This window comes from Streptomyces sp. NPDC102441 (assembly GCF_044765585.1).
Lineage (GTDB): Bacteria > Actinomycetota > Actinomycetes > Streptomycetales > Streptomycetaceae > Streptomyces.
Genome location: NZ_JBIWKH010000026.1, coordinates 1 through 55381 on the forward strand (window position 1 = coordinate 1; position 55381 = coordinate 55381).

Consider the following 55381-nt stretch of genomic DNA (forward strand, 5'->3'; position numbering starts at 1 on the left):
TCCGGATCCGCGTAGACGGCTACGCTCCCGATCCCGGCATCCCGGCAAGCCCGAGCAACACGAACAGCGATTTCACCACGGTTGGCGATGAGCACCTTGCGCACGATGACTCCCTCCTTGAGAACAAGCTGAGTTTAGGGACTACCAACACGGCCGTACGACCCGTCCCCAGTAGTGAACTTGCCCACACGGAGTGTGATTCGAGGCTTGCTCGAGTGGCGAAATTCCTTGTCGCACCACGGTACGCCGCGATCCTCAACCGCACAGTAGCCACGAAGTGTGGCCCAGGTCTCTGTTCGTAGGGTTAACGCCACGCGGCGTTTCTTTGTGGACTCCCTACGAACGGACGAGGGAATCTTTGCCACCGCCCGGGGGCGGCGCCCGGGGGCGCACGAGGCGTGCGCTACCCCTTGTCCGCAGCGTTACCGGTTAGTAGGGTCCGCGCTGTACCGGACGTACTACAGGTAACAGGGGGTGGGAGCGGTGGTGCGCAGACCAGTGGCCTTCGTGACCGCGGTCGTTCTGTTCGTGGAAGCCGTGGGCATCGTGCTCCTCAACGGCGTCCTCGCGACGGTCGCCGGCAACCAGCGCATGTCTCTGGCCGGGATGGACCCCGACGCCATGGTCACCGGCACGTGGGTGATGGGCGGTGTCTCCGGGGTCCTGCTGGTGCTCTGCGGGCTGATACCGCTGCTGGCCGGGATACGCGACCGCTCCCCGGGCCGCCTCGGCCGGATCACCCTCATCGCCTGCGCGGTCGTCCACGGGGTGCTGGGCGCCCTGGCGGTGGGACTGATCGGCTGGGCGGCCTTCGCCTTCCTGATGGCCGTCCTGGCGCTGATCGTGCTGACCCTGGTGGCCTTCGACCGGCGTGAGCCGGAAGCGGTGGAGAGCGGTGCGGGAGCGGCTCCGGAGCCGGCGTGACCCCGCAGGATCCGCTCCGGAGCCGGTGTCACCCCGCAGGATCCGCTCAGACCCACAAGTCGGTGACGGAGATGCCCAGTTCGCCGAGGAGCGTGCGCAGGAGCGGCAGCGAGAGCCCGATGACGTTGCCGTGGCTGCCCTCGATCCCCTCGACGAACGGCGCGGAGCGCCCGTCCAGGGTGAACGCCCCGGCGACGTGGAGGGGCTCGCCCGAGGCGACGTAGGCCGCCACCTCGGCGTCCGTCGGCTCACCGAACCTGACGACGGTGGACGCGGTCGCGGACACCGTACGGCCGGTGGCCGTGTCGATGACGCTGTGCCCCGTCTGCAGGACGCCGGAACGGCCGCGCATGGACTTCCAGCGGGCGGTCGCCTCCTCGCTGTCGGCGGGCTTGCCGAGCGCCTCGCCGTCCAGCTCCAGCACCGAGTCGCAGCCGATGACGAGCGCGCCCGACGCCTCGGGGCGGGCCGCCACCGCGGCGGCCTTCGCCTCGGCCAGGACGAGCGCGAGCTCACCCGGCGTCGGGGCGGTCAGCGCGTCCTCGTCCACACCGCTGACGATCACCTCGGGCGCGAGACCGGCCTGCCGCAGGAGACCGAGACGGGCGGGGGACGCGGAGGCGAGCACGAGGCGGCGCTGAGCAGTCATACCGCTCATCGTAGGCGGGGCGGGACGCGGGAAGACCCTCAGCGGGTACCCAGGACGAACATCGCCACGACCATGGCCAGCGCGAGCAGCAGACCCGCGCGGCGCATCATGTCCTGGGCGTCGCGCAGTTCCTTCGGAGGCTTGTTCTCGGGGTCGGACCACAGCATGGATCCGATGGTGCTCCGGAGACGGCTGCGGCGCCTGAGTACGCGTACTCAAGCGCCGCAGGGCCCGCCGTCAGGAGGGCCAGTACGTCCGTGCCCACGAGCGGGGCCCGGGCCGGAGTGCGCCCCGGCGCGCGATCCGCCCCGGGTCCGACCACTGCTCGGGCGGCAGCGGAGCGCCGGACGGCACGGCGGCCACCGCCGCCGCGCGCGCCCGGACCACGGCGAGGGCCGCGGCCAGCTCCTCCGGGGTCGGATTGCCCCGTACGACCTTGATCATGGTGGCTCCCGGTGGTTAGAGGGGGATGTTGCCGTGCTTCTTCGGGGGCAGCGACTCACGCTTCGTACGGAGCTGGCGCAGCCCCTTCACGAGGTGTGCCCGGGTGTCGGACGGCATGATGACCGCGTCGACGTAGCCGCGCTCGGCCGCGACGTACGGATTGAGGAGCGCGTCCTCGTAGTCGGCCATGAGCTCGGCCCGGGTGGCGTCCTGATCCTCGGCGGCGGCGATCGTGCGCCGGTGCAGGATGTTCACCGCGCCCTGCGCGCCCATCACCGCGATCTGCGCGGTCGGCCAGGCCAGGTTCAGGTCGGCGCCCAGGTGCTTGGAGCCCATGACGTCGTACGCGCCGCCGAACGCCTTGCGGGTGATCACCGTGATCAGCGGGACGGTCGCCTCCGCGTAGGCGTAGATCAGCTTGGCGCCGCGCCGGATGATGCCGCCGTACTCCTGGTCGACACCCGGCAGGAAGCCGGGAACGTCGACGAAGGTGAGGACCGGCACGTTGAACGCGTCGCACGTACGGACGAAGCGTGCGGCCTTCTCGCTCGCGTTGATGTCCAGACAGCCGGCGAACTGCATCGGCTGGTTGGCGACGATGCCGACCGGATAACCCTCGACGCGCCCGAAACCGGTGAGCATGTTCGGCGCGAACAGGGCCTGGGTCTCCAGGAACTCGCCGTCGTCGAGGACGTGCTCGATGGTGGTGTGCATGTCGTACGGCTGGTTCGCCGAGTCCGGGATGAGGCTGTCGAGTTCGCGGTCCTCGTCCGTGGTCTCCAGGTCGGCCTCCTCCGGGAAGGCCGGGGCCTCGGAGAGGTTGTTCGACGGGAGGTAGGACAGCAGCGACTTCACGTACTCGATGGCGTCCTTCTCGTCGCCCGCCATGTGATGGGCGACGCCGGACGTGGTGTTGTGCGTGCGGGCGCCGCCCAGCTCCTCGAAGCCGACGTCCTCACCTGTGACCGTCTTGATGACGTCGGGACCGGTGATGAACATGTGCGAGGTCTGGTCGACCATGACCGTGAAGTCGGTGATCGCGGGGGAGTAGACCGCGCCGCCCGCGCACGGGCCGACGATCACGGAGATCTGCGGGACGACACCCGAGGCGTGCACGTTGCGGCGGAAGATCTCGGCGAACAGCCCGAGAGCGGCCACACCCTCCTGGATGCGGGCGCCGCCGCCGTCGTTGATGCCGATCACCGGGCAGCCGGTCTTCATCGCGAAGTCCATGACCTTGACGATCTTCTCGCCGTAGACCTCGCCGAGCGAGCCGCCGAAAATCGTGAAGTCCTGCGAGTACACGCAGACGGGGCGGCCGTCGACCGTGCCGTAACCGGTGACGACGCCGTCCCCGTAGGGGCGGTTCTTCTCGATGCCGAAATTGGTGGACCGGTGCCGTGCGAACTCGTCGAGCTCCACGAAGGAACCTTCGTCGAGCAGGAGATCGACGCGCTCCCGGGCGGTCAACTTGCCCTTCGCGTGCTGCTTTTCGACGGCACGTGCGGAACCTGCGTGTGTGGCCTCTTCGATACGGCGCTGCAGGTCCGCGATCTTGCCCGCGGTGGTGTGGATGTCGCTCTGCGGCTCGGACATCGGGTGGCGGCTCCCTGCCTGGTCACGGGGACGGCTGGTTACATCCAGTAAAGTGCTGGACCCATGCGTGCTCGACGGCTACCTGCTCGTCGGCTGGTGTTGCTACTGCCCCGTAGCGTATCGGCGCGGATACGGTTCGGCAGTGCGTCGTTGGCCACACCTAATGTGGGTTGCATGACACCTTCCGATGCGCCGCACAACCGTTGGTCGGACCTCGACAGGCCGCCCCTGAACGTCTCGGCGCTGCGCCGCGGGCTGCTGAAGCCCGACGGCCTGTGGACCTCGCTCGACATCGTCGATGCGACCGGATCCACCAACTCCGACCTCGCGGCACGGGCCGCCGGCGGAGGTCTTGCCGAAGGCACGGTGCTGGTCGCCGAGGAGCAGACCGCGGGCCGCGGACGCCTCGACCGGAGCTGGACGGCGCCGCCCCGCTCGGGCCTCTTCTTCTCCGTCTACCTCACCCCCGGCGACGTGCCCGCCGAGCGGTGGGGCTGGCTGCCGCTGCTGGCCGGTGTCGCGGCCGCCACGGGCCTCACACAGTCGGCGGGCGTGGACATGGCACTGAAATGGCCCAACGACCTGCTGGTGACCATCGGCGGTACGGAACGCAAGACCGGCGGCATCCTCGCCGAACGCGCCGGGGACGGTGTCGTCGTCGGCATCGGCCTCAACGTGTCGCTGCGCGCGGCCGAGCTGCCCGCCCCGCACGCCGGTTCACTGGCGCTCGCCGGAGCCGTCTCCACCGACCGCGAGACCTTGCTGCGGGCCGTCCTGCGGTCACTGGAGCAGTGGTACGGACGCTGGCGCGACGCCAACGGTGACGCCGCCGACAGCGGGCTCCAGGCCGCCTACGCGGCGGGCTGCGCCACGCTCGACCGGACGGTGCGGGCCGAGCTGCCCGGCGACCGGTCCCTCGTCGGGGAGGCCGTCGCGATCGACGGCGACGGACGGCTCGTGCTGGCCACGGGCGACGGTCTCCAGGAGCCCGTATCGGCCGGCGACATCGTCCACCTGCGCGGGGAGGAAGGCGGGCTCACCTGACCGGGCGCCCCGCACGTACGGGTGATGTCAACCTTTGCCGGACGCGGAACAGGGCCACCGGAGACGTGAGCCAGGGCACACCTGCCGTATCGTTGAGGCGATCCAGCGACAGATCGGCAGGGCAGTGCGCAGGGAACGGGCAGGAGGCGGCCGGTGACCGTCGACGACACGAACTCCGACGACGGCGCGGAGCCCTCGTCGGGACCGTCCGTCCACTCGACACCGCATCACGAGGTCGACCACACGGCAGAACCGACTGACGACCCGCTGGCGATCCGGCTGGAGGCCCTGATCCTGGGGGCCGACCGCCGCTACACGCCGTTCCAGGCGGCCAGGACGGCCGGGGTCTCCATGGACCTGGCATCCCGGTTCTGGCGGGCGATGGGCTTCGCGGACATCGGGCAGGCCAAGGCGCTGACCGAGGCCGACGTCCTGGCGCTGCGGCGCCTCGCCGGTCTCGTGGAGGCAGGGCTGCTCAGCGAACCGATGGCGATCCAGGTGGCCAGGTCGACCGGGCAGACCACCGCTCGGCTCGCGGAGTGGCAGATCGACTCGTTCCTGGCGGGCCTGACCGAGCCCCCCGAGCCCGGCATGACCCGCACCGAGGTCACGTATCCGCTGATCGAGCTGCTCCTGCCTGAGCTGCAGGAGTTCCTGGTGTACGTCTGGCGGCGCCAGCTGGCCGCCGCCACGGGCCGGGTCGTGCAGACCGGGGACGACGAGGAGATGGTCGACCGGCGGCTCGCCGTCGGCTTCGCGGACCTCGTCGGCTTCACCCGGCTGACCCGGCGGCTGGAGGAGGAGGAGCTCGGCGAGCTGGTCGAGGCCTTCGAGACCACCTCGGCCGACCTCGTCGCCGCGCACGGCGGACGGCTCATCAAGACCCTGGGCGACGAGGTCCTCTTCGCCGCGGACGACGCGGGCACGGCGGGCGAGATAGCGCTCCGGCTGGTCGAGGCGATGGCCCAGGACACCACGATGCCCTCGCTGCGGGTCGGCATCGCGTTCGGCACGGTCACCACGCGCATGGGCGACGTGTTCGGTACGACGGTGAACCTGGCCAGCCGGCTCACGTCGATAGCGCCGAAGGACGCCGTGCTGGTCGACGGCGCGTTCGCCGCGGAACTGATCAGGAACGGCGACGCCCCCGCCTCCGAGGCCGAGGAGGCCGCCGCGGCGGCCGAGCGGGCCCGGCTGACGGAGAAGGAGAACCACCGCACGGACGAGGAGCCGCCGCCGGCGTACCGCTTCGGGCTGCAGCCGATGTGGCAGCGGCCGGTGCGCGGGCTGGGCGTGGTGGAGCCGTGGCTGCTGGCCCGGCGGGGCAAGGCGTCGTCCTGACGAGCGCCGGGCCCGCGCCGTGCAGGGTGGACCCCCACGCCTAGGATCCCGGTAACGCTCGTTAACCGGAGGGGTGCAGAGTCATGGTTGTCACGTCGGAGCAGAGGTTCGGGGAGTTCGTCGTCGTACGGCGGCACGAGGGCCAGGACCACGTCGCCGAGCTGGTGCTCGACCGGCCCAAGGCCATGAACGCCGTGAGCACCGCGATGGCGCGCTCCATCGCCGAGGCCTGCGCCGCGCTCGGTGCCGATCAGGGGGTGCGGGCGACGGTGCTCACCTCCAGCAACGAGCGGGCCTTCTGTGTGGGCGCGGACCTCAAGGAGCGGAACTCCCTCACCGACGCCGAGCTCGTGCGGCAGCGGCCCACGGCCAGGGCCGCCTACATCGGCGTGCTGGAGCTCCCGATGCCGGTCGTCGCCGCCGTGCACGGCTTCGCCCTCGGCGGCGGCTTCGAGCTCGCGCTGGCCTGCGATGTGATCGTGGCAGACCGCACGGCCGTGGTCGGTCTGCCCGAGGTGTCCGTCGGCGTCATCCCGGGCGGCGGCGGTACGCAGCTGCTGCCCCGCCGGGTCGGCGCGGCGCGCGCCGCCGAGCTGGTCTTCACCGCCCGCCGGGTGGAGGCGGCCGAGGCCCGCGAGCTGGGGCTGGTCGACGAGCTGGTCGAGGCCGGCCGGGACCGGGACGAGGCGCTGGCCCTCGGCGGCCGCATCGCGGCGAACTCACCGGTGGGGCTCCGGGCGGCCAAGCGGGCCCTGCGGCTGGGGCACGGGCTTGACCTGCGGGCCGGCCTGGAGGTGGAGGACGCCGCCTGGCGGTCCGTGGCCTTCTCCGGGGACCGGGCCGAGGGTGTCGCCGCGTTCAACGAGAAGCGGAAGCCCAGCTGGCCCGGCGAGTGAGCCCGGCCGGCCGAGCCGGGAGCCATCTGAAGATCATCAGCGCCGCCAACTGATCAAATCGTGACAAACCTCCCTAAGCTGGTGCGATGGGCGATGATGCGCGGCTGCGCGCCGTGGTTGCGCTGGCACAGACGATGGCGGCGGCCTACACCCCGCGCGAGTCCTGGCGCGCAGCGGCGGTGGGGGCGTGCGAGGCGCTGGCGGGCAGCTTCGCCGCCCTCTCCGTGTGGGAGCGGGACCAGGGCAGGCTGCGCGTACTGGTGAACGCGGGGGAGCGGGCCGAGGGGGAGGAGGAGTTCCCCGAGGGCGAGGCCTATCCCGTGCACCAGTTCCCGGAGATCACCGAGTTCCTGCACGAGCGCTGGGCGGGCGGCGGTGAGCCCGACGCCTGGGTGGAGACCGCCGACGGCGCGCCGGCCACCGGCGCGCCGGCCCGGGGCGCACGTCCGTACTGCCACCAGCGGGTCGCCGCGCTGCGCCGGCGTGGGCGGGGCTGCTGTGTGGTGGCGCCGATCGTGCTGCACGGGCGGGCCTGGGGGGAGCTGTATGTGGCCCGTCCGGCAGGGGCTCCGGTGTTCGACCGGGACGACGCGGACTTCGCGACCGTGCTGGCCGCCGTCGTCGCCGCGGGCATCGCGCAGACCGAGCGGCTGGAGGAGGTCCGCAAGCTGGCCTTCACGGACCCGCTGACCGGCCTCGCCAACCGCAGGGCCGTCGATCTCCACCTGGACGAGGCGGTGGACCGGCATCGCGCGGAGGACATCGTGGTCAGCCTGGTCGTGTGCGATCTGAACGGCCTCAAGGCGGTCAACGACACGCATGGCCACGCGGTCGGCGATCGCCTGCTGGAACGTTTCGGCTCGGTGCTCTCGCTCTGCGGCGCGATGCTCCCCGACGCGCTGGCCGCGCGCCTGGGCGGGGACGAGTTCTGTCTGCTGACCGTGGGCCCCTCGGCGGACGACGTGGTCCGGGTCTCCGAGGAGCTCTGCGCGCGGGCCGTGGCCCTGGAGCTCGGCGACGGGGTCGCCTGCGGGGTCGCGTCCACCGGTGACGACATCGGCCCGGTCCCGTCGGCGCGCCGGCTCTTCCGGCTGGCGGACGCGGCGCAGTACCAGGCGAAGGCCGCGCACTCCCGGAGGCCGGTGGTCGCCGGTCGCGACGGTGACGTGATCCGGCTCGCCGACTCCCCGCCCAGGTCCCCTCACGACCGCCGCAGGCTGCGAGGCAATCCGCCCGGCGGCGATCGGTAAGGGGTCAGCCGGGCGACCACTGGTGACATGATGAGTTTCAGTACGTACGCTTCTGAATATGGATATGCATACAGTCGTGGTGGGGACGTCCGGTACCACCGCCGAGGACGTCGTCGCCGTGGCCCGCCAGGGCGCCCGGGTCGAGCTCTCCGCCGCCGCCGTCGAGGCGCTCTCCGCCGCACGGGAGATCGTCGAGGCCCTCGCCGCCAGGCCCGAGCCGGTCTACGGCGTCTCCACCGGCTTCGGAGCCCTGGCCAGCCGGCACATCAGCCCCGGTCTGCGGGCGCAGTTGCAGCGCAACATCGTCCGCTCACACGCGGCGGGCATGGGCCCCCACGTCGAGCGTGAGGTCGTCCGCGCGCTGATGTTCCTGCGGCTGAAGACGCTCGCCTCCGGCCACACCGGCGTACGGCCCGAGGTCGCGCAGACCATGGCCGACGTGCTCAACGCGGGCATCACCCCCGTCGTCCACGAATACGGTTCGCTCGGCTGCTCCGGTGATCTCGCCCCGCTCTCGCACTGCGCCCTGACCCTGATGGGGGAGGGCGACGCGGAGGGCCCCGACGGCGTCGTGCGGCCGGCCGGTGAACTCCTCGCGGCGCACGGCATCAGCCCCGTCGAGCTGCGCGAGAAGGAGGGCCTCGCCCTCCTCAACGGCACCGACGGCATGCTGGGCATGCTCGTGATGGCCCTGGCGGACCTGAAGAACCTCTACACCAGCGCGGACATCACCGCCGCGCTCTCACTGGAGGCGCTCCTCGGCACGGAGAGGGTCCTCGCCCCCGAGCTCCACGCGATCCGCCCGCACCCCGGGCAGGGAGCCTCCGCCGACAACATGCTGCGGGTCCTCGCCGGGTCGGGCCTGACCGGCCACCACCAGGACGACGCGCCCCGGGTCCAGGACGCCTACTCCGTGCGCTGCGCGCCCCAGGTCAACGGCGCCGGGCGGGACACCCTCACGCACGGGGCGCTCGTCGCCGGCCGCGAGCTGGCCTCGGCCGTGGACAACCCGGTCGTCCTCCCTGGGGGCACCTCCCGCTCGAGCGGAGCCGAGAGTGGGGGAGGGCGGGTGGAGTCCAACGGCAACTTCCACGGCGCGCCCGTCGCGTACGTCCTCGACTTCCTGGCGATCGTCGCCGCCGACCTCGGTTCGATCACCGAGCGCCGCACGGACCGGCTGCTGGACAAGAACCGCTCGCACGGGCTGCCGCCGTTCCTCGCCGACGACGCCGGGGTGGACTCGGGCCTGATGATCGCCCAGTACACGCAGGCCGCCCTGGTCAGTGAGCTGAAGCGGCTCGCCGTACCGGCGTCCGTCGACTCGATCCCGTCCTCCGCGATGCAGGAGGACCATGTCTCCATGGGCTGGTCGGCCGCACGGAAGCTGCGTACCGCCGTCACCGGCCTCGCGCGGATCGTGGCCGTCGAGCTGTACGCCGCCACGCGCGCCGTCGAGCTGCGTGCCGCCGAGGGGCTGACCCCCGCACCCGCCTCGCAGGCCGTCATCGGGGCACTGCGGGCCGCAGGGGTCCAGGGGCCGGGCCCCGACCGTTTCCTCGCCCCGGACCTGGCCGCCGCCGACGCCTTCGTACGGGAGGGCAAGCTGGTCGCGGCCGTGGAGGCGGTGACCGGCCCGCTGGCCTGAGACCGTACGCGTGAGGGCTGCCGCACCCCGCAGGGCGCGGCAGCCCTCACGTGCCTCAGAAGCCGGTGCGCAACGTGCCGCCCCGGCGCACCGAGTACACGACGAACCCCGCGCCCAGGCTCAGGGAGACCGTGCCGCCGATCAGGTAGGGAGTCGTGTCGACGCCCGCCCCGGTGTCGGCGAGCGTGTCCCCGGCGATGAACTCCCCTGTGGCGGAGGCCTGCCGGGCCTCGGTGGACGAACCGGTGGAAGCGCTCCGTGTGACTGCTTCGTCGGTCGCGTTGGCGGAGGGGACGAACCAGAGAGCACAGAGCAGGGTGCCTGCCGCTGTGGTGGTCAGCAGCGTGCGACGAGCGATGGACACAGAATCGATCCCCTTGCGACAGCCATCAGTTGAGGCCTTTCGTTTGGATCATGCCGGGCTCGCGGGATCCGGCCTGATCCAAACGAAAGGCCTTAGCCCCGTGGGCCGATGCTAAGCAAAGCAGCGGGTCGGTGGAAAGCCACAGGTCCCGGGAGCCTTACGCTCCGGCGTATGAGTGCTTCGGAGACAACCTCATTTGTTCGGCTTCGTGTGGAGATGGTCCTGGAGATCAGTGACGCGGACGCCCTGACCGGAACGGCGCTGGAGAGCATCGCCGCCGATTTCACCGCCTCCGGCGTCTCCGCCGACGAGTCGGCCGAGGAGCGTACGCATGCCGAGGAGACGGTCAGGGAAGACGCAGCGGAGGCCCTCGCCTCGCTGATCGACCCGTTCGATCTGGTCAGCCAGGTGCCGGGTGTCGAGCTCGCCCAGGCCTCCTGGAGCAGCGAGACGATCGACTACGACCCCGACGCCGAGGACTGGGCCGCCGGAGAGGACGGGGACGAGGCGTACTACGGGATCGAGGACAATGAGACGGACGACGAAGAAGGCGGCGGGAATACGGAACGCTGACGCCCGCCAGGCACTCCTCGAAGGTGACGGGAACCACCGTGGCCCCGGGTGCGTCGATGAGTGTTGTTCCCCACATCCGCAGCGGATGTGGAACGGAAGACCCGGCCACGGTGTTCTTGGAACATTGACGGGGGATCGTCGTCGGGCGACCCTGTCCGGGGATCTTGGGGAATCGGCAACGATGGAGAAGCGTGTGATGACGGACAGCAAGCGGCGCAGGGGCCTCATGGCCGCGTCCGCACTGCTCGGCGGCGTGCTGGTGCTTTCAGCGTGCAACGACGACGGCGGAAACTCGGGCGCGGGCGCCGACGGCTCGAAGACGTCACAGGCGCAGGTGGACGAGGCGGCAGCCAAGGACGCCTCCGAGGCGCAGATAACGATCGCGCCGAAGAACGGCGCGACCAACGCGAGCATCAACACCGCCGCGATGGTCACCGTCGCCAAGGGCAAGCTGACCGAGGTCACCATGACCACGGCTGACGGCGAAACCGTCGAGGGCACCCTCGCGTCCGACGGCTCCAGCTGGAAGCCCGCCGGTCAGCTCGAGCGCTCGACGACGTACAAGATCAGTGCCACTGCGGCGGACTCCAAGGACCGTGAGGCGCACGGCAACAGCTCCTTCACCACGGTCTCGCCCGAGAACAGCTTCATCGGGAACTTCACCCCCGAGGACGGCTCCACCGTCGGCGTCGGCATGCCCGTCTCGATCAACTTCAACAAGGCGATCACCAACAAGAAGGCCGTCCAGGACGGCATCAAGGTGACGTCCAGCAGCGGCCAGGAAGTCGTCGGCCACTGGTTCAACAACCAGCGCCTCGACCTGCGTCCCGAGGACTACTGGCAGGGCGGCTCCACCGTCACGCTGAAGCTGGCCCTGGACGGCGTCGAGGGCGCCGACGGCGTCGTCGGTGTGCAGCAGAAGACGGTGACCTTCAAGGTCGGCCGCAACCAGGTCTCGACCGTGGACGCCAAGGCCCACACCATGACGGTCACCCGGGACGGCAAGACGGTCAAGACCATCCCGATCTCCGCCGGTTCCTCCGACAACCCGACGTACAACGGCCAGATGGTGATCTCCGAGAAGTTCAAGGAGACCCGTATGGACGGTTCGACGGTCGGCTTCACGGACGACGACGGCAAGGGCGAGTACGACATCAAGGACGTGCCGCACGCCATGCGGCTGTCCACGTCGGGCACCTTCATCCACGGCAACTACTGGGGCGCCAAGTCGATCTTCGGCAGCGCGAACACCAGCCACGGCTGTGTCGGCCTGTCCGACGCCCAGGGTGCGGACGACGCCAACACGCCCGCCGCCTGGCTGTACAACAGCTCGATCGTCGGCGACGTGGTCATCGTCAAGAACTCCCCGGACAAGACCATCTCCCCGGACAACGGCCTCAACGGCTGGAACATGAGCTGGTCGGAGTGGACGGCGGACGCCGCCTGACCTCCTGACCGCGTCTCTTCCCCTCCGAAGGCGGCGGCACCCGGATCCTTCCGGGCGCCGCCGCCTTCGGCGTGTGCGCGCCGAGGACGTGTGTGCGCGCCGGCAGTGTTCTCATCCAGCTCTCATCGCAGACTTAACTCCTCATCACAACCGGTCCATACCTTCACGCCATGTTCTTCACCTACCTCCGGCGCGAGCTGCGCCGCCGCAGAAAGGCGGCGCTCGTCGTCGCCTCGGGGCTCGCCCTCGGCATTGCGCTGGTCATCATCGTCAGCTCGGTCTCCTCGGGCATGAGCAAGGCCCAGGACAAGGTCCTCCAGTCGCTGTACGGCCTGGGCACGGACATGACGGTGACCAAGGCCGCGGCGGCCCAGGGTTCCGGCGGCACCGAGCGGCCCAAGTTCAACTTCGACGCCAAGGAGGACGAGGACGCCACCCAGAGCACGGACCGCGTCATGGTCCAGGGCTTCCAGACGCTGGCGTCCAGCACCGTCGACAAGGTCGGCAAGCAGGACGGCGTCGCGGACGCCGTCGGCGGGCTGAGCCTGACGGTCATGAAGGTCGACGGCCAGTTCAAGCGTGGCGAGTTCAAGCAGGACGAGAGCACGGGCGAGGGCGGCGGACGCGGCGGTGGCCAGGTTGGCGGTGGCGGCCAGCCGCAGGGTGAGGTGCAGGGCGGCGGAGCATCCTTCGACGTCAACTCCTTCACCGTGTACGGCACCGACGTCACCCAGCAGGACCTCGGCCCCCTGACCTCCTCCGAGATCACCAAGGGCCGTACGTTCAAGGCGGCCGAGACGGACGCCAAGGTCGCGATAGTCGACTCCGCCTACGCCAAGGAGAAGGAGCTCGCGGTCGACAAGACCGTCACCATCTCCGGCACCGAGTACACGATCGTGGGCGTCTCCACGGCGGACAGCGGTGACGCCGCCGCCAATGTCTACATCCCGCTGAAGCAGGCGCAGACCGTCGCCGACTCCAAGGACAAGGTCACCACGGTCTATGTCCAGGCCGCCGACTCGCAGAAGATCGACACCGTCAAGGCCGCCATCCAGAAGAACGTCTCCGGCACAACGGTCACCACGTCCGCCGACCTCGCCGACACGGTCTCCGGCTCCCTCTCCACCGCCTCCGACCTGGCCTCCAGCGTCGGCAAGTGGCTCTCCATCGCGGTCCTGATCGCCGCCTTCCTCGTCGCGGGCCTGCTGACCTCCTCCGCTGTCAGCCGTCGCGTGCGGGAGTTCGGCACCCTCAAGGCACTCGGCTGGAAGAGCGGACGCGTCACCCGCCAGGTCATCGGTGAAGCCCTCGTCAACGGCCTCATGGGCGGCGTCCTGGGGATCGCCGTCGGCGTCGCCGGCGCCTACGTCGTGACCGCCATCAGCCCCACCCTCTCCGCCCAGCTCGGCTCCACGGGCGGCGGCGGAGGCGGCATGGGCGGTGGCGGTACGGGTGGCGGCGGCCCGATGGGCGGCGGCGGCCCCGGCCGTCAGACCGCGTCCAAGACCCTGGACATCGCGCTCACCGCACCGGTCTCCCTCACCACGATCCTCCTCGCCGTCGCCCTCGCGGTGGCGGGCGGACTGATCGCCGGGGCCTTCGGCGGCTGGCGCGCCTCCCGGCTGCGCCCGGCCGACGCGCTGCGCCGCGTCGCCTAGGGCCTCTCGTTCGGATCATGCTGGGCTCGCGCGCCCTGGCACCGCACCTCGCGGCGTTGTCGTCAGTTGCCAGGGCTCCGCCCTGTCGCCTTCCTCCGCCTTGCGATGCTCCCCCACAGCCTGAACGGCGTGGGAGGTGCCCCCACCACCAGACCCCGCTCCCTGATCCAGCCTGATCCAGACGAAAGACCCTGGACCTCTTCCCTCGTACGTACAGCAGGAGTCCACACGTGTACCAGCTCAAGGGCGTCACCAAGCGCTACATGCGCGGCAAGAATCCCGTCGACGCGCTCGCCGGTGTCGATCTGACCATCGAGGACGGCGGAAGGCTCGTCATCCAGGGCCCCACCGGCGGGGGCAAGTCCACCCTCCTCCAGATGCTCGGCGGTCTCGACCGGCCCACCTCGGGCACCATCGAACTCGACGGTGTCGACCTCGCCAAGCTCCCCGAGTCCCGGCTCACCAAGGTCCGCGCCGAGTCCATCGGATTCGTCTTCCAGAGCTTCAACCTGATCCCGACGCTCACCGCCCAGGAGAACGTCGAGACCGCCCTCGTCCCCCTCGGCCTCGGCGCGAAGGCCCGCCGCGAACGCGCGGCGGAAGCCCTGGAGTCGGTGGGCCTCGGTGACCGGCCCACCCACCTGCCGAGCGAGATGTCCGGCGGCCAGCAGCAGCGCGTCGCCATCGCCCGTGCGCTGGTGAAGCGACCGAAGGTGCTGCTCGCCGACGAACCGACCGGCAATCTCGACGAGTCCATGCGTGACGAGATCATGGAGCTGCTCGAGGGGCTGTGGAAGGAGCACGGGCTGACCTTCGTGATGGTCACCCATGACAGCTCCCTGGCCCGCAAGGCACCCCGGGTGGCCACCATCCGCAAGGGGAAGGTCACCGTGACGGAGAACGCGACGGCCTGATCCGCGGCGCCGCGGACCTCACGGCCGTCTTCCTCCGGCTGTGAGGTTCGCCACCCCGGCGGCCCCGAGGAGCGGGCGCCGCACGGCCCCTCCGCTCCGGCGGGAGCGGGTGTACGGGTGCAGAAACGCCCGTACCGGGGCGAACGGCAGTGGCCACTATGTGGATGTCGACAGGGCGGGGCCGGGCAGCGCTGCGAGACTTGCCGGGTGCAACGGTCCCCACGGGCCGGTGGCGCCCTCCGGGGACAGAGAGCGCCGACGCGCAAGAGCCCACCCACGGAAGGTCTTGATCAGATGCCGGCCAGCTCCGACTCCTCCACCCCGCGCACCGCCGAGAACCGTGTCATCGAGCCCCTCTACGCGGAGATTCTGCGGCGCAACCAGGGCGAGGGCGAGTTTCACCAGGCGGTGCGCGAGGTCCTCGAAACCCTGGGCCCCGTGCTGGCGCAGCGCCCGGAGTTCGTCGACGCCCGCATCATCGAGCGCGTCTGCGAGCCCGAGCGGCAGCTCATCTTCCGGGTGCCGTGGTCGGACGACGCCGGCGACATCCACGTCAACCGCGGCTTCCGCGTCGAGTTCTCCAGCTCGCTCGGCCCGTACAAGGGCGGACTGCGCTTCCACCCCTCCGTCAACCTCGGCATCGTGAAGTTCCTCGGCTTCGAGCAGATCTTCAAGAACGCTCTCACCGGCATGCCGATCGGCGGCGGCAAGGGCGGCGCGGACTTCGACCCCAAGGGACGGTCCGACGCCGAGGTCATGCGGTTCTGCCAGTCGTTCATGACGGAACTCCACCGCCACCTCGGCGAGTACACCGACGTCCCCGCCGGTGACATCGGCGTCGGCGGCCGGGAGATCGGCTACCTCTTCGGGCAGTACAAGCGGATCACCAACCGCTACGAGTCGGGCGTGCTCACCGGGAAGGGCCTCGGCTGGGGCGGCGCCCAGGCACGCACCGAGGCCACCGGCTACGGCTGTGTCCTCTTCACCGCCGAGATGCTGCGGGTGCGCGGCGAGTCCCTCGAAGGCCAGCGCATCGCGGTGTCCGGCTCCGGCAACGTGGCCATCTACGCCATCGAGAAGGCCCAGCAGCTCGGTGCGACCGTCGTGACCTGCTCCGACTCGGGCGGCTACGTCGTCGACGAGAAGGGCATCGACCTCGCGCTGCTCAAGGAGATCAAGGAGAACGGCCGAGGCCGGATCTCCGAGTACGCCGAGCGGCGCGGCGACCATGTGCGGTACGTCGAGGGCACGGGCGTCTGGAACGTCCCGGTGGACGTGGCCCTGCCCTGCGCCACCCAGAACGAACTCCACGAGGCCGACGCGCTGACCCTCGTACGCAACGGGGTCAAGGCGGTCGCCGAAGGCGCCAACATGCCCACCACGCCCGACGCCGTCCACGTCTTCCAGGACGCGGGCGTCGCCTTCGCCCCCGGCAAGGCGGCCAACGCGGGCGGAGTGGCCACCAGCGCCCTGGAGATGCAGCAGAACGCCTCCCGTGACTCCTGGACCTTCACCCACACCGAGGAGCGGCTGGCGGAGATCATGCGCCACATCCACGACTCCTGCCACACGACGGCCGAGAAGTACGGCAGCCCGGGCAACTACGTGGTGGGCGCCAACATCGCGGGCTTCGAGCTCGTCGCGGACGCGATGCTGGCGCAGGGGCTGATCTGACCCTGCCGGCTGCTCGCAGGGGACCCGGGGCGGCGAGCCCCGGGCCCTGCGAGGACGGGCGGGGTGTACACAACCGTGTGTACACTTTTCGTATGGCTGACACCGTGACCGTACGTGAGGCTCGTACCCACCTGGCCGAGGTCATCGACAGGGCCGAGGCCGGGCAGACCACTGTCGTGACCCGCAACGGCAAGCGGGTCGCCGCACTCGTGCCCATAGAGGTGCTCGACGCACTGGATGCGGCGGCCGACGAGCTGGCCGCGCGCGAAGCCGAGGCACACCGCCAGGACCCGACGGTCGGCATGGCCGAACTCCTCGCGGACCTGTTCGAGGGCGGGAGCCCGGCCGCGTGAAGTACGCCTTTCGTTTCACCGCTCACGCCCAGCGTCAGCTCCGCTCGATCGGCCGGCAGGACGCCCTCCGTGTTCTGACCGCCATCACGCCTCTCGGCGACGACCCATGGCGGGAGGACGCGGACGTGAAGAAGCTGACCGGACATGACGGCCTGTACCGCGTGCGCGCGGGAGACTTCCGTGTGGTGTACGAGGTGCAGGGCGAGGTTCTGGTCATCCTCGTCGTCCATCTCGGTCACAGGAGCGACGTGTACCGCGGGTTCTGACGGCGGAACACCGCAGGGGGCGCTAACCGCGCCGGTAGTACTCCGCGCAGCCCGTGTTCGCCACCAGCACCACGGTGAGGACCACGGCCGCCACCGGGTGGCCCGTCCCGTACACCGCCGCCGCGCCGCCGCCGAGGACCACGGTCTTCACCGCCAGCACGCCCGCGAGCGGCAGCGGGAACCGGGCGCGGGGCGCCGCGAACAGGCCCCACAGCACGACGGCCGCCGCCGGTACGCCGACTCCCAGGGCCACCGACGCCGCCACGCCCTCCGGAGCCGTGAAGCCCCACCAGGCGAGAGCGCCGATCGCGACCATTTCCAGTACAAAAGCGAGCACCTCGTTCGCGGCGACCCAGGGCCGGCCGCGCAGGGCGGTGAGATGTCTGTGGTCTTCGCTCGCCGTCATCGGTTCCGGGCTCCTCTTCTGCGGACGTCCCGTCAGGATGCACGCTCCCGACGTGACTCGTAGCGGCAACCGCCGTTCTGCCGACGGCAGATCCGCCCGGCGCGGAAGGTTTTCCCCTCCCGCGCCGGGCGTACCGCTCCTAGGCTGGGGCGATGAGCAGCCACGCGCCGAACCACGCCCGCGTAATCCCCCTGCGTCCCGCTCCCGCCCCCAAGGAGGCTCTCTGGCGGGACGTCGTCGGTGACGTCCTGCGCCGAGAGCGCACGGCCCAGGAGCGGACGCTCAAGGACGTGGCCGAGGACGCCAGGATCTCCGTGCCCTACCTCTCCGAGATCGAGCGCGGCCGCAAGGAGGCCTCGTCCGAGGTGCTCGCGGCGGCGGCCCGCTCGCTCGGGCTCGGGCTCGCCGATGTGCTGTCCCTGGCCCAGCGGGACCTCGCCCGGCACAGCCGGACCGCGCCCGCCCGGGCTCCGATGGGCGAGGTGCGGCTGGCGGCCTGAGAGCGGGCTGGACGGCGCGACGAACTACGACGTGGGCCCCGTGCCCGGCAGCTGCCGGGCACGGGGCCCACGTAACTCCGCGATGTCCCGGCTCACACGCCGGGCGCCGGGGCGATGCCCGTCGGGCAGGAGCGGCCCCAGTTGGTCTCCGAGGGGGACTCCAGGGTGGCGCCCGTGCCGCCGATGCCGCAGTAGCCGGCGGGGTTCTTGTCCAGGTACTGCTGGTGATACCCCTCCGCAGGCCAGAAGGTGCGGCCCTGTGCCGGGAGGATCTCCGTGGTGATCTCCTTGAAGCCCGCGCCCGTCAGCACCTGCTGGTACGCCTCGCGGGACGCGGCAGCGGCCTCCGCCTGCTCGGGGGAGTGGGTGTAGAGGGCGGAGCGGTACTGCGTACCCACGTCGTTGCCCTGGCGGAAGCCCTGGGTCGGGTTGTGGGACTCCCAGAAGAGCTTGAGCAGATCCGCGTAGCTCACGACCTCCGGGTCGAAGACGACGCGGACCGCCTCCGTGTGGCCGGTCAGACCGGAGCAGGTCTCCTCGTACGAGGGATTCTCGGTGGAGCCGCCCTGGTAGCCCACGAGCGTCGTCCAGACACCCTCCGTCTGCCAGAACTTGCGCTCGGCGCCCCAGAAACAGCCCAGCGCGAAGTCCGCGACCTCCAGGCCCTGCGGATACGGGCCGGTCAGCGGGTTGCCGAGGACCGTGTGGCGGGACGGCACCGTGAATTCGGGGGTGGGGCGACCGCGCAGGGCCTCCTCCGGGGTGGGGAGCTGCGGGGTGCGGTGGGTCAGGAACATGCGGGGGCTCCTCCGGGGGTCGGTGTTCGATCCGTACAACGCCGCGGGGGCGCCGTGGATTCCGGGGTCTCAGGCCGCGGGGGCCGGAGGATCACGGTGCTCGTCGCCTTCGCCGTCCCGGTCCCGGGCGGAGGGGTTCTCGTAGGAGGCCATGTACGCGGCGGTCTTCCTGCGCGCCCGCAGCCAGAACCAGACGGCAAGCGCTATCAGGATCAGCGGGATCAGTCGTGCCATGAGGGGTGCCGGTCCAATCCGGAGGGGGCGGGTGTGCCGGGTCAGTGGAGCAGCGTCGCGGGGCTGCCGCCGTTCGCCTCGTAACCGGCGACGGCCAGAGCCCGGTACACCGTGTACTCGGCGGCCGGGTCGGGATTCTGGGTCCAGGGCAGCGAGCCCACATGGCCGTCGATGTGGACGAGCTGGTGCATCGCCTCCGACCAGCGTTCCATGCGGACCAGGAAGAGGACCAGCAGATGCCTGACGTGGGCGAGCACCGGGTCGTCCGCGCGCGCGGCGTGCACCGCGAACATCGCGCCCTCGACCGCCTTCGTCACGACGACGCCGCGGTAGAAGCCCTGCACCAGATTGACCTCGGGGAGGTGCTCGTACACCGCGAACAGCGGCAGTGCGGCCAGCAGCGAGCCCCGCGGGGCGCGGGCGGCGGCCGTCGTCGCGAAGCGGTCGGCCTCCTCGCGGGAGCCGTGCCACTTCTCGCACCAGAAGTGCAGGGCCGCGATGTGCGCGCCCATGTGCGCGGGGGCGCGGTCGATGATCTTCACCCAGAGCTGGTCGAACTGCTCGTGGGTGTAGCCCAGTCCACGGGCGACGGCCAGCTCGACGATGTACGGGACGGGGTCGCCCGGGGCCAGCAGGGCCGCCTCGCCGCAGACCGTACGCGCCTCCTCCAGGATGATCCGGAAGTCGTCGGTGCCCACCGTGCCGGTACGCCACGCCTGCTGCACCAGGAACTCCGCGTGCACCGCCGCAGCGCCCGCGTCCTTCGGGGCCTCGGCCCGCCACGTCCTCAGCCACGACCCGCCGGCACCGGGCCGCTGGGCCAGCTCCAGGGAGGCCGCACCGGCGAACGCCTGGACCCGCTGCCAGCGGATCTCGCTCTCCTTGGGCGTACCCGCGAGCAGCTGGGAGGCGGCGCGCCAGCTCTGGGTGCCCTGGACGACATCGAGGACGTCGAGGAGGTCCTGGTCGGGCCCCGGCATCCGGATGTCCAGCTCCTCCTGGCGTGCGAAGCCGTACGTGTCCGGGTCTGCGGCGTCGGGCGAACCGGGCGCGACCTGGCGGATACCGCCACGGCGGCGCAGCATGATCGGGCCGACGACCGCTACGAGCATGCACAGGGCGAGCAGGAACCAGAGAATCTCCATGCGGTCCATTGTCCCCGGACGGGTATCCGAGCGGCGAGTGGCCTGTAACCGCCCTCCTGACGAACTACGCTCGGGCCCCATGAGCGACCAGCACAGCTTCGAGACCCTTGCGATCCACGCCGGCAACACGGCGGATCCCCTCACCGGCGCCGTGGTCCCGCCGATCTACCAGGTGTCCACGTACAAGCAGGACGGCGTCGGCGGGCTGCGCGGCGGTTACGAGTACAGCCGCAGCGCCAACCCCACCCGTACCGCGCTGGAGGAGAACCTGGCGGCGCTGGAGGGCGGCCGCCGTGGGCTCGCCTTCGCGTCGGGCCTCGCCGCGGAGGACTGCCTCCTGCGTGCGCTGCTGACCCCCGGCGACCACGTGGTCATCCCGAACGACGCCTACGGCGGCACGTTCCGGCTGTTCGCGAAGGTCGCCTCGCGCTGGGGCGTGGAGTTCTCGGTCGCCGACACCTCGGACGTGAGCGCGGTGCGGGCGGCGCTCACCCCGCGTACCAAGGCGATCTGGGTGGAGACGCCGTCGAACCCGCTGCTCGGCATCACGGACATCGCGGCCGTCGCCGGGGTGGCCCGGCAGGCGGGCGTCCGGCTGGTCGTCGACAACACCTTCGCGAGCCCCTACCTCCAGCAGCCGCTCTCGCTCGGCGCCGACGTCGTGGTGCACTCCACCACGAAGTACATGGGCGGCCACTCGGACGTCGTCGGCGGCGCGCTCGTCGTCAGCGACCCCGAGCTGGCCGAGGAGCTGGCGTACCACCAGAACGCGATGGGCGCGGTGGCCGGGCCGTTCGACGCGTGGCTGGTGCTGCGCGGCATCAAGACCCTCGCGGTCCGTATGGACCGTCACGACGAGAACGCCACCAAGGTCGCCGACCTGCTGACCCGGCACCCGAAGGTCACCCAGGTCCTCTACCCGGGGCTGCCCGAGCACCCGGGGCACGAGGTCGCCGCCAAGCAGATGAAGGCGTTCGGCGGGATGGTGTCGTTCCGCGTCGCGGGCGGCGAGGAGGCGGCGGTCGAGGTCTGCAACCGCGCGAAGCTCTTCACGCTCGGGGAGTCGCTCGGCGGCGTCGAGTCGCTGATCGAGCACCCGGGCCGGATGACGCACGCGTCCACCGCGGGTTCCCTGCTGGAGGTGCCGGCCGACCTGGTCCGGCTGTCCGTCGGCATCGAGAACGCCGACGACCTGCTGGCCGACCTGACGCAGGCCCTCGGCTGACAGCCGGCCCGGCGCCGGGAACAGTCGTACTCCGGCGCCGGGCTTGTGCGCGGTCAGGCGGCGGCCTTCTCGTCCTCCAGTGAGGCCCGGACCTGCTCGCGCAGTTCCGGACCGTCCGTGTGCTCGTGCACCGAGACCGCGTGCTCGGCGGCGGCCCGGACGACTTCGTCCTCCTCACCGGAGATGGTGAGGGTGCAGTTCGAGACGCTCGGATACTTACGGCAGTCGGCGATCTTCCGTGTCATCACGGCCTCCTCGACTCGCGAGTGCAGGCCCTTCCAGGGTAGTTCCGATGAGCCGCACGAACAGGCCGGAAGCCCGGTCAGTTCTCCTGAGCCGGCTGGTGCGCCGCCTGCCGGGCCGCCAGCGACGCGTTGAACCGGGTCAGCAGGGCGCAGAAGGTGTCGCGCTCCTCCTCGGTCCACTCGCCGGTCACCTGGTTCATCAGCTCACGCCGTGACTCACGGACCTCCTCCAGGCGCGACTGGCCGCGCGGCGACAGCTGCAGCACGACCGCGCGCCCGTCCTCCGGGTGCGAGGTGCGCTTGACCAGGCCGGTGTCGACGAGCGGCGCGACCTGCCGGGTCACGGTCGAGGAGTCGATCCCCATGCCCGCGGCCAGCGCCTTGACGCCCATGGGGCCCTCCACGTCGAGCCGGTTGAGCAGCAGGTAGGCCGCCCGGTCCATCGAGTTGCGGACCTGGCCGACACCGCCGAGGCGGGTCTGCTCGGCACGGCGGGCGAAGACGGCCACCTGGTGCTGGAGAGCGTCGAGCAGGTGGTCCGTTCCCGGATGTCCGGGGGCCGCGCCTCCGGAAGGAGACGCAGCAGTCGTCATGTCCTGAGGGGGCATGGCTGGGGGCTCTCTTCGTGCGGTTCGGATGGGTGGGGGACAGAGTACGCGGCCACGGGGCAACGTGTACCAGCGCTGCACAAACCTGTGGACACCACCGCAGGCCACCATGAGATGCGACGGCCTCGGACGCTCCGAACTGCAAGACTTGCTGTCATGAACTTCCGTACGTCAGGCCCCTTTCCTCAGCTGATCCTCGATGACGTCCGAGGGGCGCAGAAGATGCTGTCCGGGGTGGCCAGAACGACCGGGATGGAAGGCAGCCGCTATCTCAGCTCCCTCGTCGGTGCGCCGGTCCACTTCAAGTGCGAGAACCTCCAGCGCACCGGGTCGTTCAAACTGCGCGGCGCGTACGTGCGGATCGCCGGCCTCAGCCCCGTCGAACGGGCGTCCGGAGTGGTGGCTGCGAGTGCCGGAAACCATGCGCAGGGTGTCGCACTCGCCTCGTCGCTGCTCGGCGTACGCTCCACGGTCTTCATGCCCGTCGGCGCGCCCCTGCCGAAGGTCGCCGCGACCCGGGAGTACGGCGCGGAGGTCCGGCTGGAGGGCCAGGTCGTCGACGAGACGCTCGCCGCCGCCCAGGAGTACGCCGAGGAGACCGGCGCCGTCTTCATCCACCCCTTCGACCACCCGGACATCATCGCGGGCCAGGGCACCGTGGGCCTGGAGATCCTCGAACAGTGCCCGGAGGTGCGGACGATCGTCGTCGGCATCGGCGGGGGCGGTCTCGCCGCGGGGATCGCGGTCGCGGTGAAGGCTCTCCGCCCCGACGTCCGGGTCGTCGGTGTCCAGGCGGCGGGTGCCGCCGCCTTTCCGCCCTCGCTGTCCGCCGGGCATCCGGTGGCGCTCGGCTCGGTGCAGACGATGGCCGACGGGATCAAGGTGGGACGGCCGGGCGACCTCACGTTCCCGCTGGTCCAGGAGCTGGTGGACGAGGTCCGTACGGTGTCCGAGGACGAGCTCTCCAGTGCGCTGCTGCTGTGCCTGGAGCGGGCGAAGATGGTCGTCGAGCCGGCCGGCGCGAGCCCGGTCGCGGCCCTGCTGAGCGATCCGAAGGCGTTCCGGGGGCCCGTCGTCGCCGTGCTGTCGGGCGGCAATGTGGACCCCCTGCTGATGCAGCGCGTCCTGACGCACGGCATGGTCGCGGCGGGCCGCTATCTGAGCCTGCGGCTGCGGCTCACCGACCGGCCCGGGGCGCTGGCCGCGCTGCTCGCCTCGCTGACCGTCGCCGACGCCAACGTGCTCGACATCAGCCACGTACGGACCGATCCCCGCCTCGGACTCACCGAGGCGGAAGTGGAACTCCACCTGGAGACCAAGGGCCCTGAGCACTGCACGGAGGTCGCCGCGGCCCTGCGCGAGGCGGGATACCTGATCAGGTCCTGAGCACGAGGCCCAGCGCCGGGATCCCCCGCACAAAACCTGTTGCCGGTCGCGATGTATCGCGTTACCGTGCATCGCCGAACACTCCGGTGTGTTCCCGGCGCCGAGGGGTCGGGAACTCTACGATCCGCTCAGGCAGTCACGCGAGAGCAACTGGGGGAATCCCGTATGCCAGGCGCCATTTACGCCGAAGGCCTGGTGAAGACCTTCGGCGATGTACGAGCACTGGACGGCGTCGACCTCGACGTACCCGAAGGCACCGTCCTCGGCCTGCTGGGGCCCAACGGTGCGGGCAAGACCACCGCCGTACGGGTACTGACCACCCTGCTCCAGCCGGACAGCGGGCAGGCTGTCGTGGCGGGCATCGACGTCCTGAAGAACCCCGACCAGGTACGCCGCTCGATCGGCCTCTCCGGCCAGTTCGCGGCCGTCGACGAGTACCTCACGGGCCGCGAGAACCTCCGGATGGTCGGGCAGCTCTACCAGATGAGCGGGCGTGACGCGAAGAAGCGGGCCGGCCAGCTCCTGGAGAGGTTCAACCTCGCCGACGCGGCCGACCGCACCGCGAAGACGTACTCCGGAGGCATGCGCCGCCGCCTCGACCTGGCGGCGGCGCTCGTCGTCTCCCCGCCGGTGATGTTCATGGACGAGCCCACCACCGGGCTCGACCCGCGCAACCGGCAGCAGCTGTGGGAGGTCATCGAGGAGCTCGTCGCGGGCGGCACGACACTGCTGCTGACCACGCAGTACCTGGAGGAGGCCGACCACCTCGCCCATGACATCTGCGTCATCGACCACGGCAAGGTCATCGCCCGCGGCACCTCCGACCAGCTCAAGGCGCGTACCGGCGGTGAGCGTGTCGAGGTCGTCGTGCACCAGCCCGACCAGATCGAGCCGGCCCGCTCGGTGCTCGCCACGTACGGCAAGGGGGAGATCTCCGTCGCCGAACACACCCGCAAGCTGACCGTCCCGGTCACCGGCGGGGCCAAGCTGCTCGCCGAGGTCATCCGTGACCTCGACACCCACGGCGTGGAGATCGACGACATCGGCCTGCGCCGCCCCACCCTCGACGATGTCTTCATCTCGCTCACCGGTCACGCCGCCGAGCTGGAGAGGAACGGCGAGAACGCATCGACCGAGGCCGCAGAGGGCCGGAAGGAGGGCGGGAAGTGAGCGCCGTCATGGACGCGAAGAACCCGGCACCGCTCAAGTCGCGCGGGGCGCTCGGCCGCTCGGTCGCCGACTCCCTGGTGATCACGCGCCGCAACCTTATTCGGATGAGCCGGATTCCGGAGATGCTGCTCTTCGGGGTCATCCAGCCGGTCATGTTCGTGGTGCTCTTCAGCTACGTCTTCGGTGGTTCCCTCGTCGTCGGGGGCTCGACCGATGCCGCTGGGTACCGCGAGTTTCTGATGGCTGGCATTTTCGCCCAGACCGTCACCTTCGCCACGGCGGGAGCCGGGGCGGGCATCGCGGACGACATGGCGAAGGGACTGATCGACCGGTTCCGGTCGCTCCCCATGGCGCGGGGTGCGGTCCTCACAGGTCGCACACTGGCCGACCTCGTCCAGACGACCCTCACCGTCATCGTGCTCGCGATCGTGGCCCTGCTGGTCGGCTGGCGCACCCACACCAACATCGGGGAGGTGCTCGGAGCCTTCGCCCTTCTGCTCCTGCTCGGGTACTCCTTCTCCTGGATCGGCGCGTTGATCGGCCTCTCCGTCCGGACCCCGGAAGCGGCCACCTCGGGCGGGCTGATCTGGCTGTTCCCGGTCACCTTCATCTCGAACGCCTTTGTCCCCACCGAGAACATGGCGAGCTGGCTTCAGCCCATTGCCGAGTGGAACCCGTTCAGTGCGACGGTCCAGGCGTGCCGCGAGCTGTTCGGGAACCCCGGCATCTCCCCGTCGGACGCCTGGCCGATGCAGCACCCCGTATGGGCCTCGATCATCTGGTCCGTGGTGATCATCGCTGTGTTCCGCACGCTGGCGGTACGCAAGTACCGAAAGGCCGCAAACTGACAGGGTCCGTGTAGGTGGCAAAAGGTCCGGAGTGGGATGACAATCCCGTTCCGGGCCTCGCGTTCATAGTGGCCCGGAATCAGAGATTCCGATCAAGGTGTAGGTGTGTTCCTATGGCTGCTGTACTTGAATGCTGCACAGCCTTCGTTTGGGGCCTCTATGCCCGAACACCGCCGAAGGAAGTACAGCCGGACAGGGACAGTCGCAGGCGCGGTCACGATGGCGCTGAGCATGTCCTGGATGGTCGCAGTGCGATGCACCCGGCCCGGCGGACGAGCCCGCCACGGCCACCACAGAGGCAGCCGGGCCAGTCCCCGCAGCCTCGGCGGCAAAGAAGGCGGACACAAGGAGGCGCCTAGCGCCCCGAAGATGGCCACAGGCAAGGCCGAGGCCGACACCCCGACCCCGCACTCGTTCATCGTCCAGGACGCTGACCCTGGCGTGACGGAACTCTTCGTGCCGGAAGGCGAGCCCGATGCATGGGGCGCCTTCGGGGACTTCTGGGGCGCCTTCAACCCGTTCATGGCCTCGATCGCCGCGCTGCGGGGCTGAGCCAGGAGCAGCTCGCACAGCGCGCCGGCATGTCGATTGGGCCGATCCGGAAGATCGAACAGGGCCATGGCGGCGTCCGGATGGAGACCCTCCATACGCTCGCCCGCGCCCTCAAGCTGAAGACCTCGGACCTGATGGCGGCCGGGCCTCCCCAGCCCGTCAAGCACGACGATCCGAACAGTCAGAACCTTCGTGAGCTGCGCATCGCACTCACGCCTGCGCTCACCCTCGGCCCAGCGACCGCCCCGGCAGGCGAAGAACCAGACCTGCGCCGGCTGAGCCGCATGACGTACGACAATTCCGTCCTGTACTTCGGCGACACCTACCAGAGCATCGCCGCGGACCTTCCCACGCTCATCAGGGCGGCGAACGATGCCGTGGCCTATTACGATTCCGGCGACGAGCGCACGTACGCCCTGGTGGAGCGCTCGCGGGCCTTGAACCTGGTCGGGCGGTATCTGACGCAGATCCGCCAGTTCGACCTTGCCCACGTGGCAGCCAGGGGTGCCATCGAGGACGCCAAGGCGGCCGGAAACAACCTCGTGGCCGCATCCGGGGTCGGTGGGATGTGCTGGCTGCTCGTACGGACCGAGCGGTTCGACGAGGCCGAGGACATCGCGGTCGCGACGATGGACATCGTCGAGCCGAAGATCATGGGAGCTACCCCGGACGAGTACTCGACGTGGGGCGGCCTGGCGATGGAAGCGGCGGCTGCGGCAGCGCGGAACAACCGACCGAAGGAAGCCAAAGCCCTGCGCAAGGCGGCCGGAACCGCCGCGAAAGCCGTGGGCAAGACGCACAGGAACCTGCTGCGCCACTGGTCGATGTTCGGTCCCGTCACGGCCGCCATGGAGGAGCTGTCGCACCTCGACGACCTCGCACCCGAGTGGTTTCGGCATCAGTCGTCCGCCGCGATCACCTTCGAGGAGATCACGAAAAAGCGCCGCACCCTCACGACAGACATGCGCGAGGTAGGTGCTCACTTGGGCGTATTCGCCTAACTACACGCTGGCGATACACTTCTGACGGCGCGTCGTTAGAAGTGCATCGTTCGATCGATAACTATCGTCACCTGTGGTTAATCCGACTAGCAGTCGGGTGCAGGTAACGCCGCGAGACTCGCAACCATCCTGCGGCAAAGTCGAGAGTCCAGAGGCCAGTGGCCTCAACTTACCCGCCAGCACGAGTCTGTTGAACGGGTTGCGCAACAGGACTCGACCCGGAAACTCCTCGGCTCCAGCCAGGCCGAGAGCTTTCCGGTCATCTACGCACACGTAGGTGACCGGTCGAGCCTGGCCTGAGACGCCGGTCGCCTCTGATCCAGAAGGGGCAAGTCTCAGTGTTTGCCAACCAGAAGAAGGCGCTCGCGATCCTCGGCAGCCTCGTGATCGCTATTTGTGGCGGGACCATCAGCGCTCTCTTGGCTTCCAAGCTCGGCGCGTCAGCGCTTGAGAGCGTCTCGGTCGGCGGCGTCGCGTTCGTGAGCACCTGCACGCTCGGACTGGTGATCATCGGCATGTGTCAGTTCACCGAGGATCGGCCGGCGCCCTCCGCCAACTAGCTGGGACCGCGTAGAACATGGCACCCATGCCGTTGGGGTCGTAGATGCCGGTGAGCGGACCGGTGAGGAGTTCGAGCTGGATGCCGACGGCCTGGAGCTGGGCGGACAGCGTCATCAACTCGGCCGCGTTGCGCGCAAGTTTCGAACGGGAGGGGCCGCCCGGCGAGATCGGCGTGCGCGTCGAGGTTCAGCACGACCACGGCCTGGACCAGCATTGATGTTGTGCTGTTCGAAGATCATGAAGTCGCGGAACGGGAGGGGCTGGAACGGCGGTACGACCGAGCCGTACCCGCACCTCGCTCAACGGCCTGCCCCACCTCCCACGCGTCGGTGAAAGGGGAGGGGTGACCCAGCGCGGCAGCCGTCGGCTCCGTCCACTCCTCGTCGGGTCCGCCGCGCGCCTCGACCGCGATCCTGCCCGTCTCCGCCATACGCCTGCGGAACTGCATGAGTCCTCCTGCGCGATGCGTCGCGACTTCCATGGCACGGTGTTCTACAGGGCAACGTGGCATAGGGTTCACGGCATTGGCAACCGCTGGTGCGGCCGGTTCGGGCCACGCGGGCGGGCGATCTTCCTGCGGTTCTCGTCCGCAGGGCCGTGTGCCGCCCCGTGCCCCCGGCTCGCCAGCCGATCTGTGGACGAGTCGTCCGGGCATGAACACGGAGTGATCACTGGTGAGATCGGACCGATGGGCGTTCGGGGGCATGCTCGCCGTCGTGGTGTCGTTGATCGTGGGCGTGGTGTCCGCGGCCGTGGGCGACCATGCCGGTTCCACGACGTTGTGGGTCATCCTCGGTATGGGTGCGGTGGGGGCCTGCCTGGCCGTGCGGGCATCGAGCCTCGCGGTGATCGTGTCCGCGCTCCTGGCCGGCCTGGAGCTGCGCGATCCGGCGCCGTGGGGCACCTGGGCGGTTGCCAGCGGGCTGCTGTTCCTGTTCGCGCTGCGCCGCCCCCGGTTCGACGCGGTCGCCGCCGGAGTGCTGGTCGCGGGGATCTCGTTGTTCGCGGCGTACGTTCCGTGGTGGGGCGGCGGCAGCGGGGGAGTGTTCGGACTCGTCGCCCTGGTGGTCGCGATGGTCGGGGTGGGCCAGTGGGTGCAGGCGCAGCGGCGTTATGTGGTGGCGGAGGTGGGGCGGCGTCGTCAGGAGGCGGAGCGGCGGCGGGAGGAGGTGGCCCGTCATGTGGCGGAGGAGCGGCTGCGGATCGCGCGGGAGCTGCACGACAGCGTGGCGCATCATCTGGCGGTGGTCAGTGTCCACACCAATGTCGCCCGGGCGAATCTGGTGCGCTCGCCGCGGGTCGCCGAGCGCGCTCTTGCCGATGTGCAGGCCGCCACGCAGTCGGTGATGGAGGAGCTGGGAGTCGTCCTCGGTGTCCTGCGTGCGGCGGAGTCGGAACGGGCGCCGTCCGTTCCTGTCGACGCCGCCGCGATCGAGGACCTGTTGCGGAGTTTCACCGGTATCGGTCTGAGGGTCGAGACCGACGGGCTGGAGCACCTGCTCGTCCTCGCGCCGCTCGCTCTCACCGCGGCGCAGCGGCTGCTGCAGGAGGCTCTGACCAATGCGCAGCGGTACGGGGACGGTGGGGTCTCGGTGGTCGTGGACGCTCCGGTCGACGGGTATGTGACGGTGTCGGTCCGTAATGCCTGGGTGCCGCGTGAGGCGGCGTCCGTGGGGAGCGGGCTGGGGCTGGTGGGTATGGAGGAACGGGTCCATCTGCTGGGTGGCGCCTTTCACGCAGGCCCGGATGCGGACGGATTCCTGGTGAGCGCCCAGCTCCCGGCGACCGCGCCCCGAAACACGAAGGAGACGCCCGTATGAGCGTCGTACGCGTGCTCATCGTCGACGACCAGGTCATGATCCGCTCCGGGATCCGCGCCCTGCTGGAGACCGGCGAGGGCGTCGACGTCGTCGGCGAGGCGGGCGACGGACACCGGGCCGTCGACATGGCACGGGCCCTGGTGCCCGATGTCATCCTCATGGACCTGCGGATGCCGGTGCTCGACGGCGTGGGCGCGATCGTCCGGCTGCGCGACGATCCGGTCACCGCGGACATCGGCATCCTCGTGCTGACCACCTTCGACACCGACGAGAACGTCCTCGCGGCCCTCAAGGCCGGCGCCAACGGCTTCCTGGGGAAGTCGGCGGACCACGAGGAACTCATGCGGTCGCTCGCAAGGGTCGCCGCCGGGGGCACGTCCCTGTCCGCCGTCGCGACCGACACCGTCGTCGGACACCTCGCCCACACCGCACGCCGTCACCGGCCACACGAACAGGCCTCCCCCGAGGACCTGCGCAAGGCCGCGACCCTGACCGCCCGCGAACGCGAGGTCACGACACTGGTCGCCCGGGGCCTGAGCAACGACGCCATCGCGGAACGCCTGTTCATCTCACCACTGACGGTGAAAACCCACGTCAACCGGGCGATGAGCAAGATACACGTCCGGACCCGGGCGCAACTCGTAGTCGCCGCACTGCGCGCAGGCCTGCTCAACGACTGACCACAGTGCGCCCCAGCAGCACCCCGGTCAAAAAAATACACCGGGCGCAGTACGTCCTCTACAGCGTCTGGGTGACGACCGACAAGCACCCCGCGACGGAAGGTGAGGCATCAGGCCGGCATTCGCGCGGCCGTCGTACTACCTTGACGCAGGAGTTCTCGATGTCTCGATTTTTGTCCAGGGTCGGTGCGTTCAGCGCCGGCCACCGGCTCGTCGTCGCCGGCGCGTGGATCGTGCTGACCGCGCTCTTCACGGTCATGACAATCACCGGAGCGAAGTTCTCCGACGCCGAGTTCAGCATCGCGGGCGCCGAGTCCACCACCGCGCTCGCCACGATGGACAAGGCGTTCCCCGCGGCCCCAGGACCCGAGTCCGGCGAGCTGATGCTGGTCGTCGAGGCACCCGACGGCACCTCCCTCGCCGATCCGGCCGGAAAGAAGCTGGTCACGGACGCGGTGTCCCGCGCCGCCGACATCCCCGACGTACTGTCCGCCGCGGACCCCTACGACAAGAACCGTCCCTACGTCTCCGAGGACGGTTCGGTCGCCGTCTCGACACTCACGGTCGACATCGAGGCCGACCAAGCCGTCGTCGAGGACAACGTCCGCGAGGCCTCGGCGGACCTGAAGGACGCGGGGTACACCATCGAACTCGGTGGCACCCCCCTCGATGAGGGCCCGCCCGAGATCGCCAGCATCACCGAAGCCATCGGCGTGGTCATCGCCTTCGTCGTACTGCTGCTGACCTTCGGCTCGCTGGCCGCGGCCGGCGCGAACATGCTGACCGCCCTGGGCGGCGTCATCGTCGGTATCGTGGGCATCCTCGCCTGGTCATCAGCCGGTGAGGGCATCCAGTCCACCACGCTGATCCTCGCCCTGATGCTGGGGCTGGCGGTCGGCATCGACTACGCCCTCCTGATCCTTTCGCGCTTCCGGGACGAGCTGCGACGCGGGGCCGACATCGACTCCGCGGTGGCCCGGGCCTCCGGCACGGCCGGAACCTCCGTGGTGGTGGCCGGCACCACCGTGGTCATCGCCCTCGTGGGGCTGGCGATCCTGCGCATCGCGTTCATCACCGAGATGGGACAGGGCGCGGCCTTCGCCGTGGTCGTGGCCGTCGCCGCCTCACTCACCATCGTGCCGGCCGCGCTGAAGACCCTCGGCCACAAGGCATTGCCCCGCAAGGAACGCCCGAACGCCATCGCCGCCGTTGCCGCAGCCGCCTCCGGCGGGACGCCGGCAGCCGCGGAGCCCACTGATCACAGTGGCCGTGACAAGGAGTCCCGTCCGGGCCTGCTGGGCCGCTGGGCCCTGCTGGTGGTCAACCGGCCTGTCCTCGCGATCCTGGTCGCCGCGATGGCCGTCGCCCTGCTCGCCCTGCCGGTCCTCTCACTCAAGACCGAGCTCGATCCCCCCGGTGGCCCCGACCCGGCCAGCACTCAGCGCGCGGCCTACAACACCATCAGCGACGCCTTCGGTGCGGGCGCACAGAACCCTCTGATCGTGCTCTTCGAAGGTACGAACGCGGCTGACACGGCGGCCGGTGAGACGAAGGACATCGCCGCTCTGGACGGTGTGGCCGACGTCAGCCCCGTCCAGCCCGCCGAGAAGCCCGATGTCGCCTTCCTCGTGGTCACTCCGGAACACGGCCCCTCCGACACACGTACCAACGATCTGGTGAACCTGCTGCGGACCTCGACGGACGACGTGAAGGGCGCGAAGGTCTCGGTCACCGGACAGACCGCGGTCGACGTGGACGTCAACTCCCAGCTCTCGTCCGGCCTCATCACCTATCTGATCTGCGTGGTCGGGCTCTCGCTGCTTCTGCTCACCCTCGTGTTCCGTTCCATAGCAGTGCCGTTGCTGGCCACCGCCGGATTCCTGATGTCCCTGGCCGCGGGCCTCGGAGTGACCGTCGCGGTCTTCCAGTGGGGCTGGGCGGGCGCTCTGGTCGGCCTCGACGAAGCCCGCCCCCTGGGCAGCCTGATGCCGCTGCTCGTGGTGGGCGTGCTGTTCGGCCTCGCCATGGACTACCAGGTGTTCCTGGTCTCCCGCATGCACGACGCCCACAAGAACGGACTGGACACGCGGGCGGCCGTATTGCGTGGATTCGGACAGGCATCGCCCGTCGTCATCGCCGCGGCCACCATCATGGCCTCGGTATTCGCGGGCTTCGCCTTCAGCGGCGGCGACCCGATGGTCGCCTCGATCGGCCTGGCCCTCACCGTCGGCGTCCTGGTCGACGCACTCGCGGTCCGCATGGTCCTGGTGCCGGCAGCACTGAAACTCCTCGGCGAGGCCAGTTGGGCCATACCCCGCTGGCTGGACCGGATACTCCCGAACGTCGACACCGAAGGCGCGACCCTGGAACACGAAGAACTCCTCAAGCCGCGCGACAAGCAGGAGCAACTCGCCTGATCCCCCCGGGCGTAGGGGTTCCTGATCGGGTTGCTCCCGCGCTCCGGGAGCAACCCGATCGTCACGCCCGGTCGGGCGCCTGGCCCCTGGACCTGTCGTTTGGCTGTCGATGAACTTTCGAGTGTCTAGGGATGAGGAGTGGTCAGGAGGCGCGGTCGGCCCCGGAAGCCCTCGTTGTGCGGGGCCTTCGAGGAGTGGGTGCCCTGCCCGGATGCCTGGCCCGTGCAGCACCCGGTCCTCGCCTCTGGGTTCTGGTCGGTCCTGATCATCGACGCGTGCCGGGCGCCGGCCGTCCGCAAGTACCGTTCACAGTGGACCGATGACGGTCCGAAGCCAGCTGGTCGGACTGGGTTGTCACCTCACGCGCGGATGTACTGGTCGGCCCAGGCGCTGATGATGTGGGCGGCTCGCTGCGCCTGTCCTCGTGCGGTCAGGAGATGGTCTGCTTCCTCGAGCGCGACGAAGCTCCGAGGGTGCTGAGCCTCGCGGAAGATCTCTCCGGCGTTGGAGATGTCGACGGTGGAGTCGGTGGGCGAGTGCATGACGAGAAGCGGCAGGTTCAACTCGCTGATCAGGTCGCGCAGGTGGGCCCGGCGGACGTCTTCGACGAAGGCCCGCTTGAGGACCAGGGTCCGCCCGCCGACGAACCACTCGTGTGCCCCTTCGCTGAGGACGCGGTCCATGACCGCGTCGTACTGGCGCTCGACGTGGCTGGGATCGATGGGCGCCCCGATGGTGGCGAGCGCGCGGACGCCGGTCGCCTCGGCCGCTGCGGCGAGGACGGCCGCGCCTCCCCACGAGTGCCCCACCAGCAGCTCCACCGGAGTTCCCCGCTCCGCCATCAGGGTCACCGCACGGATCGTGTCCTGGACCTTGATGGTGAAGGAACCGTCTCCCCAGTCGCCGTCGGAGTCGGCGATCCCGAGGTTGTCGTAGCGCAGCATCCCGATCCCCTCGCGCGCCAGCTGCTTGCTGACACGCGAGGCGGCCGGCGAGTCCTTGCCGAGGGTGAATCCGTGCACGAAGAGCCCCCAGCCCCGGATCTCGCCCTCGGGATGGTCGATCACTCCGGCCAGTTCGGGGCCGACGGTGCTCTGGAATCTTACTTTTTCGGGCATATGTGATCACCTAGGCGTGGGCTGTTCGCGGGACAGGAAGGACGCGGGCCATACCGGCGGGTCAGACGACCGGCTTCTGCTCGGAAGCCGGTTTCGTGGTGAGCAGTCCGGTGAGCTCCTCGGCGAGGTGCGGGCCGAGCTCGCCCCAGCCGTTCTTGTAGCCGTAGACGCTGAGCAGGGTGCGGGCGTCGTAGTCGCCGTTCATGATCTCGATGTCGGTGGCTGTGATGAGTGCCGGGTGAGGGACGCCGACGGCCGCCGAGAGCTTCATCAGCTCCCGGCGCAGGGTGCGCAGGTAGGCGGCGGCCCGGGTGGCCTTCGAGACCGGGTCGATGCCGCGGGCCAGCCTCGGGTTCTGGGTGGCTATGCCGGTGGGGCACTTGTCGGTGTGGCACTTCTGCGCCTGGATGCAGCCGATCGACAGCATCGCCTCACGTGCCACGTTGATCATGTCGGCACCCAGGGCGAAGGCGACCGCGGCGTTCTCGGGCAGGCCGAGCTTGCCGGAGGCGATGAAGGTCAGGTCGTCGGTCAGCCCCAGCTCGGCGAAGGTGCCGTAGACGCGGGAGAAGCCCATCCGGAACGGCAGCGACACCGAGTCGGCGAAGGTCAGCGGCGCTGCCCCCGTGCCCCCCTCGCCGCCGTCGACGGTCACGAAGTCGACACCACGGTCACCACGTGCCATCAGCTTGGCCAGCTCCTGCCAGAAGTCCATCTCGCCGACCGCGCTCTTGACCCCGACCGGCAGACCGGTCTCGGTGGCGATCAGTTCGACGAAGTCGAGCATCGAGTCGACGTCGCTGAACGCGGTGTGCCGCGAGGGGGAGGCGCAGTCCTGACCGAGCGGGATACCTCGGATCTCGGAGATCTCCGGGGTGACCTTCGCGCCCGGCAGCATCCCGCCCAGCCCCGGCTTGGCGCCCTGGGAGAGCTTGATCTCTATCGCTTTGACCGGGGCGCCGGCGACGACATCCTTGAGTCTGTCGATGCTGAAGCTGCCGTCCTCGTTGCGGCAGCCGAAGTACGCCGTGCCGATCTGCAGGATGAGGTCGCCGCCGTTGCGGTGGTACGGCGAGAGGCCGCCCTCTCCGGTGTTCTGCATCGTGCCCGCCAGCGCCGCCCCCTTGTTGAGCGCCGTGATCGCCGCACCGGAGAGCGATCCGAAGCTCATCGCCGAGATGTTCACCACGCTCGCCGGCCGGAACGCCCGGGCGCGCCCACGTGGCCCGCCCAGCACCTTGGCCGAGGGCAGCGGGGCCTGCGGGTCGTGCACGTCGGGGAGCGCACCGGCGAACGTGCGCTGCTTCAGGTATGCGTGCCCCTGCATGTGTTCGACGTCATTGTCGGTTCCGAACCCGAAGTAGTTGTTCTCCTCCTTCGCCGACGCATAGATCCACGTGCGCTGGTCGCGGCTGAACGGGCGCTCCTCGTCGTTGGAGGTCACGATGTACTGCCGCAGTTCCGGCCCGATCGTCTCCAGCAGGTAGCGGGCGTGCCCGATCACCGGGAAGTTCCGGAGCAGTGCGTGCTTCTTCTGGACGAGGTCGCGGGCTGCCACCAGCGCTACTGCTGTTGCGGTGGCCGCTGCGATGCTCCGGGCGCGCATGAACGTTCCTCTCCTCGATGCCCGGCTCTGTCGCCGTGCATCGGACGTCGTCGTGTCAGGCGTTGGGCGGCGGGCACGACCAAGCGGGCGTCAGCGTCCGTCGGAGAATACGATTTCTCATACTAGGAGCCCGCTCGGACCGGCCTGTGACCAGGCTGACGCCGGGGCCGCCACCGCCCCGGCCGCCCCGGGTCGCACCTGGCGCCCCGGGGCGCACCTGGCCATGCCCGTGACGGTCGTCCAGCGGGACCGGGGGCACGACGGAACCCCGGCCGCACCGGCGACCGGGGTTCCGTACACGTGTGTGGGATCAGCCCTGGTAGGGCTTCGCCGAGACGATCTTCACCGTGGCCTTCTTGCCGTTCGGCAGCTCGTACTCCGCGTCCTCGCCCATCCGCTTGCCGTTCACGCCCGTGCCGAGCGGGGACTGCGGGGAGTAGGTCTCGATGTCGGTGCTCGCGTACTCACGGGAGGCGAGCAGGAAGGTGACCGTGTCGTCCGGGTCGCCGTCGAAGGCGATCGTCACGACCATGCCGGGCTCGACCACGCCGTCGTCGGCAGGTGCTTCGCCGACCTTCGCGTGCTCCAGGAGCTGGGTCAGCTGACGGACCCGGAGCTCCATCTTGCCCTGCTCCTCCTTGGCCGCGTGGTACCCGCCGTTCTCGCGGAGGTCACCCTCCTCGCGGGCCGCCGCGATCTTGACGGAGATCTCCGTGCGCGCGGGACCAGACAGGTACTCCAGCTCTGCCTTCAGCTGGTTGTACGCCTCCGGCGTGAGCCAGGTGACGTTATCGCTGGTCTGGGTCACAGGGTGCTCCTCGTCGGTGCTGGGAATACAAAGCAACGCCCTACCCCAAGCATGCGCTGCCACGGGTGGGCGAAACAACGAGCCTAACAATTCCGCGCGAAAAGGGGGAGAAGGTAAATCGTCAGACGTACGTCCGCGCAGGTCGGCGCGGGAGCGTGGGTATCTCGGGTGGCGCGCGCCCCGGGTGCGGTCAGCTGTCGGCGGCGCAGCCCTTCAGCTCCACGGCCGTCGCCCTGGAAGTGGTGCGCAGGGAGACGACCTCGTCGATACGGTCCGAGCGCTCGTCGAACCGGAAGTCGGCCCGGCCGACCTCCCCGCCGTCCTCGCTCAGGGCGCGGAGCGTGCAGTGCCCGTCGATGTCCCGGTCCTTGCGGACCTCGAGGTGGGCCTCGGCACGGCTGTCCGAGACGATCTTGGACTTGATGAGCTCGGCGCTGACGTCCTGGCCGGCCACGTAGTCGTAACCGAACCAGCCGAACACCGCGAGGAAGGCCACACCCAGCACCGATCCGATGATCTTCAGCTGACGGTCCGCGCGCCGGTCCTGCGACCGGCCGTAGCGCCCCTCGGGCAAGGCCTCGCGCACCGCTGCCATGATCGTTCCTCCCGTACCGGGGATCGAGGAATTTTCCACCCCCCGGTTCAGTCACTATAGAAGCCGACCACCACGACCAATCACTGAGGACCGAGTCTTGACCGAGCAGCTGAGACTGATGGCCGTCCACGCCCACCCCGACGACGAGTCGAGCAAGGGCGCGGCCACCATGGCCAAGTACGTGTCCGAGGGGGTGGACGTCCTGGTCGTCACCTGCACAGGGGGCGAACGGGGCTCCATTCTCAACCCGAAGCTCCAGGGGGACGCGTACATCGAGGCGAACATCCACGAGGTGCGCAAGAAGGAGATGGACGAGGCCCGGGAGATCCTGGGCGTCAAGCAGGAGTGGCTCGGCTTCGTCGACTCGGGCCTGCCGGAGGGCGACCCGCTGCCTCCGCTGCCGGAGGGCTGCTTCGCGCTGGAGGACGACGAGACCGCGGCGGGGCGTCTCGTCGCGAAGATCCGCGGGTTCCGGCCGCAGGTGATCACCACCTACGACGAGAACGGCGGGTACCCGCACCCCGACCACATCAAGACGCACACGATCTCGATGATCGCGTTCGAGGGGGCGGGGGACACCGAGAGGTTCCCCGAGGCGGAGTTCGGTCCGGCCTGGCAGCCGCAGAAGCTCTACTACAACCAGGGCTTCAACAAGCCCCGCACGGTCGCCCTGCACGAGGGGCTCCTGGCCCGCGGGCTGGAGTCACCGTACGGCGACTGGCTGGAGCGCTGGAAGGAGTTCGAGCGCGCCGAACGCACGCTGACCACGCACATTCCGTGCGACGACTTCTTCGAGATCCGTGACAAGGCGCTGGTCGCGCACGCCACGCAGATCGATCCGGACGGCGGCTGGTTCCGGGTGCCGATGGACGTCCAGCGGGAGATCTGGCCGACCGAGGAGTACGAGCTGGCCAAGTCTCTCGTCGATACCTCCCTCCCCGAGAGCGACCTCTTCGCGGGCATCCGCGACAATGCCTGATATGTACGCGACCCAGGCACTGACGCAGCTCGTTCCGCTCGCCGCCGATGAGCTCGACAAGAACAAGGTGACTCCCGGCGTCCTCGGCTTCCTCGTCTTCGCGGCGCTCGCCGTCGGGGTGTGGTTCCTGATGAAGTCGATGAACCGCCACATGGGCAAGGTCGACTTCGAGGAGGCCCCGGACCCGGCGGCAAAGCCCGCGGGCACCGGCGGCAAGCCGGAGGCGGCCACCTCCGGCACGAAGGCGACCGCCTCGGGCAAGGGCTGACGCGGCGGGGCCGCCCCGGCTCCCCGGCAAAGGGACGGGGGTGGCCCGCTACGGCCGTACTCCCACCGGCACCCCCATCACCTCGCGGGCGTGCCGGGACGGGGTCAGGCCCAGGCGCCAGGCCTGCCAGCCGTCCTCCAGGTCCACCCCGCGGTTCAGGACCACCCGGAAGGCCTCCGCGCAGTCCTCCAGCTTGGCGTCCCGCAGCGGGTGGGCGGCCTCCAGCAGGTCCGCGAGCTCCTGCTGGGCCACCGCCGTGCCCACCTCGCTGCCGCCCGGTGAGGCGTACGGCAGGAGCGTGCACCGCAGGAACGCCGCCCAGTCGCCGCCCCGGGAGTCGCCGTACGACGAGAACAGGGTGATCGCCTCGCCGCAGAGCTCCAGTGCCTGCGCGGCGCGGTTGTTCCCGCCGTCGACCAGGGCGAGCTCCAGGCAGGTCCAGGCCTCGCCGTGGGCCACCCCGATCCGCCGGAAGTCGGCGCGGGCGTCCACCAGGAGCTGCCGGGCGAAGCCGGAGTTGCGCAGGTTGCCCGTCTGCGCGGCCCGCTGGTCACGGGTGACGCGCCCCGAATGGTGGCGGGCGCACGCCAGCCCGTACACGTCCCGCATCCGGGAGAACATCGTGCGGGACCGCTCCAGCTCCCGTACCGCCTGGTCGGTGTCGCCGTCCTCCTCCAGCGCCTGCCCGAGGTAGTACCGCGTCCACGCCTCGCCCCGCGCGTCCTCGTTGTCCCGGTGCCGGCCGAGTGCCTCGCGCAGCTGCTCGACCGCCGGTGCGGGGTCGCCGTCGAGGAGCCGGGCGCGGGCCAGCTGGGTCAGGGCCCAGGCCTCCCCGCGCTCGTCCCGGGTGCGGCCGTACAGCTCCAGCGCGGTGGACAGTTCCTCCTCGGCGCGGGCGACCTCGCCGAGGCGCAGGCAGACCTGGCCGAGCTGGAAGTGCGACCAGGCCTCGCCGTGCAGCGACTCACCCTCGCGGTGCAGGGCCAGCGCGGTGTCCAGCAGGGTCAGGGCCTCGGACAGATTCGCCCGGTCGCGCTCGACGGCGGCCAGGGCGTGCAGGGACCAGGCCCGGTCCTCGGCCTGTTCCGGGGAGGCCTGGAGGGCGAGCGCCTCCCGCAGCCGGGCCGACGCCTCGGTCAGATTGCCCTGGTGGTGCAGGGTGATGCCCAGGGAGCAGAGGGCGAGGGCGGCGCCCGCGTCGTTCTGCGCCTCGCGGTAGAGGCCGACGACGGAGGACAGTGTGGTGCGGGCCTTGTCGAGCTCCCCGAGCTGCCGGGCCGCGATACCCGTACGCCACTGGACCGAGCGCTCCAGGAGCCCCTGGTCCACGGCCTGCGTCAGCTCGCTGATCTCACCGAGCCGGTAGAGGTCGCCGCGTAGCAGGCAGTAGTCGCACAGGGCGCCCAGCAGGTGGAGCACCGCCGCCTGGTCGACGCCCTCGGCGTGCCGCAGCGCCGACGTGATGAAGCTCGACTCGTCGTCCAGCCAGCGCAGCGCGGCGTCCAGCGAACTGAAGCCGTGCGAGCCGAACTGCCCGGCGCGGGTGGACATCTTGCCGTCGACCATGCGGATCACCGCGTCGGCGAGCTCCGCGTAGTTCTGGATGAGGCGTTCCTGCGCGGCCGTACGGTCGGCCGCCGGTTCCTCGTCCAGCAGCCTGGCCAGGGCGAAGTCCCGTACGAGGTCGTGCAGCCGGTAGCGCGCGCCCCGCACATGGACCAGGAGCCCGGCTCCGGCCAGTGTCTCCAGCAGCCGGCCGGCCTCCTGTTCGTCCGAGGACAGCAGCGACGCCGCCGCGGCGGCCCCGAGGCTGGCCCGCCCGGCCAGGGCGAGCCGCCGCAGCAGCCGGCGGGCGGTCTCGGACTGGTCGGTGTAGCGCAGCCACAGGGCCCGTTCGACGGGCGCGACCGGACCGTACGCCCCGAGGGCCGTCGCGAGCTCGGCCCGGGAACGCGCGCCGAGGGCCGAGCCCACGACACGCAGGGCGAGCGGCAGCCCGCCGCACAGCTCGGTGACGGTGTCGGTCGAGGGGTAGTCGTACGGACCCTTCTCCTCGTCCTGCGCCGACTCGCGCAGCAGCTCCTCGGCGCCCGCCGCGTCCAGACCGCCGACCGGCAGGTGGTACACCCGGGCGGGGATGTCGTCGGGCAGGGCGAGGGGCTCGCGCGCGGTGACGAGGACCAGGCTGTCGGAGCGCTCGGGGACGAGCGTGCGGACCTGGGCGGCGTCGGTGGCGTCGTCCAGGACGATCGTGACGGGTGTGCCCGTCAGATGCTGGTGGTAGAGCTCGCTCAGGCGCCGCACCTGCTGCTCGGCGGACGACCTCTCCCGGAAGAGCAGCTGCTCGCGCGGTGCTCCCAGCCGGTTGAGCAGGTGCAGCAGGGCGTCCCGGGTCGGCAGCGGGGTCTCCCCGGAGACATCGCCCCGCAGGTCGACCACGCACGCCCCGCGGAACTGGTCCTTGAGCGCGTGCGCGGCCCGTACGGCGAGCGTGGTGCGCCCGGAGCCGGGGGCGCCGTGCAGGACGACGACGGTCGGCCTGGTCTCGGTCGCGGCGCGGGCCGCGTGCACCCACTGGGCGATCTGCGCCAGCTCAACTCGGCGGCCCGCGAACGGGCCGTCCACGGCGGGCAGATGCCCGAAGGACTGCTCCAGGAGCGAGCGGGTGCGGGCCGCCGCGCTGCGGTCACCGCCGCGCAGCTGCGCCACCACGGAAGCGCCGGCCTTCTTCGGCTTACGGGTGGAGGCGGTCAGCATGCGCTGCTGGTCGAGGTACGGGCGGATGCCCCGTACCTCCAGGGCCGTCAGCCACTCCAGCCGCAGCTGCTCGGGGCCGCCGGGCTGGTTCCGCTCGCCCGCCCTGCGATGCGCGGCGGGCCAGTGCGAGGCGGTCGCCCTCGCCACCGTCGCCGTGGTCCCCGCGGCGGCGACGACCACGCCCGCGCCCAGGGCGAGACCGGCCGTGGTGCCGAGCGCCAGATCCGCGCCGAAGGCGGCCGCGGCGGTCACTCCCGTCACCAGCAGCGGCGTCCCCAGAGTCGCTCTGCTGAACCGTGCCGACAGCGGCTGCCGGCCGGCCCCGGCGGCGTCCAGTGCGCTGGTGTAGGCGGCGTACTCGTCGCCCGCGCCCGCCGCCATGGTGTCGAGCGCGCCCCGCGCACGCGCCAGCAGCGCGCCGGAGTCCGTCCTGCCTCCTGTCCGCCGTGCCTCTTCCTCCACGGCACGTACCAACAGCCGTTCGGCTTCCGCCCGATGGCTGTCCCGCATGCGTCCCCCTAGGTTCCGGCGACTCCGGCCCGACCGGCCGTCACAAGCACCCAGTGTCCTGCGTACGGCCCGTGAGCGCGAGGGAGCACGCCCGGGGCCTTTCGGCCGGATCACCACCCCACACCGGTCTCGTCCGCGTCACCCGTCCGCACCGCGCCTGCCGCCGAAGCGCAGCCTCCACGGGGTGAGGGCGGATTCGAGCTGCACCCCGAGGCTCATCTTCGACGCGCCCTGCCCGCGTTCCTCGAAGCGGATCGGCACCTCGAGGACGGTGAACCCCCGTTGTACGGCGCGGTAGTTCATCTCTACCTGGAAGGAGTAGCCGTTGCTCCGCACGGAGTTCAGGCCGATGGCCCGCAAGGTCCCGGCCCGCCACGCCTTGAACCCGGCGGTGGAGTCCTTCAGGCGCAGCCGGAGGATCGCGTTGACGTAGGTGTTGGCCCAGGCGGACAGGGCTCTGCGGGACCAGGGCCATTCGGAGGCGGTCGAGCCGCCGGGCACGTAGCGCGAGCCGATCACGGCGCCGGCGTTGCTCGTCAGCAGCGTGTCGATCAGGGCCGGGATCACCGAGGCGGGGTGCGAGAGGTCGGCGTCCATCTGGATCACGACGTCGGCGCCCTCGTCCAGCGCACGGGTCATCCCGGCGAGGTAGGCGCGGCCGAGTCCGTCCTTGGTGTCGCGGTGCAGCACACCGACGGTCTCCGGCGCCTCGGCGGCGAGTTTGTCGGCGATCTCGCCGGTGCCGTCGGGTGAGTTGTCGTCCACCACGAGCAGATGCAGATTCGGCACCGGCAGATCCGCGAGCAGACCGGCCAGTACGGGCAGGTTGTCCCGCTCGTTGTACGTCGGCACGACGACAACGGTCTTCGGGGATACGACGGCCATCGGCAGCTCCTCGATCGGAAGGGTCCAGGGGCGGGTCACCCGGCGCCCGGGGGCGCCGCGCGGCTCGCCCGCGCGAGAGGGCGGGCCGGGACACGGCGGAAGAACTCCAGGATCTGCCGGTTCACCTCCTCCGGCTGCTCCAGATACCCGTAGTGACCCGCGCGGTGGATCAGCCGGTGGGCGGCGCCGGGGATGGCACGTGACACCTCGGCGACCAGGTGCGGAGGTGTGACCAGGTCGTCGGCGAAGCCGAGGACCAGGCAGGGTGTGGTGATCGCGGCGTAGGCCGCGAGACGGCCGGGGCCCGGTGTGACCGCGAGCTGATGCCGCAGTCCGGGGCCGCCGGACAGCGCCTGCTCGAACACCGGAAGCCAGTCGGACACCGCGAGGTCGTCGTCGAGCGTGTGCGGGGACAGGTTCTGGATGGCCTGCATGGCCGCGTGGTAGCGGCGCGGCAGCGTGATGCCGGAGTCCAGCAGCTCGATCTCGGCCCGGGCCGCGGCCTCGCGAAACCGGTCGTTCCGGCCGCGGGTGGCCATCAGCACGGCGGCGGTGGCCAGGTCGGGGCGGGTCAGCAGCAGCTCCTCCACCACGTGCGCCCCGAGCGACGTCCCCACCAGCCGGCACGGTCCTGCGTGCAGCTGCTCGATGAGCCCCGCCAGGTCGGCGGCGAGATCACCGACCGTCAGTCCCGGCTCACCGGGGTCGCTGGGCGGCACGCCCCGCGAGTCGTACGTGATGACCCGGTAGCCGGCCCGGGTGAGCGCCGGTGCCTGGTGCAGGTGCCATGCCCGGCCGCGACCGCCCGCGCCCATGACCAGGACGACCGGCTCCGGGTCCTCCCGGCCGTCGGGTGCCAGGTCGTCGTAGTGCAGCCGTGTGCCGCCGACGGTCGCGACGCCCATCAGCGTGCGGTCATGCGGTCGGCCAGGCTCTTCGGGCGCATGTCGGTCCAGTGCTCCTCGACGTACGCGAGACATGTCCCGCGGTCCGTGGCGGCCAGCGAGACCGACCACCCTTCGGGAACGGCCGCGAAAGCGGGCCAGAGCGAGTGCTGGCCCTCGTCGTTGACCAGGACCTGGAAGGCCGCGTCAGGGTCGTCGAACGGATTGGTCATCAACTGCTCCTTCGAGAAATGGGTTCAGGCGAGTGACTGGCCGGACACGAGCGTCTCGGCGTATCCGAAGACGTGGCCTCGCCCGACCGAGACCGGCCGCAGGGAGGCGAAGTCCGCGTCGAGCGCGTCGAAGATCTCAAGGGTCGCGTCGCCCGACCACACCTCGGAGAACTCGACGCCCGTGACGGTCGAGGTCACCAGCCCGACGGGCGGCTGCTCACCGTCGATCCAGGGCGGCTGGACCCGGCTGTGCACCAGCGGCACGGTGTGGAGGGCCGGCGGTTCGGCGGCCGGGGCGGTCACGCTCACCGAGGCATGGGCGATCCGGCGGCCGCCCGTCGCGGCGGTGCCGTGGTAGGTGCCCGCGGCGGAGCCCAGGGGGCCCGCCCTGCCGACGCGCATCGGCCGGGTCTGATGCACTTCGCCGAACTGCTTCGGCATCCCCTGCACCCAGCCGCGCAGCAGCGGCACGGGCTGGTCGACCCAGGCGTACGGGCAACGGGCCAGGCGCCGGCCGCGGTACTCGCAGCCGAGCAGGATCAGGAACTCGCTGAACTGGCTGGCGCCCGGATCGGCCAGCTCGGCGCCCGGCTCCGAGCACCACTGCCAGTTCGCGAAGACCGCGGCGGCCTGCCCCGGTTCGGCGCCGGGGCCGAGCTCGGGCGGGAGGAACCGTGCGGCAGCCTCCGGATCCACCTGGTAGTCGACCATGACGACCTCGCCGGAGAAGTGCCACGGCGGAGGAGTCAGCGTGGCCGAGGTACCGGACGGGGAGAGCGGAAGGCTGTAGCCGCGAAGGCCGCTGACGAGGGATGTGGTCATCGGAGGGTTTCCTCATTTCTCCAGGCGGTGGCGAGCCGTACGGCCGCGTCCGCCAGACGGTCGGGCGAGTTGAGGCTGTACGCGAGCCGCAGATGGGTGCCGGCCGCGCTGCCGAAGCGGGAGCCCGGTGCCACCGCGACGCCTGCCCGGCCGGCCGCGTCGAGCAACGACGCCTCGCTGCGGCGCGGGTCGAAGGCCAGCCAGACGAAGTAGCCGCCGGCCGGACGGTCGACGGTCACCGAATCGCCCAGGCCGGCCCGCAGGGCGGCCACGAGCGTGTCGCGCCGCAGCCGGAGCTGGTCACGCAGCCAGGACAGGCGCAGGTCGTAGCGGCCGTCGCCCATCAGCATGGCCACGGCCAGCGAGGTCAGGTGGTTGAGCGACCCGCCGCTGACCAGTTGCCCGCGGCCGGTCAGGGTCCCGACGACGCCGGGTTCGGCCTCCAGCCAGCCCAGCCGCAGGCCGGGGCCGAGGGTCTTGGCGAACGACCCGAGCCGGATCACGCCCCGCCGTCCGGCCAGCGCGGCGAGCGAGGGCGGCGGTGCGGGGCGGTCCAGGTTCAGTTCCCCGTACGCGTCGTCCTCCACGATCGGCACGCCGTGCCGGGCGGCGACCGCGAGCAGCTCCCTGCGGCGCTGTTCGCCCGCGACCGTGCCGGTCGGATTGTGGAAGGTCGGCGTCAGGTAGACGAACGCCACGTCGTCGCCCAGGGACAGGGCACGGTCGAGGGACCGCGGCCGTACGCCCTCACCGTCGGCGTCCACCTCGCGCAGGCGAAGACCGTGGTCGGTCATGATGCTCCGGCCCAGGTCGTAGCATGTCCGCTCCACCACGACGGACCGGCCGGGCCGGCCGAGGACGGTACACAGCAAGGTCAGCGCCTGCGAGGTGCCGGCGGTGACCATGATCTCCTCGGCTGCGCAGCCGTGCCGGGCTGCCAGCAGGGCGCGGAGCGGATCGGCTCCGGCGTTGGCGCCGTAGCCGAGCGCCGCGGGACCGAATTCGGTGAGCGCCTCCGCGTAGAGCGGAAGCACCTCGTCGACCGGCAGCAGGCCCGGCTCCAGGTAGCCGGGTCCGAGGTCGATGACCCCGGGCGGGGAGACGGCCTGCACCACCCCCGCACGCCACCAACGGGCGTGCGGGAGCGGGGAGACCGTCGTGTCCGGTCGGACCATCAGCCCTGCAGCTCCAGCGTGTCCAGCAGGGCCGAGCGCAGCACCCGCGCACCGGCGAGCAGGGTGGAAGGGTTCCGGGACAGGGCCAGGCGCAGCATCCGCTCGCCCTCGTGCGGTCTCGCCCAGTGGAACTTCTGGCAGGGCAGCACGTAGAGGCTCTGGGAGCGGACCGCCGACCAGACGTCCATGCCCGTTCGCGAGCCGACGTGCAGGCGCTCCACGCTGACCCGGGCGTGGTCGTCGACGAAGCTGATGTCCGGCACGTCAGCGAACTCACCGCGCACGAGGGCCCGGTGGTCGGCGATCGTGCGCTGCAGCTCGGTCAGGCCGCCGTCCGCCCCGTCGTCGGAGAACCGCTTCACCATGAGCAGGATCAGCGGTGAGGTGCCGAGCAGGATGTCCGAGTGGATCTTCTCGATGGGCAGGTCCACGTTCTCGGAGCGGACCAGCCAGCCGATCTTGAGTTCCAGCGTGGGCCACAGCTTGCCGGTGTCCTCGATGACCACCCAGCGGCAGCCGCTCGCTTCGAGCACGGCGTAGTGGTCGAACTGGGCGTCGGGATCGAACCCCCGGAACGAGGTGTCCAGGGCCAGCACCACACCGTGCTCGGCGCACTGTTCGGCGAGCCTGCGCAGGCGGCCCTCGGTCATCACCCGGCCGGTGGGGTTGTTCGGCGTGGTGATGAAGACACAGCCGACCTGTTCGAGCAGCTCCGCCGGCAGGTCCTCGTCGTGTGCCTGCTCCTCCTCGACCGGGACGAGCCGGAGGCCGACCCCGCGCAGGATGTCGGGGATGTTGTCGAACGTGGGGTGGAGCAGCGCCACCGCGTCCGACGTGGCGACCAGCGACCGGGCGAGGATCTCCATGGCCAGCGAGGACGAGTAGCAGCTCAGCGTCCGTCCGGCGTCGAACGGATGACTGTGCTGGCCGAGCATGCCGAAGAACGACTCGGCGGCCTCCTGCTCGATCTCGGCCACCGGGCGCAGGGCCGCCTCGGCCCACATGCTGGGCAGCTCGGCGACGATCTTGCTCTGTGCGGCCGTGAGCTGCTGGCGGGCGTGCCCGTCGGCGAGATTCATCGAACTGGCCAGGGCGAGGGTCTCGAATTGGGTCAGGTTCTCCGCGGAGACCGACGGCATAATTCTGTTCACAAGCACCTCTCAGGGGAGTGTCGGGTGAAGCGTGCTTGGAGCCACGGCGTGTGCCGGGACTCACCGGCGCCCGGGCGCCGGGATAGGAATCGGGTGACCTCCGGTCAGCAGAAGGCGAATTGGACGAGCAATTGCTCGGCATCGTCGGTACGGGCGCCGGAGGCGAGTCCGGTCTTTCCGACGAAGCGTTTGAGGTAGCCGGCACCCTCGGTGCCGCCGGACCCGGTCATCTCCGGGAGATAGCGGCGGCCGAAGCCGTAGTGCCGGCCGCGCCAGGTGTGCAGAGGCGTCTCGCCGGCGGCGAACGCCTCGCGGACATCGGCGTCCCGGGAACCGGTCGCGGCGTCCCGCAGGGACGTGAACTCGCGCAGCAGCGGGCTGCCGACCGGGGCCAGGTGCGCGAACCGCTCGTAGATCTCGGCCTTACGTCCGTCGTAGCCGTACACCACCAGCTCCATCAGGTGGTAGTTCAGCGACTGGACCGCGCTGGCGTTCCCGGTCGCGTCCCGGAAGCCCATGAAGAGCTCCGGGGTCAGCGTCCGGAGTGCGTGGAAGACGATGTTCAGCAGCTCGGCCGCCGAGGTGAACTGGCTCATCCGCAGGGCGTACTCGCCGATGTCGCGGCCGATGGCCTCGGTCGCGCGGCGCGCGGTCCAGCGGACGAGGAAGAAGACGATCTCGCACGTCTGCACGGAGCGCATGAAGATGTGCTCGTCGTGCTTGTCCGACCGGCGGAACCCGGAACAGCGGTTGACCACCAGCAGGTCACGGACCAGCGCGTCGTCATGGCCGGAGAGCCGGACCAGCTCGGCGCTCGCCATGGTGCGGTCCGGGCCGTCGAGAGGGGATCTGCTCAGGTGGCCGAGCACGGCCTCCAGCCGGCGCACGCGTTCCGCGCCCTCCTCGGCCGTGGTCTCGTGCAGCCCGGCCTCGCGCCCCTCCAGTGCGACCAGGTCGGCCACGAGCGCGTGCATGAGCAGCAGGCTCGCCTCGTACGGATCGTCCCGCCGGGAGAGGTACCAGCCGGCCACGTGCATCCCGGTGTAGCGGTAGTACTCGGGTATGTCGAGGCGCTGGCTGAACTGCCGGGTCAGCAGCCGCAGGATCTCGTTCTCGTCGGTGTCGGGCCCGGTCACCGCCGCGTCGTAGCGCTCGGACAGCCGGAGGATCTCGTCGTCGGGCAGTTCGGCGAGGGGCGTCGCGTGCAGCCGGCCGGCCAGCTCGGCGCAGGCCGCGGGCAGCTCCCGTGAGCGGGGCGGGGCGACGGCGCGTACGGCGCTCACCGCTCGGACCCGCTCTCGGCGCGCACGCCGACGACGAGGTGCTTGTCGCCGCTGGAGCGCCGCACCGTGCCGTCCTCGAAGCCGGCGGCACGCAGCAGGTCCAGGTACTCGGCCGCCGTACGGTGCCGGCCCTGGGTCTCGAAGTGCATGGAGAGGTTCATGACGGCCGTGGCGAGCGGGCCACCCCGGTCGTCGTCGAAGAGCCGCTCCATGACCAGGACCCGGCCGCCCGGGAGACACGCCTCGTACGCCTTGCGCAGCAGCGACGCGCAGGTCTCGTCGTCCCAGTCGGACAGGATGTAGCCGAAGGCGAAGCAGTCGCCGGCCGGCAGCGGGTCGCGGAAGAAGTCGCCGGCCGCGAAGTCCAGCCGGTCGCCCAGCTTGTGCTCGGTCGCCCGGGCGGCCAGGTGCGGAGCGACCTGTGGAAGGTCGAACACGGTCGAGCGCAGCTGCGGAAAGGCGCTCAGGGCCGCCACCGAGAAGGGCCCGCTGGCTCCGCCCACATCGATCAGCTGCCGGGAACCGCTCAGGTCGGCCAGGGCGGCGAGCTCGTGCGAGACGTGGTGGCTCAGGCCCCACATCGCGTTCAGGAAGCGTCCCACCGACTCCTCGTCGCGGTAGATGGCGTCGAACGGAGCCGGTGTCTCCCGGTCGGTCTCGGCCTTGCCCGCGTCCAGGTAGCTGCTCAGCCGCCCGAACTGCTCGGCGGTGCCGCCGGTCAGGTGGTCGACGAACCCCATCAGACAGCGGGGGTCGTCGCGGTCCACGTAAGGCCGCACGCCCGCCGCGAGCGAGTAACCCTCGCCGTCCGAGTCGAGGACGCCGAAGGAGGACAGCACCAGCAGGAGCCGCTCCAGGGTGTCCTCGTCGACGGCCAGGGCGGCCGCCGTCTTTCCGGCGCTGTCGCCGCTGTGTCGTGTCAGGTGCCCGAAGACGCCGTGCCGGTCCGCGACGCTCAGAGCGTGGGTGGCGTACATTCCGTAGACGGCGCGTTCCAGATTCGCAGGAATCATTGTTTTCGCTGCCCATCGATGCAAGGGAATTTCAAGCGTTACCGGCGCGGCGAGTTTTCGACGCGGCCGCCGAGATTTCCGGACGTGGTACGCCCATTACCCGGCGGTAAATAATCCTCCGGGGTCGTCGAGAAGTATTTCGGCGTGCACGGGGGATCGGCCATCTTGTTGACCGCAGAGCGAAACCCCCAGTTCGGAGCCGCTTCACGGGCCCCGTGTTCCGTCCGTGGTGTGCGATCCGGCTGGGGGAGGCCGGGGAGAAGGCGGCCGCGGCTACCACTGGTCATCGGTGCCGGAGGCCGGACGGGCGTACCCGCACGCAGCACGGGCCCCGTGGTCGCCGAGTCCGTACCTCACCCGGTCATTACCGTCGAAAGGCCGTTTACCGGACGTCGAGATCTGGCCGGGCGGACCGCCGGGAAAGCCGGATCGAAAAGAAAAGCGAAGGTGGCGGCCGTTATTCGCAGGGTTTCGGACGCGGCTCAAAATCGCTTTTCCGCCGGACCCGGGTTGATCGAAGAGGGCGTAGGCCGGTACCGTTCCGGCAAACGGGGAAAGGGTGTGCAGTGACCAGTAGGTATGCTCTCTTATTGGAATCCGTGACAAAAGTCTACGGTTCCGGCCGCAATGCGGTCACAGCCTTGGACGACGTGACGATGGGGGTGCCGCACGGGACGTTCATCGCCATCATGGGTCCCTCCGGCTCGGGTAAGAGCACGTTCCTGCACTGCTCGGCGGGTCTCGACCAGCCCACGAAGGGTGGCGTGACCCTCGGCGACACCCGCCTGACCGGCCTGGACGAGGAGGAGCTCACCGAGATCCGCCGGGAACGGGTCGGTTTCGTCTTCCAGACGTACAACCTGCTCGACCCGCTCACCGTCGCCGACAACGTGGGCCTGCCGTTCCGGCTGGCCGGCACCCCGGTCCCCGCCGACCGGGTGCGGGACGAGCTGGCGAACGTAGGGCTCGCCGACATGGGTGACCGCTTCCCCGGGCAGCTCTCCGGCGGTCAGCGGCAGCGCGTGGCCATCGCCCGCGCCCTCATCACGGGACCCGACGTGATCTTCGCCGACGAGCCCACGGGCGCCCTCGACACCCGTACCGGCAGGCAGGTCCTGCAACTGCTGCGGGAGGTCGTCGACCGGACCGGCCAGACCGTGGTGATGGTGACCCACGACCCGGTGGCCGCCTCGCACGCGGACTCGGTGACCTTCCTGGCCGACGGCCGGCTGGCCGGCGAGCTCGTCGGGCCGACGCCGGAGAAGGTCGCCGACCGGATGACCAGGCTGGGTGAGTGGTGAGCCGCGGGAGCGTGGCCGAGGCGGTGGATCCGCCGGCGGCCGAGAAGGCCAGGAAGACGAAGAAGGCGAAGAAGAAGGTCCGCACCCTCTCGCGCCAGAACCTCTCGCTGGCCTGGAGCACGATCCGCGGACGCAAGGGCGGCTTCGCGGCCGTGCTGGTCGCCGTCGGGGTCGGCTCCGCCGTGATCACCGCCTGCGGTGTCCTGCTGGAGACCGGCATCAGCTCGGGAGTCCCGGCCGAGCGGTACCACCGGGCGGACGTGGTCGTCGGCGGCTACCAGGCCATGCCCGTCGAGGGCGACGCCGACCCGCGGCTCTCCGAGCGGGTGAGGCTGCCCTCCGGCACCGTCGCGAAGATCGCCGCGGTCGACGGTGTCGAGTCCGCCGTCGGGGACGTCAGTGTCCGCATGTCCGTCATCGAGAAGGACTCCGTACTCGACGGCCCGCCCGTGTACGGGCACGGCTGGTCCGCCTCGGTGCTGGCACCGTTCACGCTCAGCTCGGGCACCCGGCCACGAGCGGCCGACGACGTCGTGCTCGACAGCGACCTCGCCCGGCGGGCCGGGGTCGCCGAAGGGGACACGGTCACGCTCGTGACCGGGTCGGAACCGGGGACGTACCGGGTCAGCGGTGTCGCCGAGCCCGAGGTCTCCCTCGACCGGCAGTCCGCGGTCTTCTTCACCGACGACCGCGCCGCCCGGCTCCACGGCGCCACCGACAGCATCGACGCGGTCGGCGTGCTGGCCGCGAAGGGGACCGACGAGGGCGGCCTCGCCGACCGGATCGAGAAGGCCGTGCCCGGCGTGGCCACGTACACCGGCGACGACCGCAGCGACGTCGAGACGCTCGACGTCGGACAGATGCGGGCCTTCGTCATCGAGGTGGCCAGCGCGTTCGGCGCCACCATGATCCTGCTCGTGATCATCGTGGTCGCCGGCACGCTGGCCCTGTCGGTGCAGCAGCGCCGCCGCGAGCTCGCCCTGCTGCGGGCCGTCGGCGCCACCCCCCGGCAGGTGCTGCGCATGATCGGCGGCGAGGCCGTGCTCGTCGGCGGGGCCGGTGCCGTGCTCGGCGCCGTGCCAGGGATCCTGCTCGCCATGCTGCTGCACACCGTGTTCACTGCGGCCGGTGCGCTGCCGTCCGGATTCTCGCTGGTGATCACGCCGCTGCCCGTGCTGTCCGCCCTGCTGATCTGTGTCGTCGCGGCCCGGATCGGAGGGTGGCTCGCGGCCCGGCGCGCGGCGAAGGTCAGTGCCGTCGAGGCGCTCGGCGACGTGGCCGTGGAACCGAAGAAGCTCGGCTGGGTCCGGCTCACGCTCGGCGTACTGCTCGTGCCCGCGGGCCTGGCCGTCGCGATCGTGCTGCCGATCGCGCTGCCCGGCGAGGCGGCCATCGACGGCGCCGCCAGCTCCGCCCTGCTCCTGGTGATCGCCGTCGGCCTGCTCGGCCCGAGGCTGTTCGGGGGCATCGCGACGCTGCTCGGCCGCCGCCAGGGTGACGTCACCCGGTTCCTCGCCATCGCCAACTCCCGGGCCAGGGCCCGCCGGCTCAGCGCCGCCACCACCCCGCTGATCATGGGCGTGACCATGGCGTCCGCACAGCTCTTCAGCGCCACGACACTCGCCGCGACCGCGCACGACCAGGCCGTCGACGGCGTGATCGCCGACCATGTGGTGACCTCCGACAGTGCGGGGATCTCACCCGGCCTGGCCGAGGCGCTCCGGGACGTCCCCGGCGTCCGTACGGTCAGCCCGGTCGCCCGGACCTCCACGATCCTCACCTGGCCCGACGGTGACAGCGTCCAGTACCGGATCTCCACGGCGCAGGGGGTCGACCCCGCGGCCGTACCGGGCACCATGGAACTGGACGTGCTCCGCGGTGACCTGGGCGGTCTCACCGGGTCCACGGTCGCACTCAGCCGCCTCGTCGCCGGGACGGTCGGCGCGGATGTGGGCGGCCATGTCGACGTGCACCTCGGCGACGGCACCGTCCAGAAGTCCGAGGTGGTCGCCGTCTACGAGAACGGGCTCGGCTTCGGCGACGTCACGCTGCCCCACGACGTGGTCGTCGCGCACACCACCGACCACCTCGACCAGTGGCTGATGGTCAACTCCGACCGGGAGACGGACCTGGGCGCGGCGCTGAAGGACCACCCGACGGTGAGCGTGCGCGACGCCGCGGCGGTCACCGCCGCACCGACCGACGGCGGCGCGGACACCGGGATCAGCCTCGTGCTCAACGCCGTACTGCTCGGCTATCTCGCCATCGCCGTCGTCAACACGCTGGTCATGGCGACGATCTCACGGAGACGCGAGTTCGCCCTGCTGCGCCTTGTCGGCACCCGGACCAGTCAGGTCCGGTCGATGATGCGCAAGGAGGCGGGCCTCATCGTGCTCTGCGCGGTCGTCGTCGGCACGATCGCGGCGCTGCCGTCGCTGATCGGGATGAGCTACGCGATACGCCACTCGGTGGTCCCCTCCGTCCCGCCCCTGACCTACCTCGGCATCGTGATCACGGCCGCGGTGATCGCCTGGCCCGCCGTGATGCTGCCGGCCAGGCTCGCACTGCGGCCCCCGGCCGTGGAGGCGATCGCGCGGGCCGAGTGAGGTAGGGCCTCTCGTTCGGGTCAGGCTGGGCTCGCGTGCCCTGGCACCGCACCTCGCGGCGTTGTCGTCGCCTTGCGAGGCACGGCACCAGACCCCGCTCCCTGATCCAGCCTGACCCGAACGAAAGACCCTAGGGCTTCCGACCGCTGTCGCGGGTGAGGCGTGGCTCCGGCCACGCCTCACCTGTTTCGCGCGTCAGGCCCGGGAGCCCTGCCGGGCGTTCCGCGCGTGCCGCGAAGGACCCGTGCCGGGCGTTCCGCGGAGGGCACGGGCTTGTGCCGGGCGTCCCGCGGAGGACACGCACCGGGCGGGCAGTTTCCTCACCGCTCAAGAACGTGGAGCCGGTACGCCTTCGCAGGCCAAGCTCGACCGTCGGCAGAAGCGCGCCCCGCGTGTCTCTAGTGGAGGGTCGAGCATGTCCCACAGTCCTGGCAAAGCACCCGCCCGCCCGGAGAACCGGGCCGTCCACCACCTCGTCGCCGCGCGTGCCCGGCAGGACCCCGACGCGCCCGCGGTCGTCGACGCCGGCACGACCCTGTCGTACGGCGAGCTGGACGAGCGCGCCAACCACCTGGCCCACCTCCTCGTCACCGCCGGGGTGACCGCCGAGTCGCGGGTCGGCATGCTGACGGGCCGCTCGGGCCACTCGGCGGAGACCGTCGTCGCCATGCTCGCCGTGCTCAAGGCCGGCGGGGTCTACGTGCCGCTGCACGAGAGCTACCCCGAGGACCGGATCCGCCGGCTGCTCGCCGAGACGGACGCGGTCGCGCTGATCGCCGACCGGTCGACCGCCGGCCGGGCGGCGACCGCCGGGCCGCCCGTGCTCGTCGTGGACGGCGCCGACACGGGCCGCCGCCCCGACGCCCCCGACGTGACCGTCGACGAGGAACAGCTCGCCTACGTCATGCACACCTCGGGGTCGACGGGTCGGCCCAAGGGCGTGTCCATCACCCACCGCAACATCGTGGCGCTGGCCCAGGAGCCCCACGTGCGTGCCGCCTTCGGCCGCGTCACGCTGTTCAACGCGCCGCTCGCCTTCGACGCCTCCACGTACGAGGTCTGGCTTCCGCTGCTCGACGGAGGCCGCGTCGTCATCGGGCCCGCGGAGCTGACCGCGCAGGGGCTGGCCGGGCTCGTCGCCGAGCACCGCCCCGACGCGGTCTTCCTGACCGCGGCGCTGTTCCGGCTCTTCGCCGAGGAGCTGCCCGGCTGTTTCGCGGGGCTGCGCGAGATATGGGCCGGCGGCGAGGTCCCGTCGGCGGCCGCCATGGAGCGGGTGCGGCGCGCCTGCCCCGACATCACTCTCGTCAACGTGTACGGCCCGACCGAGTGCACGGTCTTCGCCACGGCGCACCGGACGACACCGAACGAGCGGGTGCCGGCCCGGGCCACGGTGATCGGCACGGCCCTCGAAGACACCGAGGCGTACGTGCTCGACGAGCGGCTGCGGCCCGTCGGCGCGGGCGGTGCCGGCGAGCTGTACCTGGCCGGCGACGGCACGGGCCGCGGCTACTCGGGGCGCCCCGCGCTGACCGCCGAGCGTTTCGTGGCCAGCCCGTTCGCGTCCGGCGGCCGCCTCTACCGGACCGGCGACCGGGTGCGCCTGACCGGGAACGGGCTCATCGAGTTCCTCGGCCGCAGCGACCACCAGGTCAAGATCCGGGGGTTCCGGATCGAGCTGGGCGAGATCGAGGCCGCGCTGCGCGACTGCCCGGGCGTCACCGACGCCGTGGTGGTGGTGCGGGACAGCGGCCCGACACGCAGCATCGTCGCCTACCCGACGGGGCCGGGGCCCCTCTCCGAGCGTGAGCTGCTCGACCGGCTGGCCGAACACCTGCCGGGCTACATGGTGCCCGCGCGCATCGTCCGGATGGACCGGCTGCCGGTCAACGCCAACGGCAAGGTGGACAGGTCCGCGCTGCCCGAGCCCCCGGCCGACGACACGGAGGCGTACAGCGCGCCGCGTACGGACGCCGAGCGCGAGCTCGCCGCGATCTGGGCCGAGACGCTCGGCGTCGGACGGGTCGGCGTGAGGGACGACTTCTTCGCCCTCGGCGGCGACTCCGTGCTGACCATGAAGGTCGCCGCGAGGGCCAGGGCCAGGGGACTCGTGCTGAGCACGGCCGACGTCTTCGCCAACCCGACGGTCGAGGCGCTGGCCGGCGCGGCGAAGCGGCTCGACGAAGGACCCGCGGCGCCGAACGGCTCGCCACGGTCGGGCAGTTACCCCCTGACCCCCATGCAGAGCGGCATGCTCTTCGACGCCCTCATGCTCGACGACCCGGCGCTGCACCTGGTTCAGTTCGTCGTCCGGCTCGGCGACGTCCCCGACCCCCGCGGCCTCGGCCGGGCCTGGCAGGAGGCCACGGAACGGCACGCGGTGCTGCGGACCCAGCTCCGCTGGGCCGACGTCGAGGAGCCCGTACAGCTCGTCAGGGACGAGGTCACGCTGCCCGTGGCCCACCTCGACTGGAGCGCCCTGCCGGAGGCGGAACACCCCGCGCGACTGCGGGAGCTGCTCGACGCCGACCGCGCCACCGGTGTCGACCTCACCCGTGCACCGCTGAGCCGGGTCACGATCGTGCGGCTCGGCCAGGACTCCGTCCAGCTCGTCTGGACGATGCACCACGTGCTCACCGACGGCTGGAGCTCCGCGGAGCTGCTCCAGGACGTGCTCGACGGATACCGCGGCGAGCCGCTGCGGACACGGCCCGAGTTCCAGGACTTCGTCCACTGGCTCGCGGACCAGGACCT

Annotated in this window: 56 protein-coding genes and 1 pseudogene (1 of these 57 cut by a window edge); 31 read left to right on the plus strand and 26 right to left on the minus strand. The window is 70.8% G+C overall.

Annotation, left to right across the window (positions count from 1 at the left end; genetic code table 11):
* A partial coding sequence (locus tag ACIREO_RS37900) for a biotin carboxylase N-terminal domain-containing protein (protein WP_184742946.1) occupies positions 1–104 on the minus strand: 104 nt, incomplete at its 3' end.
* Positions 105–486: 382 nt separating this feature from the next.
* Here ACIREO_RS37900 and ACIREO_RS37905 point away from each other — a divergent pair.
* The gene (locus tag ACIREO_RS37905) at positions 487–924 is read left to right on the plus strand and encodes a hypothetical protein (protein WP_404119134.1); all 438 of its coding nucleotides are present in this window, start codon (positions 487–489) and stop codon (positions 922–924) included.
* A gap of 46 nt (positions 925–970) precedes the next feature.
* Here the strand turns inward: ACIREO_RS37905 and ACIREO_RS37910 are convergent, their stop codons facing one another.
* The 4 genes from ACIREO_RS37910 to ACIREO_RS37925 form a co-directional block, all read right to left on the minus strand.
* Positions 971–1582: a nucleoside triphosphate pyrophosphatase gene (locus ACIREO_RS37910; protein WP_404119137.1), complete on the minus strand. Its 612-nt coding sequence runs from the start codon at positions 1580–1582 to the stop codon at positions 971–973.
* Between the two features lie 29 nt (positions 1583–1611).
* Positions 1612–1740 carry a morphogenic membrane protein MmpB gene (mmpB, locus tag ACIREO_RS37915; RefSeq protein ID WP_099174806.1) on the minus strand — a complete coding sequence of 43 codons (129 nt, stop codon included), beginning with the start codon at positions 1738–1740 and terminating at the stop codon, positions 1612–1614.
* Positions 1741–1810: 70 nt separating this feature from the next.
* Entirely contained in the window at positions 1811–2017 is a 207-nt protein-coding gene (locus tag ACIREO_RS37920; protein ID WP_391771257.1) for an acyl-CoA carboxylase epsilon subunit, read from the minus strand.
* A 15-nt stretch (positions 2018–2032) separates the two neighbouring features.
* Positions 2033–3613: an acyl-CoA carboxylase subunit beta gene (locus ACIREO_RS37925; protein ID WP_404119140.1), complete on the minus strand. Its 1581-nt coding sequence runs from the start codon at positions 3611–3613 to the stop codon at positions 2033–2035.
* 174 nt (positions 3614–3787) lie between these two features.
* Between ACIREO_RS37925 and ACIREO_RS37930 the strand changes: the two genes are divergently transcribed.
* The 5 genes from ACIREO_RS37930 (at position 3788) to hutH (ending at position 9789) form a co-directional block, all read left to right on the plus strand.
* On the plus strand, positions 3788–4657 hold the full coding sequence (locus tag ACIREO_RS37930) for a biotin--[acetyl-CoA-carboxylase] ligase (protein WP_404119142.1): 870 nt from the start codon (positions 3788–3790) through the stop codon (positions 4655–4657).
* Positions 4658–4810: 153 nt separating this feature from the next.
* Positions 4811–5998, plus strand: coding sequence for an adenylate/guanylate cyclase domain-containing protein (locus tag ACIREO_RS37935; protein WP_404119144.1), 1188 nt, complete (start codon positions 4811–4813; stop codon positions 5996–5998).
* A gap of 83 nt (positions 5999–6081) precedes the next feature.
* A complete protein-coding gene (locus tag ACIREO_RS37940) occupies positions 6082–6894 on the plus strand; it encodes an enoyl-CoA hydratase/isomerase family protein (RefSeq protein ID WP_404119146.1) in 813 nt (270 codons plus the stop codon).
* 86 nt (positions 6895–6980) lie between these two features.
* Positions 6981–8144, plus strand: a complete 1164-nt coding sequence (locus ACIREO_RS37945; RefSeq protein ID WP_404119149.1) for a diguanylate cyclase domain-containing protein — start codon at positions 6981–6983, stop codon at positions 8142–8144.
* Positions 8145–8202: 58 nt separating this feature from the next.
* Complete coding sequence (hutH, locus tag ACIREO_RS37950) at positions 8203–9789, plus strand: histidine ammonia-lyase (protein ID WP_404119151.1); 1587 nt, start codon at positions 8203–8205, stop codon at positions 9787–9789.
* 55 nt (positions 9790–9844) lie between these two features.
* On the opposite strand, the gene ACIREO_RS37955 is transcribed toward hutH, so the two are convergent.
* Positions 9845–10153, minus strand: a complete 309-nt coding sequence (locus ACIREO_RS37955) for a hypothetical protein (protein ID WP_404119152.1) — start codon at positions 10151–10153, stop codon at positions 9845–9847.
* A 171-nt stretch (positions 10154–10324) separates the two neighbouring features.
* Between ACIREO_RS37955 and ACIREO_RS37960 the strand changes: the two genes are divergently transcribed.
* From ACIREO_RS37960 to ACIREO_RS37990, 7 genes are all read left to right on the plus strand, one after another.
* Positions 10325–10726: a hypothetical protein gene (locus tag ACIREO_RS37960; RefSeq protein WP_404119155.1), complete on the plus strand. Its 402-nt coding sequence runs from the start codon at positions 10325–10327 to the stop codon at positions 10724–10726.
* 181 nt (positions 10727–10907) lie between these two features.
* A complete protein-coding gene (locus ACIREO_RS37965) occupies positions 10908–12173 on the plus strand; it encodes an Ig-like domain-containing protein (RefSeq protein WP_404119158.1) in 1266 nt (421 codons plus the stop codon).
* 170 nt (positions 12174–12343) lie between these two features.
* The gene (locus tag ACIREO_RS37970) at positions 12344–13831 is read left to right on the plus strand and encodes an ABC transporter permease (RefSeq protein WP_404119160.1); all 1488 of its coding nucleotides are present in this window, start codon (positions 12344–12346) and stop codon (positions 13829–13831) included.
* 230 nt (positions 13832–14061) lie between these two features.
* The gene (locus ACIREO_RS37975) at positions 14062–14745 is read left to right on the plus strand and encodes an ABC transporter ATP-binding protein (RefSeq protein WP_404119162.1); all 684 of its coding nucleotides are present in this window, start codon (positions 14062–14064) and stop codon (positions 14743–14745) included.
* A gap of 294 nt (positions 14746–15039) precedes the next feature.
* The gene (gene gdhA, locus ACIREO_RS37980) at positions 15040–16419 is read left to right on the plus strand and encodes an NADP-specific glutamate dehydrogenase (RefSeq protein ID WP_404119165.1); all 1380 of its coding nucleotides are present in this window, start codon (positions 15040–15042) and stop codon (positions 16417–16419) included.
* A 92-nt stretch (positions 16420–16511) separates the two neighbouring features.
* Positions 16512–16772, plus strand: a complete 261-nt coding sequence (locus ACIREO_RS37985) for a type II toxin-antitoxin system Phd/YefM family antitoxin (protein WP_404119167.1) — start codon at positions 16512–16514, stop codon at positions 16770–16772.
* Positions 16769–17038 carry a type II toxin-antitoxin system RelE/ParE family toxin gene (locus tag ACIREO_RS37990; protein ID WP_404119170.1) on the plus strand — a complete coding sequence of 90 codons (270 nt, stop codon included), beginning with the start codon at positions 16769–16771 and terminating at the stop codon, positions 17036–17038. Before ACIREO_RS37985 ends, ACIREO_RS37990 begins: the two co-directional genes overlap by 4 nt.
* A 22-nt stretch (positions 17039–17060) precedes the next feature.
* On the opposite strand, the gene ACIREO_RS37995 is transcribed toward ACIREO_RS37990, so the two are convergent.
* Positions 17061–17444, minus strand: a complete 384-nt coding sequence (locus tag ACIREO_RS37995; protein ID WP_404119173.1) for a YrdB family protein — start codon at positions 17442–17444, stop codon at positions 17061–17063.
* A gap of 152 nt (positions 17445–17596) precedes the next feature.
* Here ACIREO_RS37995 and ACIREO_RS38000 point away from each other — a divergent pair, with 152 nt between their 5' ends.
* Positions 17597–17944 carry a helix-turn-helix domain-containing protein gene (locus ACIREO_RS38000; protein ID WP_404119176.1) on the plus strand — a complete coding sequence of 116 codons (348 nt, stop codon included), beginning with the start codon at positions 17597–17599 and terminating at the stop codon, positions 17942–17944.
* 92 nt (positions 17945–18036) lie between these two features.
* Here ACIREO_RS38000 and msrA read toward each other — a convergent pair whose 3' ends face one another.
* The 3 genes from msrA to ACIREO_RS38015 all read right to left on the minus strand — a co-directional run bounded on the left by msrA (position 18037) and on the right by ACIREO_RS38015 (position 20120).
* The gene (gene msrA / locus ACIREO_RS38005) at positions 18037–18741 is read right to left on the minus strand and encodes a peptide-methionine (S)-S-oxide reductase MsrA (protein WP_404119178.1); all 705 of its coding nucleotides are present in this window, start codon (positions 18739–18741) and stop codon (positions 18037–18039) included.
* A gap of 69 nt (positions 18742–18810) precedes the next feature.
* Positions 18811–18975 (minus strand): hypothetical protein, encoded by a 165-nt coding sequence (locus ACIREO_RS38010; protein WP_404119181.1) that lies wholly within the window; start codon positions 18973–18975, stop codon positions 18811–18813.
* 41 nt (positions 18976–19016) lie between these two features.
* Positions 19017–20120 (minus strand): hypothetical protein, encoded by a 1104-nt coding sequence (locus tag ACIREO_RS38015; RefSeq protein WP_404119183.1) that lies wholly within the window; start codon positions 20118–20120, stop codon positions 19017–19019.
* 79 nt (positions 20121–20199) lie between these two features.
* Here ACIREO_RS38015 and ACIREO_RS38020 point away from each other — a divergent pair, with 79 nt between their 5' ends.
* On the plus strand, positions 20200–21345 hold the full coding sequence (locus tag ACIREO_RS38020) for a cystathionine gamma-synthase (RefSeq protein WP_404119185.1): 1146 nt from the start codon (positions 20200–20202) through the stop codon (positions 21343–21345).
* Between the two features lie 53 nt (positions 21346–21398).
* Here ACIREO_RS38020 and ACIREO_RS38025 read toward each other — a convergent pair whose 3' ends face one another.
* Entirely contained in the window at positions 21399–21590 is a 192-nt protein-coding gene (locus tag ACIREO_RS38025; RefSeq protein ID WP_404119188.1) for a DUF1059 domain-containing protein, read from the minus strand.
* A 77-nt stretch (positions 21591–21667) separates the two neighbouring features.
* Complete coding sequence (locus tag ACIREO_RS38030) at positions 21668–22198, minus strand: MarR family winged helix-turn-helix transcriptional regulator (RefSeq protein WP_404119191.1); 531 nt, start codon at positions 22196–22198, stop codon at positions 21668–21670.
* Positions 22199–22354: 156 nt separating this feature from the next.
* On the opposite strand from ACIREO_RS38030, the gene ilvA reads away from it, so the two are divergent.
* The 7 genes from ilvA (at position 22355) to ACIREO_RS38065 (ending at position 27933) form a co-directional block, all read left to right on the plus strand.
* Positions 22355–23584, plus strand: coding sequence for a threonine ammonia-lyase (gene ilvA / locus ACIREO_RS38035; protein WP_404119194.1), 1230 nt, complete (start codon positions 22355–22357; stop codon positions 23582–23584).
* A gap of 165 nt (positions 23585–23749) precedes the next feature.
* A complete protein-coding gene (locus tag ACIREO_RS38040; protein ID WP_404119196.1) occupies positions 23750–24754 on the plus strand; it encodes an ATP-binding cassette domain-containing protein in 1005 nt (334 codons plus the stop codon).
* A gap of 8 nt (positions 24755–24762) precedes the next feature.
* Complete coding sequence (locus ACIREO_RS38045) at positions 24763–25602, plus strand: ABC transporter permease (protein WP_404119295.1); 840 nt, start codon at positions 24763–24765, stop codon at positions 25600–25602.
* Between the two features lie 369 nt (positions 25603–25971).
* Entirely contained in the window at positions 25972–26154 is a 183-nt protein-coding gene (locus tag ACIREO_RS38050) for a hypothetical protein (protein WP_404119198.1), read from the plus strand.
* Positions 26082–27155 carry a helix-turn-helix domain-containing protein gene (locus ACIREO_RS38055; RefSeq protein ID WP_404119200.1) on the plus strand — a complete coding sequence of 358 codons (1074 nt, stop codon included), beginning with the start codon at positions 26082–26084 and terminating at the stop codon, positions 27153–27155. Before ACIREO_RS38050 ends, ACIREO_RS38055 begins: the two co-directional genes overlap by 73 nt.
* 338 nt (positions 27156–27493) lie before the next feature.
* Positions 27494–27715 carry a hypothetical protein gene (locus ACIREO_RS38060; protein ID WP_404119202.1) on the plus strand — a complete coding sequence of 74 codons (222 nt, stop codon included), beginning with the start codon at positions 27494–27496 and terminating at the stop codon, positions 27713–27715.
* Positions 27716–27795: 80 nt separating this feature from the next.
* Positions 27796–27933, plus strand: a complete 138-nt coding sequence (locus tag ACIREO_RS38065) for a hypothetical protein (RefSeq protein ID WP_404119204.1) — start codon at positions 27796–27798, stop codon at positions 27931–27933.
* 18 nt (positions 27934–27951) lie between these two features.
* On the opposite strand, the gene ACIREO_RS38070 is transcribed toward ACIREO_RS38065, so the two are convergent.
* Entirely contained in the window at positions 27952–28164 is a 213-nt protein-coding gene (locus ACIREO_RS38070; RefSeq protein ID WP_404119206.1) for a hypothetical protein, read from the minus strand.
* Positions 28165–28390: 226 nt separating this feature from the next.
* On the opposite strand from ACIREO_RS38070, the gene ACIREO_RS38075 reads away from it, so the two are divergent.
* From ACIREO_RS38075 to ACIREO_RS38090, 4 genes and pseudogenes are all read left to right on the plus strand, one after another.
* Positions 28391–29536: a sensor histidine kinase gene (locus ACIREO_RS38075; RefSeq protein ID WP_404119208.1), complete on the plus strand. Its 1146-nt coding sequence runs from the start codon at positions 28391–28393 to the stop codon at positions 29534–29536.
* Positions 29533–30216, plus strand: coding sequence for a response regulator (locus ACIREO_RS38080; protein WP_404119210.1), 684 nt, complete (start codon positions 29533–29535; stop codon positions 30214–30216). The genes ACIREO_RS38075 and ACIREO_RS38080 overlap by 4 nt, the downstream gene beginning before the upstream one ends.
* A 161-nt stretch (positions 30217–30377) precedes the next feature.
* Positions 30378–32633 carry an MMPL family transporter gene (locus tag ACIREO_RS38085; protein ID WP_404119211.1) on the plus strand — a complete coding sequence of 752 codons (2256 nt, stop codon included), beginning with the start codon at positions 30378–30380 and terminating at the stop codon, positions 32631–32633.
* A 207-nt stretch (positions 32634–32840) separates the two neighbouring features.
* Positions 32841–32942, plus strand: a pseudogene (locus ACIREO_RS38090) (ABC transporter permease); the annotation flags it as partial.
* A gap of 50 nt (positions 32943–32992) precedes the next feature.
* On the opposite strand, the gene ACIREO_RS38095 reads toward ACIREO_RS38090, so the two are convergent.
* The 4 genes from ACIREO_RS38095 to ACIREO_RS38110 all read right to left on the minus strand — a co-directional run bounded on the left by ACIREO_RS38095 (position 32993) and on the right by ACIREO_RS38110 (position 36760).
* Positions 32993–33751: an alpha/beta hydrolase family protein gene (locus ACIREO_RS38095; protein ID WP_404119213.1), complete on the minus strand. Its 759-nt coding sequence runs from the start codon at positions 33749–33751 to the stop codon at positions 32993–32995.
* A gap of 61 nt (positions 33752–33812) precedes the next feature.
* Entirely contained in the window at positions 33813–35357 is a 1545-nt protein-coding gene (locus ACIREO_RS38100; protein ID WP_404119215.1) for an FMN-binding glutamate synthase family protein, read from the minus strand.
* Positions 35358–35667: 310 nt separating this feature from the next.
* Positions 35668–36165: a transcription elongation factor GreA gene (gene greA, locus ACIREO_RS38105; RefSeq protein WP_205018541.1), complete on the minus strand. Its 498-nt coding sequence runs from the start codon at positions 36163–36165 to the stop codon at positions 35668–35670.
* A gap of 190 nt (positions 36166–36355) precedes the next feature.
* Positions 36356–36760 carry a DUF4307 domain-containing protein gene (locus ACIREO_RS38110; protein ID WP_404119218.1) on the minus strand — a complete coding sequence of 135 codons (405 nt, stop codon included), beginning with the start codon at positions 36758–36760 and terminating at the stop codon, positions 36356–36358.
* 97 nt (positions 36761–36857) lie between these two features.
* Here ACIREO_RS38110 and mca point away from each other — a divergent pair, with 97 nt between their 5' ends.
* Both mca and ACIREO_RS38120 read left to right on the plus strand, forming a co-directional pair.
* Entirely contained in the window at positions 36858–37739 is an 882-nt protein-coding gene (gene mca, locus ACIREO_RS38115; RefSeq protein WP_404119220.1) for a mycothiol conjugate amidase Mca, read from the plus strand.
* A gap of 1 nt (position 37740) precedes the next feature.
* Positions 37741–38007 (plus strand): hypothetical protein, encoded by a 267-nt coding sequence (locus tag ACIREO_RS38120; protein ID WP_404119222.1) that lies wholly within the window; start codon positions 37741–37743, stop codon positions 38005–38007.
* Positions 38008–38055: 48 nt separating this feature from the next.
* On the opposite strand, the gene ACIREO_RS38125 is transcribed toward ACIREO_RS38120, so the two are convergent.
* From ACIREO_RS38125 to ACIREO_RS38165, 9 genes are all read right to left on the minus strand, one after another.
* Positions 38056–41274 (minus strand): tetratricopeptide repeat protein, encoded by a 3219-nt coding sequence (locus ACIREO_RS38125; RefSeq protein WP_404119224.1) that lies wholly within the window; start codon positions 41272–41274, stop codon positions 38056–38058.
* A 138-nt stretch (positions 41275–41412) separates the two neighbouring features.
* Positions 41413–42159, minus strand: coding sequence for a polyprenol monophosphomannose synthase (locus ACIREO_RS38130; protein WP_404119226.1), 747 nt, complete (start codon positions 42157–42159; stop codon positions 41413–41415).
* A 35-nt stretch (positions 42160–42194) separates the two neighbouring features.
* Positions 42195–43064, minus strand: a complete 870-nt coding sequence (locus ACIREO_RS38135) for an alpha/beta fold hydrolase (RefSeq protein WP_404119228.1) — start codon at positions 43062–43064, stop codon at positions 42195–42197.
* Positions 43064–43276, minus strand: coding sequence for an MbtH family protein (locus ACIREO_RS38140; RefSeq protein WP_404119230.1), 213 nt, complete (start codon positions 43274–43276; stop codon positions 43064–43066). Before ACIREO_RS38140 ends, ACIREO_RS38135 begins: the two co-directional genes overlap by 1 nt.
* A gap of 24 nt (positions 43277–43300) precedes the next feature.
* The gene (gene mppR, locus ACIREO_RS38145) at positions 43301–44098 is read right to left on the minus strand and encodes an enduracididine biosynthesis enzyme MppR (RefSeq protein WP_404119232.1); all 798 of its coding nucleotides are present in this window, start codon (positions 44096–44098) and stop codon (positions 43301–43303) included.
* Positions 44095–45273: an aminotransferase class I/II-fold pyridoxal phosphate-dependent enzyme gene (locus ACIREO_RS38150; RefSeq protein ID WP_404119233.1), complete on the minus strand. Its 1179-nt coding sequence runs from the start codon at positions 45271–45273 to the stop codon at positions 44095–44097. Before ACIREO_RS38150 ends, mppR begins: the two co-directional genes overlap by 4 nt.
* Positions 45273–46424 (minus strand): enduracididine biosynthesis enzyme MppP, encoded by a 1152-nt coding sequence (gene mppP, locus ACIREO_RS38155; RefSeq protein ID WP_404119236.1) that lies wholly within the window; start codon positions 46422–46424, stop codon positions 45273–45275. Before mppP ends, ACIREO_RS38150 begins: the two co-directional genes overlap by 1 nt.
* Positions 46425–46528: 104 nt before the next feature.
* Positions 46529–47707 (minus strand): tryptophan 2,3-dioxygenase family protein, encoded by a 1179-nt coding sequence (locus ACIREO_RS38160; RefSeq protein ID WP_404119238.1) that lies wholly within the window; start codon positions 47705–47707, stop codon positions 46529–46531.
* Positions 47704–48720: a methyltransferase gene (locus tag ACIREO_RS38165; RefSeq protein WP_404119241.1), complete on the minus strand. Its 1017-nt coding sequence runs from the start codon at positions 48718–48720 to the stop codon at positions 47704–47706. Before ACIREO_RS38165 ends, ACIREO_RS38160 begins: the two co-directional genes overlap by 4 nt.
* A 590-nt stretch (positions 48721–49310) precedes the next feature.
* On the opposite strand from ACIREO_RS38165, the gene ACIREO_RS38170 reads away from it, so the two are divergent.
* The 3 genes from ACIREO_RS38170 to ACIREO_RS38180 form a co-directional block, all read left to right on the plus strand.
* Positions 49311–50021, plus strand: coding sequence for an ABC transporter ATP-binding protein (locus tag ACIREO_RS38170; RefSeq protein WP_404119244.1), 711 nt, complete (start codon positions 49311–49313; stop codon positions 50019–50021).
* Positions 50018–52627 (plus strand): ABC transporter permease, encoded by a 2610-nt coding sequence (locus ACIREO_RS38175; protein ID WP_404119247.1) that lies wholly within the window; start codon positions 50018–50020, stop codon positions 52625–52627. The genes ACIREO_RS38170 and ACIREO_RS38175 overlap by 4 nt, the downstream gene beginning before the upstream one ends.
* 415 nt (positions 52628–53042) lie before the next feature.
* On the plus strand, positions 53043–55381 hold the start of the coding sequence (locus tag ACIREO_RS38180) for an amino acid adenylation domain-containing protein (RefSeq protein WP_404119250.1). Its footprint extends 2569 nt past the window's final position; 2339 of the gene's 4908 nt are visible here — the first part of the coding sequence; its start codon is at positions 53043–53045; its stop codon lies beyond the right edge, outside the window.

Bases quoted from the DNA above. Each gene is read 5' to 3' on its own strand.
- ACIREO_RS38085 (WP_404119211.1), top strand. From the start codon at position 30,378: ATGTCTCGATTTTTGTCCAGGGTCGGTGCGTTCAGCGCCGGCCACCGG.
- ACIREO_RS38120 (WP_404119222.1), top strand. From the start codon at position 37,741: ATGTACGCGACCCAGGCACTGACGCAGCTCGTTCCGCTCGCCGCCGAT.
- ACIREO_RS37985 (WP_404119167.1), top strand. From the start codon at position 16,512: ATGGCTGACACCGTGACCGTACGTGAGGCTCGTACCCACCTGGCCGAG.
- ACIREO_RS38100 (WP_404119215.1), bottom strand. From the start codon at position 35,357: ATGCGCGCCCGGAGCATCGCAGCGGCCACCGCAACAGCAGTAGCGCTG.
- ACIREO_RS37920 (WP_391771257.1), bottom strand. From the start codon at position 2,017: ATGATCAAGGTCGTACGGGGCAATCCGACCCCGGAGGAGCTGGCCGCG.
- ACIREO_RS38095 (WP_404119213.1), bottom strand. From the start codon at position 33,751: ATGCCCGAAAAAGTAAGATTCCAGAGCACCGTCGGCCCCGAACTGGCC.
- ACIREO_RS37925 (WP_404119140.1), bottom strand. From the start codon at position 3,613: ATGTCCGAGCCGCAGAGCGACATCCACACCACCGCGGGCAAGATCGCG.
- gdhA (WP_404119165.1), top strand. From the start codon at position 15,040: ATGCCGGCCAGCTCCGACTCCTCCACCCCGCGCACCGCCGAGAACCGT.
- ACIREO_RS38110 (WP_404119218.1), bottom strand. From the start codon at position 36,760: ATGGCAGCGGTGCGCGAGGCCTTGCCCGAGGGGCGCTACGGCCGGTCG.
- ACIREO_RS37995 (WP_404119173.1), bottom strand. From the start codon at position 17,444: ATGACGGCGAGCGAAGACCACAGACATCTCACCGCCCTGCGCGGCCGG.
- ACIREO_RS38130 (WP_404119226.1), bottom strand. From the start codon at position 42,159: ATGGCCGTCGTATCCCCGAAGACCGTTGTCGTCGTGCCGACGTACAAC.
- ACIREO_RS38125 (WP_404119224.1), bottom strand. From the start codon at position 41,274: ATGCGGGACAGCCATCGGGCGGAAGCCGAACGGCTGTTGGTACGTGCC.
- ACIREO_RS37970 (WP_404119160.1), top strand. From the start codon at position 12,344: ATGTTCTTCACCTACCTCCGGCGCGAGCTGCGCCGCCGCAGAAAGGCG.
- hutH (WP_404119151.1), top strand. From the start codon at position 8,203: ATGGATATGCATACAGTCGTGGTGGGGACGTCCGGTACCACCGCCGAG.
- ACIREO_RS38040 (WP_404119196.1), top strand. From the start codon at position 23,750: ATGCCAGGCGCCATTTACGCCGAAGGCCTGGTGAAGACCTTCGGCGAT.
- ACIREO_RS37965 (WP_404119158.1), top strand. From the start codon at position 10,908: ATGGAGAAGCGTGTGATGACGGACAGCAAGCGGCGCAGGGGCCTCATG.
- ACIREO_RS38025 (WP_404119188.1), bottom strand. From the start codon at position 21,590: ATGACACGGAAGATCGCCGACTGCCGTAAGTATCCGAGCGTCTCGAAC.
- mmpB (WP_099174806.1), bottom strand. From the start codon at position 1,740: ATGCTGTGGTCCGACCCCGAGAACAAGCCTCCGAAGGAACTGCGCGAC.
- ACIREO_RS38010 (WP_404119181.1), bottom strand. From the start codon at position 18,975: ATGGCACGACTGATCCCGCTGATCCTGATAGCGCTTGCCGTCTGGTTC.
- ACIREO_RS38015 (WP_404119183.1), bottom strand. From the start codon at position 20,120: ATGGAGATTCTCTGGTTCCTGCTCGCCCTGTGCATGCTCGTAGCGGTC.
- ACIREO_RS38080 (WP_404119210.1), top strand. From the start codon at position 29,533: ATGAGCGTCGTACGCGTGCTCATCGTCGACGACCAGGTCATGATCCGC.
- ACIREO_RS38135 (WP_404119228.1), bottom strand. From the start codon at position 43,064: ATGGGCGTCGCGACCGTCGGCGGCACACGGCTGCACTACGACGACCTG.
- ACIREO_RS38150 (WP_404119233.1), bottom strand. From the start codon at position 45,273: ATGGTCCGACCGGACACGACGGTCTCCCCGCTCCCGCACGCCCGTTGG.
- ACIREO_RS37930 (WP_404119142.1), top strand. From the start codon at position 3,788: ATGACACCTTCCGATGCGCCGCACAACCGTTGGTCGGACCTCGACAGG.
- ACIREO_RS38030 (WP_404119191.1), bottom strand. From the start codon at position 22,198: ATGCCCCCTCAGGACATGACGACTGCTGCGTCTCCTTCCGGAGGCGCG.
- ilvA (WP_404119194.1), top strand. From the start codon at position 22,355: ATGAACTTCCGTACGTCAGGCCCCTTTCCTCAGCTGATCCTCGATGAC.
- ACIREO_RS37940 (WP_404119146.1), top strand. From the start codon at position 6,082: ATGGTTGTCACGTCGGAGCAGAGGTTCGGGGAGTTCGTCGTCGTACGG.
- ACIREO_RS38050 (WP_404119198.1), top strand. From the start codon at position 25,972: ATGGCCACAGGCAAGGCCGAGGCCGACACCCCGACCCCGCACTCGTTC.
- ACIREO_RS37960 (WP_404119155.1), top strand. From the start codon at position 10,325: ATGAGTGCTTCGGAGACAACCTCATTTGTTCGGCTTCGTGTGGAGATG.
- ACIREO_RS37910 (WP_404119137.1), bottom strand. From the start codon at position 1,582: ATGAGCGGTATGACTGCTCAGCGCCGCCTCGTGCTCGCCTCCGCGTCC.
- ACIREO_RS38140 (WP_404119230.1), bottom strand. From the start codon at position 43,276: ATGACCAATCCGTTCGACGACCCTGACGCGGCCTTCCAGGTCCTGGTC.
- ACIREO_RS38000 (WP_404119176.1), top strand. From the start codon at position 17,597: ATGAGCAGCCACGCGCCGAACCACGCCCGCGTAATCCCCCTGCGTCCC.
- ACIREO_RS38020 (WP_404119185.1), top strand. From the start codon at position 20,200: ATGAGCGACCAGCACAGCTTCGAGACCCTTGCGATCCACGCCGGCAAC.
- mppR (WP_404119232.1), bottom strand. From the start codon at position 44,098: ATGACCACATCCCTCGTCAGCGGCCTTCGCGGCTACAGCCTTCCGCTC.
- ACIREO_RS38070 (WP_404119206.1), bottom strand. From the start codon at position 28,164: ATGCAGTTCCGCAGGCGTATGGCGGAGACGGGCAGGATCGCGGTCGAG.
- ACIREO_RS38165 (WP_404119241.1), bottom strand. From the start codon at position 48,720: ATGATTCCTGCGAATCTGGAACGCGCCGTCTACGGAATGTACGCCACC.
- ACIREO_RS37945 (WP_404119149.1), top strand. From the start codon at position 6,981: ATGGGCGATGATGCGCGGCTGCGCGCCGTGGTTGCGCTGGCACAGACG.
- ACIREO_RS38055 (WP_404119200.1), top strand. From the start codon at position 26,082: ATGGGGCGCCTTCGGGGACTTCTGGGGCGCCTTCAACCCGTTCATGGC.
- msrA (WP_404119178.1), bottom strand. From the start codon at position 18,741: ATGTTCCTGACCCACCGCACCCCGCAGCTCCCCACCCCGGAGGAGGCC.
- ACIREO_RS38065 (WP_404119204.1), top strand. From the start codon at position 27,796: ATGCCGACGGCCTGGAGCTGGGCGGACAGCGTCATCAACTCGGCCGCG.
- ACIREO_RS38045 (WP_404119295.1), top strand. From the start codon at position 24,763: ATGGACGCGAAGAACCCGGCACCGCTCAAGTCGCGCGGGGCGCTCGGC.